We start from the raw sequence: 57,671 nt of genomic DNA, 5'->3' as shown, positions 1-57,671 counted from the left end.
GGCGAGAACGGCGCCGTAGTCGTTGTACATCACGCCCGCGAACACACCGGTCTGGCTGCCGCGCAACGACACCGGGTCGATCCCGGCCCGCTCCACCGCCTCCCACGACACCTCCAGCAACAACCGCTGCTGCGAATCCGTCGCCAACGCCTCCCGAGGAGACATCCCGAAAAACCCCGGATCGAACTCACCCGCATCGTGCAGGAACCCACCCGAGCGGGTGTACGACGTACCGGCGTGATCGGGATCCGGGTCGTACAAGCCTTCCAGGTCCCAGCCACGGTTGCGCGGGAACCCGGTGATCGCGTCCCGGCCTTCGGCCACCAACCGCCACAGGTCCTCCGGCGAGGCCACCCCACCCGGATACCGGCACGCCATCCCCACGATCACGATCGGATCGCCGGTCACGGCCCTCGCGGAGGGCGCGAGGTCGACGGTCTGGCGCCCTTCCACCTCCTCGATCAGGAAGCCGGCCAGCGCGTCGACGGACGGGTAGTCGAACACCAGGGACGCGGGCAGCCGCATGCCCGAGACCGAGGCGAGCCGGTTGCGCAGCTCCACCGACATCAGCGAGTCGAAGCCCAGTTCCTGGAACGCCTTGGTCACGTCGACGTTCGCGGTGTCGGAGTGTCCCAGCACGGAGGCGACCTGTGCCCGCACGAGTTCGACCACCGCGGGCCTGCGCTCGTCCGCGGACAGGCCGGACAACAGCCGGGCGAGCTCACCGGTCCCGGCCACCGACCGGCGCGCGGGGGCGCGGACGAGGCCGCGCAGGATGCCGGGAACGTCGCCCTGCGACCGCAGCGCGCGCAGGTCGAACTGGGCCGGCACGACGACCGGCTGGTCGACGGCCAGTGCGGCGTCGAACAGCGCGAGACCCCGCTCCACCGACAGCGGCGGCATGCCCGAGCGCGACATCCTCTCGATGTCCACCGCGGACAAACCTGTGGTCATGCCCGTGCCGGACTCCCAGGGTCCCCACGCCAGCGACGCCGCCGGCAGACCGAGACCACGCCGGTACCGCGCCAGCTCGTCCACGAACGCGTTCGCCGCCGCGTAGTTCGCCTGCCCGGCGGCACCGAGAACCCCGGCCACCGAGGAGAACAGCACGAAACCACGAAGATCGAGGTCGGCCGTCAGCTCGTGCAGGTGCCAGGCAGCGTCGGCCTTGGCCCGCAACACCGAGGACAGCCGTTCCGGCGTCAGCGACTCCACCACACCGTCGTCCAGAACGGCCGCCGCGTGCACCACCGCCGTCAACGGATGCGCATCGCACACCCCCGCCACCACAGCAGCCACCGCGTCGCGATCCGACACGTCGCACGCCACCACGTGCACCGAGGCACCCAGCCCGGCCAGTTCCTCCACCAGGGCGTCGGCACCCGGCGTCCCCATCCCACGCCTGCCGGCCAGCACCACATGCCGCACACCACGCTCAGCCACCAGGTGCCGAGCCACCACAGCACCCAGACCACCCACACCACCGGTGACCAGAACAGTCCCCTCCGGATCCCAGCCCCGGTCTTGCCCCGGTGACGCCGCGGCCCTGGCTAGCCGAGGAGCCAGCAGCCGCCGGTCGCGGACGACGAGCTCGGACTCACCCGAACCCAGTGCCTGGAACAGCAGTCCGGCGTCCACGGTGCCGCACTCCAGTTCCACGAGCCCGAACCGCCCGGGGTGCTCGGACATCGCCGACCGCAGCAGACCACGCACCGCGGCCGCGGCCAGGCCACCGCGGGTCACGAAGACCAGGCGAGAGTCCTCGGAACGGTTCTCGCCCAACCACTCCTGGACGAGCTCCAGCACCCGCGAGGTCGCCTGGTGGGCGGCTTCCCGCACATCGTCCGCATCGCATCGCACCGGGACGACCACCACGCCGTCCGGCACGGCCGCCAGGTCCTCGCACACCTCGACGCCGAGGTCCAGTCCCGTTCCCAGCACGGCGACCGGTTCGACCTGCTCGCCCATGACCGGCGCGACCCACTCCACCTCGAACAGGGCGTCCGCGCCCGCGGCGAACTGGTCGGCGGTCACCGGACGCACCGTCAGGGAGTCGACGCTCAGCACAGGTGCACCGGTCTCGTCGGCCGCGGTGAGCGACACCTGCCCGGTGCCGGACCTGACCAGCCTGACGCGCAGTCCCGACGCGCCGGAGGCGTGCAGTGACAGTCCCTGCCAGGAGAACGGCAGTCCTGCCGGTTTCTCGTCCCCACCCTCCAGCATCAGCACGTGCAGGGCCGCGTCGAGCAGTGCGGGATGCACGCCGAAGGCAGCGGCCTCGTCCCGCTGGTCGTCCGGCAGCACGACCTCGGCGAAGTACTCGCCGGCGGTGCCGCGCCACGCCCGCCGCAGTCCCTGGAACGCCGGGCCGTAGCCGAAGCCCGCGTCGGCAAGAGCGTCGTAGCACCCGGCCAGTTCCAGTCGCTCGGCACCGTCGGGGGGCCACGCCGCCGCGAAGCGGGACTCGACCACGGGCTCGCCGGACGTGAGCACACCACTCGCGTGGAGCACCCAGTCGTCGTCACCGCCGTCATCGGGCCTCGAGTGCACCCGGACGACCCGGCTCCCGTCGTCCTCCGGCACACCCACCCACACCTGCACCTGGATCGCTCCGCGACCGGTCAGCACCAGGGGCGCGACCATGGTCAGCTCGTCGATCCGCCCGCAGCCCGCCTCGTCACCCGCGCGCACCGCCAGCTCGGCGAGCGCGGTGGCGGGGACGAGCGTCTGCCCGAAGACGACGTGGTCGGCGAGCCACGGGTGAGCAGGCAGCGACAACCGGCCCGTCAGCACGACCTCACCGGTCCCCGCGACCGAGACGGCGGCTCCGAGCAGGGGGTGCTGCGGCGAGCCCAGTCCGGCCGCGGCCACATCGGTCGCGGCGGAGACTCCCCGCGGCCAGAACCAGTCGTGGTCGAAGGCATAGGTCGGCAGGTCCGCGAACCGCCCGGCAGGCACGATCCGGCGCCAGTCGACCTCCACACCGCCCACGTACAGCTGTCCCACAGCGACGAGCACGGTGCTCTCCTCGTCGCGGTCCTTGCGCAGGGCGGGAACCGCGAGGCCGTCCTCGACCAGACCGGTCAGCACGCCGTCCGGTCCCAGCTCCAGGAACACCGTCGCTCCGGCGTCGGACAACGCGTGTAGCCCGTCGGCGAACCGGACCGCCTCCCGCACGTGCCGCACCCAGTACCCCGGCGAGCACACCTCGTCGGTGACCAGAGCACCGGTCACGTTCGACACCAACGGCATCAACGGCTCACGGAACGACACACACTCCAGCGCCGCCGCGAACTCATCGAGCATCGGCTCCATCAACGGCGAGTGGAACGCGTGCGACACGCGCAGACGCGACGTCTTGCGATCCCCGAACCGAGCGGCGATCTCCAGCACCGCGGCCTCGTCGCCCGCGACCACCACCGAGTCCGCCCGGTTCACCGCCGCGACCGACACACCCTCGCCCAGCAACGGCAGAACCTCGGCCTCCGTCGCCGCGATCGCCACCATCGCCCCGCCCGACGGCAACGCCTCCATCAGACCGGCACGAGCCCGCACCAACGTGCAGGCGTCATCCAGCGACAGCACCCCGGCGACATGCGCCGCCGCCACCTCACCGATCGAATGCCCCGCCACGAAATCCGGCGTGACACCCCACGACTCCACCAACCGGAACAACGCCACCTCAACCGCGAACAACGCCGGCTGAGCAAAACCCGTACGGTCCAGCAACTCCTGATCCGAACCCCACATCACGTCCCGAAGCCCCGGCTCCAACCGAGCCAGCACCTCGTCCAACGCCGCAGCGAACACCGGGAACCGCCCGTACAGGTCGCGGCCCATCCTCAGCCGCTGCGAACCCTGACCCGAGAACAAGAAGGCCACCCGCCGGCCCGCCGCCACGCCACGCGCGACCTCGGCAACACCCTCCTCCGAAGCCAGCAACACCGCCCTGTGCTCGAACACCGAACGCCCCAGCAGGGTCCAGCCCACGTCTGCCCGCGAGTCCGCGACAGCCTTCAACCGCTCGACCTGCGAGCTCAGAGCGGCCTCGGACTTGGCTGAGACCACCCACGGCACCACACGTGCATCCACCGGCTCCGGTACGGCCGCCGGCTCCGGCTGCTCGATGATCACGTGCGCGTTCGTGCCGCTGATCCCGAAGGACGACACACCAGCACGCCGCGGCCGACCCACCTCCGGCCATGCGACAGACTCCGTCGACAGCTCGACCGCACCCTCGGACCAGTCCACATGCGACGAAGGCGCGTCCACGTGCAACGTCTTCGGGACAACGCCGTGCCGCAACGCCTGCACCATCTTGATGATCCCGGCGACACCGGCTGCCGCCTGCGTGTGACCGATGTTCGACTTCACCGACCCCAGCAACAACGACCGATCCCGATCCTGACCGTAAGTCGCGAGCAGCGCCTGCGCCTCGATCGGATCACCCAGCGTCGTACCCGTACCGTGGGCCTCGACAACATCCACATCGGACGGTGACAGCCCCGCACTCGCCAGCGCTTGACGGATCACCCGCTGCTGCGACGGGCCGTTCGGCGCCGTCAACCCGTTCGACGCACCATCCTGGTTCACCGCCGAACCACGTACCACGGCCAGCACCTGGTGACCGTTGCGCCGGGCATCGGACAGGCGTTCCAGCACCAGCATGCCGATGCCCTCGGACCAGCCCACACCGTCCGCACTGTCCGAGAACGCCTTGCACCTGCCGTCCGGGGACAGGCCGCGCTGACGCGAGAACTCCAGGAACGCTCCCGGCGTCGACATCACCGTCACGCCACCGGCGAGCGCGAGCGAGCATTCTCCGGCCCGCAACGCCTGCATCGCCCAGTGCAACGCCACCAACGACGACGAACACGCCGTGTCCACCGACACAGCAGGACCTTCGAGGCCCAGCGTGTACGCCACCCGGCCCGACGCGACACTCGGCGATGTCCCGCTGCCCTGGTGGCCCTCGAAGTCACCGCCGGCGAGAACGGCGCCGTAGTCGTTGTACATCACGCCGGCGAAGACGCCGGTCTGGCTGCCGCGCAACGACACCGGATCGATCCCGGCCCGTTCCACCGCCTCCCACGACACCTCCAGCAGCAGACGCTGCTGCGAATCCGTCGCCAACGCCTCCCGAGGAGACATCCCGAAAAACCCCGGATCGAACTCACCCGCGTCATGCAGAAACCCACCCGACCGCGTGTACGACGTACCAGCGTGATCCGGATCGGGGTGGTAAAGGCCGTCCAGGTCCCAGCCGCGGTTCACCGGAAAACCGGTCACCGCATCACGACCGTCCACCACCAGACGCCACAGGTCCTCCGGCGAGGACACACCACCCGGATACCGGCACGCCATCCCCACGATCACGATCGGATCGCCGGACGTGGCCGGCACCGCCCGCGCGCTCGCGACCTCGGCGACCGACCCGAGCGCCTCGTCGACGAGGAACCTGGCGAGCGCGTCGACGGACGGGTAGTCGAACACCAGCGTCGCGGGCAACCGGACGCCCGCCACCGCGGCGAGCCGATTGCGCAGCTCCACCGCCGTCAACGAGTCGAACCCGAGGTCCTTGAACGCACGGGCGGCATCCACCTCAGCCACGTCCGCGTACCCGAGCACGGCGGCCACCTGGGCGCGCACCAGTTCCACGGCCACGTTCCGGCGCTCGTCGTGGTCCAGCCCGGACAACCGCCGCGCCAGCTCACCGGTCCCGGCCACCGTCCGGCGCCCCGGAACGCGGACCAGCCCGCGCAGCACCGCGGCGACGTCGCCACCGGCGCGCAGCGCGGGAACGTCCAGCCGGACCGGCACCACCACCGGCTCGCCGGTGGCCAGGGCGGCGTCGAACATCGCCAGCCCCTGCTCCACCGACAGCGCCGGCACCCCCGACCGCGACATCCGTTCGAGGTCCGCACCGGCGGTCATGCCCGTCTCCCACGGCCCCCAGGCCAGGGACGCCGCGGGCAGCCCGAGACCGCGCCGGTACCGCGCCAGCTCGTCCACGAACACGTTCGCCGCGGCGTAGCCGGCCTGGCCCGCGGCGCCCACGACACCAGCGAACGACGAGAACAGGACGAAACCACGAAGATCGAGGCCGGCTGTCAGCTCGTGCAGATGCCACGCCGCATCGGCCTTCGCCCGCAACACCGCCGACACCCGCTCCGGCGTCAACGACTCCACCACACCGTCGTCCAGCACGGCCGCCGCGTGCACCACCGCCGTCAACGGATGCGCATCAGGCACCTCCGCCAGCACAGCAGCCAGCGCCTCACGATCCGACACATCACACGCCACCACCCGCACCGAGGCACCCAGCCCCGACAACTCCTCCACCAACGCACCAGCACCCGGCGTGTCCATCCCACGCCGACCCACCAACACCAGATGCCGCACACCACGCTCAGCCACCACATGCCGAGCCACCACAGCACCCAGACCACCCACACCACCGGTGACCAGAACGGTCCCCTCCGGATCCCATCCGGAATCCTCGGTGACCGCTCCCGGCGCCAGGCGGGCCAGCCGGGCCGCGAACAGCCGCCCGTCCCGCACGGCCACCTCGGGCTCCCCCGTGCCCAGGGCGGCCGACAGCAGCGCGGGGTCGACGTCGCCAGGCGGCAGGTCCACCACCCCGAACCGGCCGGGGTGCTCGGACATCGCCGACCGCAGCAGACCGCGCACAGCCGCCGCGGCCAGTCCACCGCGGGTCACGAAGACCAGCCGCGAGTCCTCGGAACGGTTCTCGCCCAGCCATTCCTGGACCAGGGCGAGAGCAGACGACGTGCAGCGGTGCGTCGACCCGACCACGTCGTCCGAGGCGCCTTCCACCGCGACGAGGACGGTTCCCCCGGACGTCCCGGTGAGGCCGTCGAGCCTTTCGGCGTCGAGGCCGAAGGTGTCCGCGCCGATGACGGCGACCGCGGCCACCCCGGGCCCGCTGGGCAGGGCAACGGACTCGATCCGGTAACCACCGTCGGTGGCCGTGAGGGTGCCGGCACCCGCCCGCAGGACGAGGGTGTCGACCGACGCCACCGCCGCACCGGACTCGTCGGCGGCGGCGATCGCGACCGCGTTCTCCCCCGCGCTGGTCAGGCGCACCCGGATCGCCGTCGCGCCCGAGGCGTGCAGTGACACGCCCTCCCAGGAGAACGGCAGGGCACCGGGGGTGGTCATGCCGGTGAAGGAGACCGCGTGCAGGGCCGCGTCGAGCAGCGCCGGGTGGATCCCGAACGACGTGCCGTCCTCGGCCTGGTCGGGGAGGACCACCTCCGCGAACACGTCACCCGCACGCCGCCACACCGCGCGCAGCCCCTGGAACACGGGGCCGTAGCCGAAGCCCGCGTCGGCCAGTTCGTCGTACAGGCCGTCCAGTGCGACCGGGTCGGCCCCGGCGGGCGGCCATTCCCGCGCGTCGAACTCCGCGGTACGGGCTCCCGTCGCCAGCACGCCGCTCGCCAGCTGGGTCCAGGGCTCGTCGTCCGCGCCGTCCGGGCGCGAGTTGATCGTCAGGGGACGGCGACCGGTCTCGTCCGCACTGCCCACCCACAGCTGCACCTGCACGCCGCCCTGTTCGGACAACACGAGCGGCAGAGCCAGCGTCAGCTCCTCGACCACGTCGCAGCCGACCTCGTCCCCCGCTCGGAGCGCGAGTTCGAGCAGTGCCGTCCCCGGCACGAGCAGGTTCCCGCGCACCGCGTGGTCGGCGAGCCACGGGTGCGACTCGATGGAGAGCCTGCCGGTCAGGAGCACGCCGTCGGAGCCGGCGAGGGAGATCGCGGCGGCGAGCAGGGGGTGGCGGGCGGCGCCGAGGCCCGCCGTGCGCAGGTCACCGAGATCAGCGAAGGCGTTCTTCGGCCAGAAGCGCTTGTGCTGGAAGGGGTACGTCGGCAGGTCGACCAGTCGCGGCTCGGCGGGCGCGAAGTAGTCCGCCCATCGCAGGGGAACTCCCCGCACGTGCAGGGCCGCCACCGCGGCGGCGACGCAGTCCGGCTCGGCCTTTCCCCTGCGGAGCAGAGGAAAGGCAGTCACATCGTCGGCGCAGTCCTGGGCGAGCGCGGAGAGGACGCCATCCGGACCGGCCTCCAGGAACGTGGTCACCCCGTGCTGCCGCAGCCATTCGACGCTGTCGGAGAAGCGGACCGTCCGACGGACGTGGTCCACCCAGTAGTCGGCCGAGGTCAGCAGATCGGCCGCTGCCTGGGCCCCGGTCGCGGTGGACACCACGGGCACCAGCGGCACCTGCGGGGACAGGCCCGTGACGACCTCGCGGAACTCCGCCAGCATCGGTTCCATCAGAGGCGAGTGGAACGCGTGCGACACGCTCAGGCGGCTGGTCTTGCGTCCCCGGCCCTCGAAGTGGGCGGCCACCTCCAGGACGGCGGCCTCCTCGCCCGCGACGACGAGCGCCGCCGGGCCGTTGATCGCCGCGATCGACACCAGGTCCGACAGCAGCGGGCGGACCTCGGCCTCCGTTGCCTGGATCGCGACCATCGCCCCTCCGGAGGGCAACGCGCGCATCAGTCGTCCCCTGGCGGTCACGAGGACGGCGGCGTCCGGCAGGGAGAACACACCGGCGACGTGCGCGGCGGCGATCTCACCGATCGAGTGCCCGGCGAGGAAGTCCGGCCTGAGGCCCCACGACTCGGCCAGCCGGTAGAGGGCCACCTCGATCGCGAACAGCGCGGGCTGGGCGTATCCCGTGTCGTTCAGCGTCTCGCTGTCGTCGCCCCACATGACCTCCCGCAACGACCGGTCGAGGTGTGCGTCCAGTGCGGCGAGCACCTCGTCCAGAGCCTGTGCGAAGACCGGGAAGCGACGGTAGAGCTCACGTCCCATGCCGACGCTCTGCGATCCCTGTCCGGTGAAGAGCACCGCGAGCTTCGGACGGCCCAGTGCGACGCCCTCGACCAGCCCGGCCGCGGGCTCACCCGCGGCCAGCGCGGCCAGACCGGTCCGGAGCTGCTCCAGGTCCGTCGCGACCACCGCCGCGCGGTACTCCATCGCTGATCGCGAGCACGCCAGCGAATAGGCGACGTCGACCAGTTCTCCGTCCACACCGGACAGCAGTGCGGCCTGTGCCCGCAGTGCCGCACGTGTCCTGCCCGCGACGACCACCGGCAAGGCGGCTGGTTCGTGCGCGGGCCGCTGCTCGACGGGCAGTTCCGGAGCCTGCTCGATGACGGCGTGGGCGTTCGTACCGCTGATGCCGAAGGACGAAACCGCGGCGCGGCGCGGTTCTCCCGTCTCCGGCCAGGCGACGTTCTCGGTCACCAGGCGGACGGCTCCCGCCGTCCAGTCCACCTTGGACGTGGGCTCGTCGACGTGCAGGGTCCTGGGCACGACCCCGTGCCGCATCGACATGATCATCTTGATGACGCCCGCCACACCGGCCGCCGCCTGCGTGTGGCTGATGTTGGACTTCACCGATCCGAGCAGCACCGGCCGGTCCGCCGGACGCGCCTGCCCGTAGGTCGCCAGCAGCGCCTGGGCCTCCACCGGATCGCCGAGCGTCGTCGCCGTGCCGTGTGCCTCGACCACGTCCACCTGGTCGGCCGACAGCCTGGAGTTGATCAATGCCTGTTCGATGACCCGCTGCTGGGAGGGACCGTTCGGAGCGGTGAGGCCGTTCGACGCCCCGTCCTGGTTGACCGCCGATCCCCTGATCACCGCCAGCACCCGGTGACCGTTGCGCCGGGCGTCGGACAGCCGCTCCAGGACGAGCACGCCGACGCCCTCTGCCCAGCCGGTTCCGGTCGCGGAGTCGGCGAACGAGCGGCAGAACCCGTCCACCGCGAGGCCACCCTGCTTGCTGAATTCGGCGAACGTGGCCGGGCTCGACATCACGGTCACGCCGCCCGCCAGCGCGAGCGAGCACTCCCCCGACCGCAGCGACTGGGTGGCCAGGTGCAGGGCGACCAGGGACGACGAGCACGCCGTGTCGATCGTGACCGCCGGACCCACCAGGCCGAAGGTGTAGGAGATCCGTCCGGAGAGGACGCTGCCGGTGGTGCCGGTCAGGCCGAAGCCCTCGACGTTGTCGTCCGGGCCGACCCGGTAGTCCTGTGCCATCGCGCCCATGAACACGCCGGTGGGGCTGCCCTTGACGGACACCGGATCGACGCCCGCGCGTTCGAACGCCTCCCAGGCGGCCTCCAGCACGACCCGCTGCTGCGGGTCCATCGCCAGAGCCTCGCGAGGTGAGATGCCGAAGAAGTCGGCGTCGAAATCGGTCGCCTCGTGCAGAAAGCCGCCGGACGCGGTGTCGGAGCCGCCCAGCGCCTCCACGTCCCACCCACGCCCAGTGGGAAAGGCGGAGATGCCGTGCTCCCCGTTGACGACCATCGTCCAGAGATCTTCAGGGCCCGTCACGCCTCCGGGATAGCGGCAACTCATACCGATCACCGCGATCGGCTCCGTGCTCGCCGTCTCCAGCTCGTGCAGTCGCTGGCGCGTGGTCCGCAGATCGGCGGTCGCGCGCTTGAGGTAGTCCCGAAGCCTCTGCTCGTGGTCCATCCCACTCAACCCATCTCGGCGACTGAAGTGTCAGCCGGACACCAAGAACCAGACGAATGACGTGTTTTCCGGAGGATCACAGCTCGCGCGTGCTGATCTCCCTAGTGTTTGGAGCTACCAGCTCGCGCCGAGCGCCAGGTCCGCGAACCGCTCTTCCAGGGAGACCTGACGGAGATCGGCGTCGACCATCATGCGCATCAGGTCCGCGAACTCGACCGTCGGTTTCCAGCCCAAATCGGCCAGCGCCCTGGCCGGATCCGCGCACAGCGTCTCCACCTCCGCCGGCCGCACCAGCGAAGGGTCGATCACGACGTGGTCCCGCCAGCGGAGACCGACGTGGTCGAAGGCGATGCTCACGGCGTCCCTCACCGAGTGCATCGCGCCCGTTCCGATGACGTAGTCGACGGGCTCCTCCTGCTGCAGCATGAGGTGCATCGCGCGCACGTAGTCACCCGCGTATCCCCAGTCGCGCACGGCATCCAGGTTCCCCAGGCACAACTTCTCCTGAAGCCCCAGCTTGATCCGCGCGACGGCGAGAGAGATCTTGCGGGTGACGAACTCGGTTCCGCGGCGCGGCGACTCGTGGTTGAAGAGCATCCCGGACACGGCGAACATCCCGAACGACTCGCGGTAGTTGCGCGTGATGTAGTGGCCGTACGTCTTCGCCACGCCGTACGGGCTGCGGGGGTGGAAGAGGGTGCGCTCGGTCTGCGGGGTCTCCGCCACCATGCCGAACATCTCCGACGAGGAAGCTTGGTAGAAACGGATTCCGCTGCCCTCGACCGGCCGAGAGCGGTCGAGACCGCTGACCATCCTGATCGCTTCGAGCATGCGCAGGACACCCAGGCCGTTGACCTCGGTGACCAGTTCGGACTGCTGCCAGGACATGGGCACGAAGGAGATCGCGCCGAGGTTGTACACCTCGTCCGGGTGGCTGAGGTCCACGGCGGAGACCAGGCTCGCCTGGTCCAGCAGGTCGCCGTCGACGAAGGTGATGTCCGAGATCAGCCTGCTGACCCTGGACTTGCGCGGGTTCGCCTGCCCGCGGACGAGACCCCAGACCTCATACCCCTGCTCCAGCAGGTGCTCAGCCAGGTACGAACCGTCCTGCCCGGTGATACCGGTGATCAACGCCCGCTTGCTCATGGGGATCCTCTCGTCATCACGGACGGGCCGCCGGCACCGCGAGCATCCACCGCGTCCGATCTCGTTCGGTGCGCGCACCCAGGCCCAGGTTCGAGTCAAGCGCCTGCCGAGTCGCGAAATGACTAGAGTTCGGCCCTCTGTCCAACCAGGACCGGGGGTGGGTGGTCCCGGTACCCCGCCGCCCTGGGCGGCTGTCGCACCTCGTCTCGAGCCGCGATGCCGCGTGGCCGCTCCTGCCTCACGAGCGCGGAAGATCGAGCCGGCCCGGGCAGCCGCGTACAGAATATGGAACTGCGAACCATATATTGCGCAATGGCACGGCCGTATGGCTCAATAGGTCACCAGCAAGAGCGACGTAACGACGCAATCTGACTACAGAGAGTCAGAACAGGCGCTCCGACGGGTGGCTGCTCTATGACAGAGAGTGAGCCGAGATGAGGAGAAGGACAGGATCCGTGCGTCTCCTTGGCCGTGATCCCGTACTGACCACGCTGGCCCAGCTGGCCCACTCCGCTCGGCGCGGTTCAGCACACTGTGTCATCGTTCGCGGTCGTCGCGGCAGCGGCAAGACCGCCCTGCTCCACGAAGTGGCCGAACACGCGACGCGGTCCGGGGATCTCGTGCTGACGCCGGAGGCCGGTGCCGACCAGTCGGCGTTGTGGGCCATCTCGGAACTCCTCGAGCCCACCGGCGCGCGCATCGGCGGCGCGGCCGCCACCCTGTACCCGGTGCTCCGCAGGGTTCACCGGACGCTTGCTCGGCTCACCGCGGCCAAGGCCGCCTGCCTCCTGCTCGACGACCTCCGCACCGACGACGAGGCAACCCTGTCGTGGTTCGACTTCACCCTGCGGCGATCCGAAGGGCTGCCGTTGTTCATCGTCGCCACCACGGTTTCGGACTCCTCCGAGTCGCCGTTGGTGAACCTGGCCGTGCACGCGAACTGCACCGTGCTGGACCTTCCCCCGCTCCCCCTGTCGGCGACCGCCGCCATCATGGCGAGAGACCTCGAAGCGGGTGCGGAGCCGTGGCAAGCCGAAGTGTGCCATCGCTTGTCCGCGGGCAATCCCGGAGCACTCGTCTCCCTGCTCGACCGGTTGCGCGAACGACGAGGTGCGGTCGCGAGTCCGGACGGAGGCGTGCTCGACCCGGAACTGGTGACGACCTCCGTGATCTCCCGGCTCGGCGCGCTGTCCGATCGCACCCGAGCGGTCGCGACGGCCGTCGCCGTGCTCGGACGGACCGACCCGGACCTCGTCGGGCCGCTGGCGGGCCTCGCACCGAGCGCGGTTCCCGGCGACCTGCACGCCCTGTGCCGCGACCACCTGCACCGGCACGATCAACCGGAACCGCTCTGGGAGTCGACCCGTGCGGCGATCCTCAGCACCGTCCCGACACCGGAACTCACGGCTCTGCGCACTCGGGCGGCGATGCTGCTGCTGGACAACGGCCGACCGGCCGACGAGGTGGCGGAGCAACTGCTCGCACTCGACCGCGCCGACCAGCCGTGGATGTCCCAGGTGCTGGTCGGCGCCGCTGCGGCGGCATCCGCTCGCGGCGACGCCGCCACCGCGGTGCACTGCCTGACGAGAGCGTTGGAAGGCGACCCGGCCAACCTGCCGGCCCGCACGACTCTCGCGATGCGGCAGACGAGGACCGATCCGGTGGCGGCGATGGCGAGCCTGGCGGAGGTGTTCGAGCGCTCGGCGGATCCCGTTCTGCGCGCGAGGATCGCCGTGGCGCACGCGCTGGCCGCCCGGACCTGCGGACAGCCCCTTCGCGGCCGCGGGTTGCTGCTGTGCGCGACGACGGAGTCACCCGCTTCCTCCGGCGGTCATCACGGCGACGAAGACCTGCGTGCGCTGCTCGATGCCGCGTTGCTCGCGGTGACACTGGCGGACCCGGCGACCGCGACGACGGCGGCGGCCCGGCACGCCGCCGGGATCCGCGTTCCCGAAGGACGTACAGCCTCCCGGCAGTGCCTGCTCGCCATGATCGCCGACACGACGATGCGGATCGGCGGTGACGTCGCCGAGGCGGTACAGCTGGCACGGCAGGCAGTGGCCGGCGACTCGGTGGACGACTGGTCGACTCCGGCTGCCGCGGAGGTGCTGCGCTGTGCGGGCCGGTTCGACGAGGCGGAGGCCGCGCTCGACCGCGCGGTGTCGCGGTTCACCGCCGAGGAGGACGAGCTCGGCCTGTGCAGGCTGTTCCAGAGCCGGGCCCGCGGGCTGGTCGCGACCGGGTCCCTCACCGAGGCGGAGAGCGAGGCCCGGACGGCCTTCGCCATCGCCGAACGCAACTCCTGGCTGTCGCACGAGCCGGGCATCGCGATCACCTTGGCTCTGGTCAACTCCAAGCTCGGCAGGCCGCTGGAGGCACAGGCGTTGCTCGACGACGTCGGACGCGCTTCCGTGTCGGGCCGGACCACCGAGCACCACGAGTTCCTCCACGCCTCGGCCTGGGCCGCCATCGCGCGCAACGACTGGTGCGCCGCGATCGACGCCCTGTTCGAATGCGGGAGGGTCATGACCGGATCCGGCATCAGCAACCCGGTCCTGGTCCCGTGGTGGGTGGAGGCGGCGATCATCTCGGCGCTGCTGGTCGGCCGGTGCGAGCCGGCGGACGAGGCGCTGGAGGCGGGCAGGACCATGGCGCGCCGGTGGCACACGCCGGAGAGCGCGGCGCTGGTCACGATGGTCGAGGGGGTGATCAACTCGGACATCGCGCTGCTGGCCGACGCCTCCAGGTCGTTCTCGGGACTGCCGACCCGTCAGTGGCAGGCCTTCTCCGAACTAGGCCTGGGCAGGGTGCACGTGATGGCGGGGCAGAACGTCGCCGCCCGTTCGCACCTGCGCAAGGCGATCAGCCTGATGCTGAGCAACGGCACCTCGCCGTGCATAGACGAGGCACGCCGTCTCCTGCACCTGGCCGGAGGCCGGATGCGGGTGCGGCCGGGCGCCGCACACGACGTGCTCAGCGCCAGTGAGCGCAGGGTCGTCGACCTCGCTGCCGCCGGAGCGACCAACCGCGAGATCGCGAACGCCCTCTACGTCAGCCTGCGCACGGTCGAGATCCACCTGACCAAGGCCTACCGCAAACTCGGGATCTCGGGTCGGTCGCAGCTGCGCGCCGCGTGCACGATCGAGGCCAGGTCGGGCTGATCCCGAATGCGGAACGCGCCCTTGGCCGGCGGGGTACGACCGCTGATCGAGGCGGTGGGCCTCCCCGACCGGCCCGCCCACGCCAGGACGGCGGTACTAGGGCTTGACCACCCTGGCGACCGCCCGGGACAACGTGGTCAGGTCGGCGACGATGTCCTCACGCAACTGGTCGGTGACCCTGGCGGACAGCAGCGTCGCACTCACCGCGATGCTCCGCGACGGTCCCCCTGGCACCGCGACCCCGAAACAGGACACGCCCTCGGTGTTCTGCTGATCGTCCATCGCGTAGCCGCGTCGCGCGGTCACCTCGAGGTCCTCCTTCAGAGACTCGACGGACCGGTGCGACCGGGACGTGAGGACCGGGAGTTCCCCGACCTCCGCCAGCCGCTGCTCCAGCTGGGCAGGGGGCAACTGGGCGAGCATCGCCTTGCCCAGCGCGGTCACGACCGCGGGCATCCGCCTCCCGATGTCGCTGGCCAGCCGGATCGGCTGCGTACCGTCGTGCCGCGCCAGGTACAGCACGTCCGTCCCGTCCAGGATCGCGAGAAGCATCGTCTCGGCGTGCGCCGTGGGCAACGTCGCCGCCGCGCGCCGGAACTCGGCGACGATGTCGGTGCTCGCGAGGAAGCTCTGCCCGAACTCGACGACCCTGTAGTCCAGTGCCCACAACCCGTCCACCCTGCGGACCACGTGGCTGTCCTCGAGCGCCGCACACACGTTGGCCACCGTCGACTTGGCGAGGTCGAGGGATCGGGCCAGGTCGGCGAGCCGGGTGGGGACACCACGGCGTGACAGCTCCTCGAGCACCCCGATCGCTCTCGTCACCGCCGGCGACCGGCTCTCGATCGACCGCAGCGAACGCCGTCCTGCCGCATGCGGGTCGGACACTGGCACACCCCCTTGCGCGGTGCCCCGTGACAGCCGTGCCACTACGCAGGTGCCGACGAGACGATGCCATGATAGAGGGCGCGCGAGCGACGGCCGTCCGAACCGGATCACACGGGCAGGTGGTACGGCAGCGGGACTCCGCGGCACCGGTTCAGGAGTCGTTCCCGGAGAACGCCAGCTCCCACGAGTCGGCGTCGTCGTGAGATGCCCAGTGCAGTCCGTGCCGGGCGAGGAACTCCCGGACGTGTGCGTACAGGGAGGTACCGAAGGCCGAGGACTGTCCCTCGTGGACACCCGCGATCAGGTGCGCGGCGGGAACCCGCCAGTTCGCCAGTACTCGCTCGGCGGTCGCGCAGGTGTTGGTGCAGTAGACCATGATGTCCGGCCGGTCCTCGTGGAAGTAGCCGCGCACAGTCGCGGCCGGTTCGACGCTGTCGTCCAGGAAGCCGACGGCGCACCAGGAATCCCTGTCCGGATCGAGCAGGGCCAGCCGGGAGGCCACCTCCGCACTGGTCACGTAGGTGACCCGGAAGCCAAGGCGGACGAACTCCTCCACCACCGCGAGCGTCGGGAGCGTCCACCCGTTCGCGGGATTGTCCAGGATTGCGATGTGCTTGCCCCGCCGGATCTGCCTGACCATCCGGGAATCCCCGTCCGCCCGTCACGAAAGTCGCACCGCGGTTCGCCAGACCGCGAACGCCCGGCAAACGGAACTATAGCGGGGGATGTCCGATCAAGCACTGGACGTTTTCCCACCTTCGTACCGCCTCCGGGGGCCGAGGAGCCGACCGCCTCTCCGCGTGAGCCGGTGGTGCGTGACGCGACGTCGGCGGCGTGATCCACGCTCCGCAGGACGCGTAGCGCGTCTGACCGTGGACTCCAGGGGCGACGATGCGAGTCGCGCCGGTCAGGTGCGGCGGGGCAGCGACGTGCAGGACCAGGAACGCGCGGACAAGGCCACGCTCAACGTCAGCAACCCGTTCGGCGACACCGGACGACAGCCCGTCAGCCGTTCCACCGCCTGCAGGCGGTGGTCGAGCGTGCTGCGGTGGATCCCCAACCGGCGTGCCGCGGCCGCGCGGTTGCCCTCGTCGGCGAGGATCGACTCCACCGCGTCCAGCAGAGGTCGCCGCGCCGCGACGGGTTCGATCATGCGGTTCAGCCCTTCGGCGACGTGCGGCTGGCGCACCAGGGCGAACTCCGCCAGCACGTCACGCAACTCGTACACACCGGGGGCGCGGGACGAGACGATCCGGAGCACGTCGTCGGCCGTCGCGCAGGCGGACGCCAGGTCGTCGCGCGGCACCCGCACGACGGCCATCCACGCGTCGACCCCGGCCTCTTCGTGGAGTTCGCGGGCCAGCACGGCGTGACGCTCGGGCTCGCACGCGAGCACGGCGTAACCGCCGCGGCTCCCGTTCGGCACGAGCGCGTCGACCCTGCCCCGCACCGAGTCCAGGATCTCGGCCGCGGCGCCCTCGGTGGACGCGCGGTAGGCCACCACCGCGCGCGCAGCCGCGGAGCCGGAGACGACACCGTCGCCTACCGAGGACCGCCACGCCCCGGCTGCGCGACCGCGGGCCGACAGATTCGCAGAGGGGGCGGGACCCCGGGCGACGGGCAGGTCACCCAGCACAGCGGTGAGCAGTTTGTGGCCGAGCACGGTCGTCACGCGTCGCCTCCTCGGGGAACTGCGGTGTCACACCCCGACACTAGGGTTGTTCCGAGAGCGGGCACAGGCCGCTTGAGGCACGCTTAAGATTCACCGATCAGGGCTGACGCTGTTCAGCCGCCTGGCTTCGCCCTGCTCAGGGCGATCGCGGTCCCGAGCAGGGCGAGGTCGCGAGGATCTCCTGGACGCAGCCCGGTGAGCTGCTCGACCTGCCCCAGCCGGTAGTCGATGGTGCTGCGGTGGATGAAGAGCTTCCTGACCGCCACCGCACGGTTGCCGTCCGCCTCGAGCAGCGCGCAGACGGTCTCCACGAGAACCCGGTTCGCGAGCAACGGCGCGATGATCCTGTCGAGCTCGTCGCGAACCTCCGGTGTCGCGGCGAGGGCGCTCTCGAACAACACGTCGTCGATCCGGTACACGCCCGGCGGTCGGCACAGGGCCGCGACCAGTGCGTCGACTTCATCGACTTCCTTGCGCGCCAGGGGGACGCGGTCAGCCGGCCGTTCCGCGACGCACAGCCACACCTCGCCGTCGACCTCTCCGCGCACGTGCTCGCACAACGACAGCGCCGCCGGCTCCGCGAGGGGCAGCAGCAGGTGGCCGGAGGTGGCCACCAGCACCTCCTCGCGGCAGCGGAAGGCGTTCACCGCCTGGTCTCGCGCCGCACCGCGCACCGACACGACGGTGTAGGAGGCCGCGACACCGTCCGGGGTGCTGCCGGACAGCAGCGCGTCCGCCGGCCCCTCCTCCTTGACGCAGAACACCACCAGCAGTTCGGTGGCCACGACTGTGCCCACAGCGGCCAACGCGCGTGTGTTCGCTTCGTCCAGCATGGACTCGGTCAGCGCACTGTGGGTCGAGCGCAACGCGGTGGCGGCGTCGTGTGCGGAGACGCCGGCCGCGACCAGGCTCGCGCCGACGCGGCGTCCGGTCGCCTCGGCAAGGGCCTGCCATCCGTCGTCACCGGCGCAAGCCGCGCGGTACACGCCGAGGAACTCTTGGGTCAGCAGGCGATCCACGTCGAAGGGTGCGGGACTCTCGTTCGTCGGCACCTGCGGAGCAAAGCAGCCGCCACCGTGGGAAAAACCCCAGCGTTCTCCAGCACCACGCCAGAACATCCGGCTCTACCGTCGAGTGCCCGGCCGGTCGAGTGACGAAGTGGAGGCCGAAGTGGCATCACAGCTTCTCGCGCAACCGCGACCCTCGCACCTCGCGCTGGAGAACGAGGCGTGGCGCGCCTTCGACCGCTCGCTCGAACGCGTCGAGTTCCACCGCGGCGAGGTCATGCTGCGGCTCGGTTCTCCCGCCGAAGCGCTGTTCGTGATCCGCGAGGGCAAAGCCAAGACGTGCTGCACCTCCGCCGAGGGGCATGAACTGGTTCTGGACTTCCACTGCGCGGGAGACGTGCTGGCAGAGCCGGGGCTGTTCGACTCGGCCCCGGCGATGTCGACGACCACCGCGATCACCGACGTGCAGGTGGGCCAGATCGCGCGCGCGGATCTGCGGAGGTGGCTCGCGCTGTGCCCAGAGGTCGCCGAGCGGCTGCTGGGGTGCATCGCCCGCGGGGAGGGCAGATCCCACGAGATGCACGCGGACATGGTGCAGTTGGACACCGCGGCCCGTCTCGCGAAAGCGTTGCTGCACCTGGCACAGCGGTTCGGCACCGGCCGGCACAGCCTGCCGCCGTTGGTCGAGGACCTGACGCAGGAGGAGCTCGCCCAGTACATCGGATCGCGCCGCGACACCGTCAACAAGACGCTCTCCCACTTCGCTCGACGCGGCTGGATCCGCATCGAGCGCAGGAACATCGTCCTCACGAACCCGGCGCAGCTGTCTCGCCGGATTCGCGTCGGGATGCTCACGACCCCGGCACGCGGTTGACTGTCGTGGGAGCCGGCACCGCAGGAGACCCGCGGTCGTGGTGAGGACTTCCGCCAGGGCAAGGCGAAGGGGCCGAGCTCCCGACCACGTCACGCGCCGGAGACGCGCGGAGCGTGGCCGGGAGCTCGGCCCCTTCGGGAAGGCCCCTGCTACTTGATGTAGTCCTTCGAGACACGAGGCGGCCAGCTCGCCACACTCAGCACTCCCAGGCTGTAGGCCCGGGACACGAGCGCGGCGCGGTTGGGTGCCTTGAGCTTCTTGAGCATGGTGCCGACGTGGTACTCGACGCCTTGGCGCGACAGGAAAAGGCGGGAAGCCAGACGCACGGTCGACTCGCCCGTGGCGATGCCCTCGAGGATGCGCGCGTCGAGCTCGGTGAGGATGCGGTTGCGATCGACGGAGACGGCGTTGGGCTGTTCTCCCTTCTCCGGGTTCACGACGACCACGAACTGCACCAGTTCGCCGTTCGAGTCGTGGACGACGACGCCTGTGATGTCGGCGCTGAACACAGTCTGACGCGGACCTATGCCCACGAGGTACTCGACGAAGCGGTGACGTCGACCGTCGGCCAACCGGTCGAACTGCTTGCGGACCGGACCGTGCACGCCGGGGTGGAGCAGTTCGAAGAAACCGCGTCCGAGCAGGGACTCCCGGGAGTGGCCGAACTGGGTCACGAAGTCGTCGTTGGCCTCCACCACGCGGAACTGGAGGTCGAGGCGCGCGAGGCAGAGACCTGAGCGTTCGAGCAGTGAACGGAACACGTCGGCGTCCGGAACGGTGGTGGCGTCGAGCGCCGGTGTACCAGCGGCAACTGTGCGCATGGGAACAAATCCTCTTGATCTCGCCTGAATCGGCGTTCCGCGTCTGCAGGAGAAGAGAAACTCGAGGTGGTCACCAGATCCGCTGACTTCCCACCGCTGAATCTCTGACCTGACAAATGGTAGGAAGCCGCGACTGGCCGGGTCAACGAGGACGGACGGAAGGTTCTTAATGTTGTGGTAGGTGCGGACCGATGGTTCGGGTGGTGTCCGAAATCTTCGGTGTGGATCCCGGCGCAGCGTCTCAAATGGAGCGGAGAGCACCTCCCACCAGCGCTGAACACAGCCGACGAATTGAGACACACAGCCAACCGAACAGGCCTCGAACCACACATGACAGAAATGAGCCCATCGAATTCCTAGATGTGCTGAGGGATGCCTGCCCTTGACGGGCGTATGTGCCTTGACATGCGGAACGAGCGCGTGAGGTGCCTCCGGGTCGGATGTGTCGCCACGACGACAGCATCCGCGGTTTCGGCTACGGGAACCACTCCGTCCTCTGAGCGGTACCCCAGAGGGCGTGAGCATGAATGTCGGCCGGAAGAGCGAACAACATCGACTGGTTCGTCCGCGATTCTCCCCAGCGTCGCTTCCCGCACGTGGTCGCACGCTGCCCAGGGGCTTCAAGGACGGCGGAGACCGCGATCTCGGCGGCCCCTTGATCGCATCGGCGCGGGGATCGTGCCGGAGCGCGGCAAGTCTAGTGATTGCAGGTAACGGTGCTGCGGTGTGCTGGACCCGTGCTGACCCGTTTCCTGAACCACCACCTCCGGCCCTACCGGGGCTCGCTGGTGATCCTGGTGCTGTTGCAGCTGGTCCAGACTGCCGCGACTCTACTGCTGCCGACGCTCAACGCGCGCATCATCGACAACGGCGTGCTCCGCGGCGACTCCTCCTACATCTGGGGCACGGGCCTGACCATGCTCGCCGTGGCGGCCGTGCAGATCCTCACGTCGAGCGGCGCCGTACTGGTGAGCGCCCGCATGTCGGCGGGTCTGGGCAGGGACCTGCGCGCGAAGGTGTTCGGCAGGGTCATGTCCTTGTCGGCGCGTGAGCTGGACGGGTTCGGCACGCCGTCCCTGATCACCAGAACGGTCAACGACGTCCAGCAGGTGCAGAACATCGTGATGACCACTTCGGACGTCGCCGTGTCCGCCGTCGTCATGTGCGTGGGTGGCGTCGTGCTCGCCCTGGTGCAGGACGTTCCCGTCGCCACGATCCTGCTCGCACTGGTCGTCGTGGTGGTCGTCGGGCTCGTCCTGACGCTCAGGCGGCTCTCGCCGTTCTACGAGGCGATGCAGAACCACCTGGACCGCGTCAACCATCTGCTGCGCGAGCGGATCACCGGGGTGCGGGTCATCCGGGCGTTCGGGCGTGAGGCGCACGAACGCTCCCGTTTCGACGCCACCAACCGTGCTCTGCATGAAACGACGCTGCGGGTCGGGCGGATCATGGCCACGGTACCGGTGCTCGTCATCACCGCCATGAACGTGCTGACGATCGGGATCATCTGGGTCTCCGGCCACCGCATCGACGAAGCGTCGATGCAACTCGGTGCGCTCATAGCGCTGTTGTCCTACATCACGCTGATCGTCGTCGCGATCATCATGGCGGTACTGGTCTTCACCGACGCTCCGCGTGCGGCCGTGTCGGCGGCACGGGTGAACGAGGTCCTGCAGGCCGATTCCAGCATGGCCGAGCCCACGCGACCGATCATGCCGACGGCTCTGACCGGCCACCTGGAGCTGCGCGGCGCCACGTTCGGCTATCCGGGCGCGGAGAAGCCGGTCTTGCGGGGCGTGGACCTCGTCGCGCGTGCCGGTGAGACCGTCGCGATCCTCGGCAGCACCGGCAGCGGTAAGTCGACGCTCCTCGCCCTGGCCTTGCGGCTCTACGACGTCACCGGTGGCCGCGTGCTGGTCAACGGTGTGGACGTCCGCGACCTCCCCCCGTCGGCGCTGCACCGCGCGGTCGGCCTCGTACCGCAGAAAGCACATCTGTTCAGCGGCACGATCGCGTCCAACCTTCGCTACGGCAAGGAGGACGCCACGGACGAGGAGCTGTGGCACGCACTGGAGATCGCCCAGGCCGCGGAGTTCGTCCGGCCGCTCGGGCTGGACGCGCCGATCACGCAGTCCGGTTCCACCCTCTCCGGCGGACAGCGGCAACGCCTCGCGATCGCGCGAACCCTGGTGCGGCGACCCGAGGTCTACCTGCTCGACGACTGCTTCTCCGCGCTCGATCTCCGCACCGAGGCCCGGTTGCTCGCCGCACTCGAACGCGAGCTCGCCGACGCCACGATCCTGATCGTCAGTCAGCGGATCAGCACCGTGGAAACGGCCTCGCGCGTCGTCGTGCTGGAGGACGGCCGGGTCGCCGGCTCCGGCACGCACGCCGAACTGGCCGGTACCAACCGGACCTACCGGGAGATCGCCCTCTCCCAGCCGGCAGGAGGGAACGTCCGATGACCCCGCTCACCGATTCCGCGACCGCGGCGCAGGCCGAGGAACCGAAGCAGACCGGTGCCTCCAGGAGGCTGTTCGGGTTGTTGCTGCCTTTCAAGGGCCGACTGGTCGTGGTCGGACTGCTCGCCGTCGTGACGATCGGGCTCAGCCTGATCGGCCCGATCCTGCTCGGCCGCGCCACCGACCTCGTCGTCGCCGGTCTCGTGAGCAGAACCCTGCCCGCCGGCACCAGCGAAGAGCAGGCCCTCACCCAGTTGCGGGAACGAGGAGAGGACACACTCGCCAACGTCATCAGCACGGTCGACGTCGTCCCCGGCCAGGGCGTGGACTTCTCCAGGCTCGGGCAGCTCCTGCTGCTCATCCTGGCCGTGTACCTCATCGGTTCCCTGTCGATGTACTTCCAGGGCCGCATCGACACGAAGATCGTCCAAGACGCGATCTTCGCGTTGCGCGAGCGGATCGACGCCAAACTGACACGGTTGCCGGTGTCCTACTTCGACCGCAACCCGCGTGGGGAGGTGCTGTCACGGGTCTCCAACGACGTCGACAACCTGCAGCGCACCATGCAGCTGTCGATCGGCCAGATGCTCACCTCGGTGACGTCGGTGCTCGGGGTGCTGGCGATCATGCTGGTGATCTCGGTCGAGCTGGCGGTGCTCGTGCTGGTCTGCGTGCCGCTCGCGCTGGCGCTGGCCGCGTGGATGTCCAAGCGGGCCATGCCGAAGTTCGGCGAGCAGTGGCGGTCGACCGGCGCGCTCAGCGCGCACGTCGAGGAGATGTACAGCGGCCACGCCCTGGTCACGTCGTTCGGCCGTCAGGAACAGGCGGCCCGTGAGTTCGCTGAGCACAACGAGAACACCTACCGGTCGTCGTTCGGGGCTCAGGCGATCTCAGGTCTGATCGAACCCGGGATCAGGTTCATCACCGACCTCAACTACGTGCTCGTGGCGGTGGCTGGCGCCCTGCGGGTCGCGAGCGGGACCGTGTCGATCGGAGAGGTGCAGGCGTTCATCCAGTACTCCGGCATGTTCTCCAGGCCGATCATCGACGTCGCCGGCTTCTCCGGCCAGGTTCAGTCCGGTATCGCGTCGGCCCGGCGGGTGTTCGAGTTGCTGGACGAACCGGAGGAGCCGCCCGCGCCTGCCACGCCCGAGATCGTCCCACCGGTGCGCGGCCACGTCGAGTTCTCCCACGTCTCCTTCCGTTACACCCCCGAGAAACCGCTCATAGAGGACCTGTGCCTGACCGCGAAGCCCGGCCAGCTCGTCGCGATCGTCGGGCCGACCGGTGCGGGCAAGACGACACTGGGAAACCTGCTGTTGCGGTTCCACGAGGTGAAGGGCGGGCGGATCCTGGTGGACGGCACCGACATCACCCGCCTCACCCGCGAGGACCTCAGGTCCGCGATCGGGCTGGTCCCGCAGGACACGTGGTTGTTCGAGGGCACGATCGCCGAGAACATCGCCTACGGCAGGCCGGCCGCGACCCGGGCAGAGGTCGTGGAGGCGGCGCGGGCGATGTGCGTCGACCGGTTCGTGCGGTCGTTGCCCGACGGCTACGACACAGTGCTGGACGAGGAGCACGGTGGGCTGTCCGCCGGAGAGAGGCAGCTGATCGCGCTGGCCCGGGCTTTCCTGGCGCGGCCCGCCGTCCTGCTGCTGGACGAGGCGACCTCGTCGATCGACACCCGCACCGAGGCGCTGGTCCAGCGAGCGATGACCTCCCTGCGTGCGGGGAGGACGAGCTTCGTGATCGCCCACAGGCTGTCGACGATCCGAGATGCCGACCTGATCGTCGTGATGGACGCGGGCGCGGTGGTGGAGCGCGGCACACACGAGGAACTCCTTGCCGCTCAGGGCTTCTACGCGGGCCTCTGCGCTACCTGAGGCGGCCCGCCGACTTCCCGTCCTGGTCAGGTCTCCCCTGCCGCGAGCCTGATCAGGCCCACCGTCACTCGTACACCCACGGGAACGCCAGCGCAGCCGCTGCCGGGTGCGGCAGCGGCTGCGGTCGTGGCGGAGGAGGACTCACCAACTGCCCGCCGCCAGCAGGCCTCCGTACTCCTGTTCCGCGGCGACGTGCTTCAGGTCGGCGTCCACCATCATCGTCATGAGCGACGCGAAGTCGACCTGGGGAGCCCAGCGGAGTTCCTGCCGGACCCGCGTGGTGTCGGCGCAGAGGACCTCGACCTCGGCGGGGCGGACCAGCGCCGGGTCGATGTGGACGTGGTCCTCCCAGTTGAGGCCGACGTGGTCGAAGGCGATGCGCGCCGCGTCACGCACCGAATGCATCTCGCCGGTACCGACGACGTAGTCGGCGGGCTCGTCCTGCTGCAACATGAGGTGCATCGCCCGCACGTAGTCCCCGGCGAACCCCCAGTCGCGCAGGGCATCCAGATTGCCCAGCGCCAGCCTGTCCTGCAGACCTAGTTTGATCTTCGCGACACCAAGGGAGATCTTGCGGGTCACGAACTCCGCACCGCGGCGCGGCGACTCGTGGTTGAACAGGATGCCGCCGACCGCGTACATGCCGAACGACTCGCGGTAGTTGCGGGTGATGAAGTGGCCGTAGGCCTTGGCGACGCCGTACGGGCTGCGGGGGTGGAAGATCGTCGTCTCCCTCTGGGGAGTCTCGGCCGCCTTGCCGAACATCTCCGAGGACGACGCCTGGTAGAAACGAATGTTCTTGGCCGCCTCACCGTTGTGGCGGCTGCTGGACAAGCCGGAGACCATGCGGATCGCCTCGAGCACGCGCAGCACGCCCATGGCGTTCACCTCGGTCACCAGCTCGGCCTGCTGCCACGACATCGGCACGAACGAGATGGCACCGAGGTTGTAGACCTCGTCCGGCTGCACCAGGTCCACAGCGGAGACCAGAGATGCCTGGTCCATCAGGTCACCGTCCACGAAGGACAGTTCAGACATGAGCCGCGAGACCCTGGTCTTGCGCGGGTTCGCCTGTCCTCGCATCAGTCCCCACACCTGGTACCCCTGGCCGAGCAGGTGCTCGGCCAGGTAGGAACCGTCCTGCCCGGTGATCCCGGTGATCAGCGCACGCCTGGCCATGCCGTGTCCTCTCCTAGCGTCGGCTGCGGCCCCAAGGGGACGGACCTGTTCCGCAGGGCCGAAAATAGCCTTTCGACCACTAGGGGTTTCGCTGGAAGCGAGCAGGAGGCGGTGCCATCGCGCTGTACATGGCGCGACTACGCGCACGCAGATGAATCGGCCCGGATGCGGTCGATCGACCAGAAGCGCAGGACGAGCCGACGGATCGAATCGACAGTACGCGGACGCCCAGGCCCTCGGTTCATGCTCATCCGGGCATGGCGGCGCTTGAACAAGTCGCGATGCCACCTCAGCACCAACAGCTGGAGCCGGCGCAACGTCGCACGGGCCAAGGGCACGAGCAAGGCTGCGAGCAACGCCCTGTCCTCTGACCGCAATCGTGGGCGCCGATCACCGAGCGGTCGGTGCAGGACCGCGAGTTGGTGGCGTGACGCGAGGATCGCGACGTCCTCCTCCCGATCGGTCATGCGCAGGAGCCACATCGCGGCGAAGGCGTGAAAGACGGCGAGGTGGGCGAAGCGGACCAGCTCGGCCGCGATCATGCCGGATGACGGTCGGTAACCGGCTGCTGCCCGCCGACCTGGACGGATGGGCCTCCTCCGGTTCAGGAGACCGGACCGTCCACAACCTCGGCCAGTTCTCGATCTAGCCCACGGTGTCGAGGAATCTGTTGTGGCGCAGGCGGAGGGCGCGTTCGATACTGGCCATTGTCGCGGCGACGGCGAGCAGGGAGTTGAGCCACGCCGGGAGCGAGACGGGCGAGGTGAAGGCCCCGAAACGCTCCGCGACAGGCGGCAACTTGAAAGCGATCTCCACGAGTTGTGGGATGAGCAGGAGCACCGAGGTCACGAGCAGGGCGATCGACGTGGCGCTGATCGAGCTGCTCAGCACGGGGCGCGTGCGGTCGAGGTGCGCTCGGCGTCCCTCGGCCGACCTGCGATCCGGGACCAGTTGCTGTTCCGCGCCGTTCGCCGTGACGTAGTGGCAGCGCTTCAGTCCGAACGGGGACTCGGCGACCTCGATCGTGCCGCCGGGGACGGGGAAGGCGGCGGGGAGCTTGGACTCGGCGTGGTGGTGTCCGTCGAGGTAGAGGTCAGCGGTGCCCTTGCCGTCGCTCGCGAAGAACCGGCGGCGCTGGCGCACGTCCACGGCGTACTCCGCCCGCTGCCCGTCGTCGCGGCGGAGCGCGAGTCCGTACAGCGATCGGGACAGGAGCTGCCACCAGCGGAACGGCTTCAGCTCCTTCCCGGTCCCGGGCCTGATCCGTCGTTCCGCACGACGGCGGCTCCACTTGTGCATGACAGCTTCTCCTCTTCCGCCGGGCATCGCCGGCGCAGGTGGATTCGGTGCGGACAAAGTGCGCTGGTCCGGTGGTGTCAGGTCAATCGGGCCGAGTTCCGGCTGGCCGGGGGACAGGATCTCGACGGCCTGGTGCACTGCTCCGAGGACGAAGGGTGTGAGTGCCGGCCTCACAGTTCCAGGTCACGCGGACATTCCTGGTAGCGCTTCGGGACATCCGCGAGGCGAGGGCCAAGCCCGGCTTGCCCCTGCCGACCTCGATGCGCACACCTTCGTCCGTGATGCACACCGCGTGCACAGCCGGTCGTCCCCGGACCTCGACAACGCCGAATGGCGTGTCATCTGCCACCAGCGAACGGTGACGATGGCCGCCCGTCACCCGGCATCGCACGCTTGGACAGGCGGCGTTCGCTCGAACTCGAGCCGATGTCCCCCGTCCAGCCTGGTCGTCGTGAGGTCGCGTCATCGCCCGGCAGAACAGAGGATCACGCAGCCGTCTCGGGCGTGCACGCGGGCCCGTCCTTGCGCGTCATCCACCAGACGATCGCCGTGATGACGACGAGCACGGCACTGGGCGCGAGGTTGTTCCAGGAACCGACCGCCGCGCCCCGGTTCGCCAGCTCGGCGCCGACGTCGACGTGCAACGTCGTGGCGAGCACGAGGGCGGTCACGTTGTAGACGCCGTGCAGGACGACCGCTACCTCAAGACCACCGGTACGCCAGGTCACGATCGCCATGGACGAGAACAGCACGAGATAGGACGTGAACAGGAACGGGTCCAGCGTTCCGTGGGCGAGCGAGAACAGCACGGTGGTCATGACGATGCCGAAGATCGCGCCGGACCGCGCCCCACGGGTCCAGCCACCGAACACGCGGAACAGCAGTCCGCGGAATCCGTACTCCTCCCCCGCGGCGGCGAGAGGCGTCAGCAGCATCCCGATGACGAAGAACGAGACCAGATCGACGGTCGTCCACGGGACGGACTTGACGCCGCTCAAGGCGACAACCGAGACCACCAGCAGCAGCGGCGGTCCGAACACCAGTAGTGCGCGTCCGAGAACTCCGAACCGGAACCGGCCCGCCACGGAGTGCAACGACCCCGCCCGCACGCCGTAGACGACGCGTTGCACCAGCATCGAGTACGGGATGAGCGCGGCCAGCCCCAGCGCGCCGGCGGCCTGGCGCAGTGGCGTCGATGGTCCGGAACGACCGAACAGGGCGGCATCGGCGACTTCCGAGAGCCGCTGGAACAGGACGGCGAAACCGACGAACCCCACTACCAGGAGCACGATCGCGAGGATTCCCCGGAGGACACGTCGCTTCTCCCCCGCGTACGCGCGGTGGTACTCGGTGCCCGCCGGCACACCGCGCACAGGCGCCGGTTGGTCACCTTGCAGAAGCCAAGATCGGCCGTGGCCGGACATTTCCACTCCTCGTGTCGCTGCGCGATCATCTCTATCACGCTGTACTACTTTCTATCACACTGTACTAGAGCACACATCTAGCACGCCGTGATAAGAAGAAGCAGGACAATCGCACGAGGTGAACCAGCACATGACTCACAGCACACGAGACAAGATCCTGATCGCCGCGGCGACCATGCTCGGCGAGGATCCGACGGCCAGGCTGAGCGTGCGCGCCGTGGCCACACGAGCAGGCGTCAGCACCGGGTCGCTGCGGCACTTCTTCCCCACCCAGCGGGCGTTGATCGACGAGGTGGTCGCTGGGCTGCACGAGGTGGACCTCCCGGACGACCCGATGCAGGACCTCACACGGACACCCGCAGAGCGCCTGGTGGCGTGCCTGCGGCTGGTGTTGTCCCAGGTGGGCACAGGAGAACAAGCCCGAAACCACTGGGGCGCGCTGTACAACGCCTATGTGGCGTCGCCTGCGTCCGAGGACGACAGCCACGTCTTCCTGGCTCTCGAACAGTTCGCCGTACACAGGGTCGTGCGATGGCTCTCCGCGCTGCACGACGAGGGGGCCCTCGCTCCCGGAGAACTCGAACACCACGCCCGGTTCCTCCTGACCGTCGTCAACGGCCTGCTGACCGAACGAGCCCTCCCTGGCGACCTGGCACGACTGGAGTTCGAAGAGCGCACGCTCACAACCGCCGCTTCAGCCATCCTGCATCGACAGCCCTGACGCACGAGCCACCTGCCGTGTCAGGACCAGATGCGGTGTCGCACAGCCCGAGGGGTGCGGGAAGCCCTCGGGAGTCCACGCCTGATCTACCGCTTCGACCGGCGCGGTCGTGATGCAGACTCAGCGCCGAGTGCCGCACTCCATGCCGCAACCGAGACGTCGAACCGCCCCCTGACGCAGCTGCCGACGATCGGCCGGCCCGGGCTACCCCAGAGCGCGCGGGAGGCGATCAGTGGACTGCCCTGCGAACAACGGCACGCTCTGGGCTCTCGCGTTCCCATGAGGACCTGCGGCACAAGCAGATCGCCCCAGGTGCGGCGAGGAGCCGCCCGCAGCGCCGGGGTGCCCGAACTCAGGCAGCGGAGAGACGAACGCCCGCCCGATCCGTCCAAGCTGGTGATTCTGAACGACGAGGCGCTTCTCGTGTCCACTTCGGACACTCGCGACGCAGTGCGGCTCGCGGCGCTTCGGCGTCACTCCGCCAGCGAGAGCACGAGGTCGGCCCCGGAGTCGGCGCCGTCCCCGCCACCGGGTCGGTCGACCTCGCCGGCGACTCGGGTGGAGCCCGGACAGCGACCTCCCGGGCCCGCCGAGGCGCCCGGCGCACCAGCCCGTTCCCGCACGCCGACGTCCTCAGCGATCACACTCCGCCGCCAGTCGCTCGCGCCGAGCGGGAGCACGATCCACCCCAGCGGCACCCGCACGGGCGGGCACCGCTTCGGGATCGGGTACGTCCGGTCAGCTCACGGGGCACAGCGAGACGGACTCCGGCGCGCCGCCGTCCTGTGCCGTGATCTTGAAGGCACAGAGGTCGTACCCGTTGCGCAGCAACGCGGTGGCCATACCCGCGATGTCCTTCTTCGACGGGGTGGCGGTGCGCGACAGCACGAAGCCGGAACGACGGTCCGGTGCGCCGACCACCGCCCAGCGGTAGTCGCGGTCCAGACCGATCACCCAGTAGGTGCCCGGCCGGTCGAAGTTCCACGTGTCGCCGATCTTGACGAACGACACCTGCAGCCTCGACGTCGAGTCCGGGCTCTCCTGCCGGGCCCTGCCCTCGAGCGACGTCGTCGTGCCGTCCGCGCGGGTGCAGGAGTTGACGACCTGGACCTGTCCATCCGGCAGGAGGGTGTACCGCGCACCGTCGTTGCGGGCACACTGGGCTTGGAACGGCTGGGGGATCGCCGCTACCTGCACCCAGCGCCCCTGGTACCGCTCGAGGTCGACCGAGCGCACCGGACGCACCTCTCCGCCGGTCGTCTCCGCCGAAGCCTGCGCGGGAACCAGGGAGAATCCGAGCACGACCGCTGCCGCCGCCGCGATGAACCTCATGAGAACACCTTTCGCCCTAAGCACTTGAACCTACGTCAACGCTATGGGCGCGTCCGCCAACCCGCATGATGACTGGAAGTCGATCCCGCCGTCGTGCACGACGTCTCGCACTGCGGTTCGCCTCCGCTCCCACCACACTTACGTCCACAATGGACAATCTCGGCGCACTCGCGGGTGGTGCACGGTGCACCACAGCGCATCCGACAGTGCACGGTCACCTCCCCACAGGCAGCGGTAACCCAGATCCCGAAGAACGTCCGCAGAACAGGGGGGCGGCCAGACGGCGTTTTTGTCCACCCGGCCGAGCGACATGAGGTACGTCGGGGTGCGCTGAAGCATTGTGACGAGCCCGGCGGGCTTCCCGGCTGACGACGACGCGCTCGACCGTCGGCGTCCACCTCACGCCCGCTGTCCCATGAGGCCCGCACGAACTGGTACCGGAACCGGATGCGGCTCGCCGGAGCGTGCTCGGCGACGGTCTCGCACAGGTAGTCGAGGATGAGCGGGCCATCGGCGATCGCGCTCTCGTACACGGTGGCGATTCCAGCCAGGCTGGTCACGAGGGCGACGACGTCACAGCGGGTGTGAGCGGGCGGCAGCCCTCCCGCCTCGACGCCAGTCGCGATCATCTCGTTCAGCAGGGCGAGCAGGTCGCCAGGCCATTCGCGCCCGGCGAGCAGGTCGACACGGCGGTGCGGCCCGACGCCGAGCAGGATCGAGTGCGCACAGGACCAGACGAGGTGGGCGACCGGGGGTCGGCCGTCCGGCGGGCTCCGTGGCGGCCCGCGCCGTCCGGAGTCCGGCGGGACCGCCACGCGGTGCGGTCCCCGGCTCGCGCGGGTGCCGGTCAGCCGGGGTGCCCGGCCGTCTTCTTGCGCCAGGCGGTGTACGAGCTGACCGGTCCCCCGTGCGGGCGGAAGAGCCAGCGCCAGGGGTGCACGGTGCTCGGTTCGACGGCCGCGGCGCGAGATCGGAAACCCGGCACCGGCGCGAAGGTAACGGCCACGTCGCGTTCCCGCAGCTGCTGGACCACGTCGTCGCGGTGGATCGCCACCTCGCGACGGGTGGCGAGGTCGGCGAGGGTCTCGGTCAGGAACACCAGGCGCTTGCCCGACAGGCGGAGCCGGGCGAGCAGGGGCGTGTCGAACACGAACACGGCGGGCAGGTCCGGGTGCGCGGCCAGCGCCGGATCGGCGTCGCCCAGCGATTCGGCGGTGAGCCACACGGCCTCCGGCCTACCGTGCCCGGCCGGGCTGCGGGGTCCACCGGTCGACTCGGGGTCGGGATCGTGGCGCAGCAGGGGTTCCGGCTCCGGCTGCTCGGCCGGAGCCGGCGACGCGGGCCAGTCTTCGATCGGGCAGTCGACGCTCAGCGGACATTCCCGGCACAGCTGAGGAGCCCGTTTGCGCACCTGCCAGCGCGAGAATCCGTAGGGCTTGCCGGTGCCCGCGCCGATCGTCCACTGCCAGCCCACTCGATTGGCCGCGCGGGACCCGTCGAGCAGGTGTGCGAAGAACCGGTTCTCGCCGGCCGTCCAGTCCGCCCCCGCCCGCACGGTCCACTGCGACGCGAGCCACATCCTGGTCTGGTTGACCAGCCACCCGTCCGTCTCCAACTCCTCGACGCAGAAGGACACGCACCGCATCCGCTCGGGCCAGGGGTCGGTCCACCGCACCGTCGCGCGGGCCGGTGCGGCACGCAGGGCGGCGGCACCGCGAGTGCCGAGTCTGGCGTAGAGGTGGCGGCCGTACTCCTGCCAGGCGAGCTCGTCGCGGAACTTCGCGCGGTCACGCGGTGGGGCGGCCGCAGCGGCGGCCCACGCCTCCGGCAGGGCGATCAGGCCGTGCCGGATGTAGGGCGAGAGGCGACTGGCACCGCGTCTGCCGCGCGGAAGCACCTCGTTGCGCCGCGCCGCGTACCCGGCGAGTTCGAGGGTGCCGAGCGCAGCGTCCGCGGCCTGCTGACCACCCCGGAACGCCGGCGAGGCCTCCGGAGTGTCACAGCAGAGGTCGCCGAGGTGCGTGCGCACCCACAGCTCCGCGGCTTCGGGCCCAGGGGCGGGAGTGGGAAGCAGCACGTGATCAGTCTGCCGCCCGGCTCGTGCCCCCGCCCGATGACGCGGGACTCGATCACTGAGGCACTCCCCCTCACCCCGAGGATGACGAACCGTGGTGTGTCTGTCAGAGCGGAGGGTTTCAACCGGTGCGGCGGTGCTGCCGGGCCTGCTGCGCCGTCAGGTCACAACTGACACCTAATGGTGCAGCAGACCCGCCCACCGCTCGTCCGGGAGCAGCGCGTTGGAGGAGTCCCGGCGGCCGAGCAGCACGCGGTCGCGTGCGGCCACGAGGTCCGCCGCGGTGATGTCGGTGCGGTCGTCCCGCACCGCGAAGATCGCGGCCTCGTTGATCAGGTTCGCCAGATCCGCGCCGGAGAAGCCGGGCGTGGCACGGGAGACCCTGCCGAGATCGACGTCGCTGTCGAGGTGCTTGCCCTCCGCGTGCACGGCGAGAATGGCGGCCCGCTCGGTCTGGTTGGGCAGCGGCACCATCACCTGCCGGTCGAACCGGCCGGGCCGCAGCAGAGCCGGGTCGAGCGCTTCCGGCCGGTTCGTCGCGGCCAGCACCACGATCCCGCTGCTCTGGTCGAAGCCGTACCCGTCACGCAGATCTCCCCGGACCGCACCGTGGTCGTCGATCCCGACCGACGCGACCTGATCGGCGTCCACTTTGGACATGAAGTCGGTGTGGGACCGGGTGTGCACCCCGCGCGACCACAGGGAGGGCGAGAACAACAGCACCAGGAGAGCGACCAGCGCGGGCAGGGACAGCCACCACCCCCAGCGCGATTGCCACGCGGACGGTGGGCCGGGTACGTGGTCGGGCGGTGGCCCGGATTTCGCCGCACGCGACAACGTCGCCTCCTCGCTCCGACACCGCACTCGCCCGACGGTAGGCCGGGATCCGCTCGTCGTCCCAGGGACTACCGGAATCTCGGATGCGGGACCTTTTGCCCGATCTGCGGTGCCGCGCGAGTCCTCCTGCCCTGCCGGCCCTGGGCGGAGAGCCCTGTCGGCTGCGGCCGCGGAACGAGAAGGTCGAAGTCGGCGAACGTCGCGAGCTGAGGGGAGGGCGTGGTGACCACACCAGGAAGCCTGCAACACCAAAGCGCAGGATCCGGGTACGTGCCCGGTCCGCCGGCACGACCGTGCCGGTCGAAGCGGCTGTGGCACACGGTGTCTCCCGTAACGGTGCTGACGCTGATCGCGAGGGTGGAGCCCACCGCGGTGCACGGCCGAAGCCGTGAAGCCTCCAAAGCGGCGGTGAGAACCGGGATCGTCTCCGTCGCCGGCAAGGCCGTGCCGACCAACGTCCACGTCGTGGTGCAGGCGTCTTCGGTCGAAGTCGCGCGCGGGGGCAGCAGCGGGCCGAAGCTTGTTCGGCCGGTGTCCGGCGGTACGCCTGCCGGCGACGACGTCGGCACCCTTGACCACGCTCTGGACCACGACGGACTGCCGTCGGTGAGCCGGGGACCCGTGTCCGGCGCCGACCGCACCACGCGGGCGCCCGGCGGTGCCCTGGACGGCTTGCCGCGGACCGGCACCGCGCTGACCGTTCCGCGCGGCTGCGAACTCACCACCTCCTCCAGGTGAACGGCGCCGCACGGCCGCTCGGCTGGCTGGTCGCCGCGGCCGGCGCACTGACCCTGGTGTCCACGTTGCGTCCTCCGTGGCGGCCCGGCGGGTGGGTGGCGGAACTGTTGTTCGGCGACGGCGTGCACCTCGCCCGTGGCACCGCGGTCCTGGTCGGCACCGTACTCATGATCATCGGACGCGGGGTCGCGCGCAGGCATCGTGCCGCGTTGTACGCGACGACTGTGCTGCTTCTGATCGCCACCGTGCTGCACGTGATCAGTGGTCTCGATCTCGTCGCCGCAGCTGTCACCGCCACCGTGGCGGTGACGCTCATGTGGCACCGCAACCTGTTCGTGGTCGCGATGCGTCCAGCTCGTCTGCTCGACGTCGCCGGGCCGGCGGCACTCCTGCTCACGGTCGACTTCGGCTACGGACTGCTGGGGCTGTACCTCCAGCGTGCCCTGGTGACCCCTCCCCTGACCGTGCGGTCGGCGGTGACCGAGGTCGCCACCCGGCTCATCGGCGTGGAGGGGCCACTTGCCGTCACCGGGGAGTTCGGACGGTGGTTTCCCGCCTCGTTGAACGGGCTCGGCGTGCTGACCGCGGCCTGGCTGCTGCTGGCCGTGCTCTCCCCGATCGCCTCCGCGGGCAGCCCCGCGGAGGCCGACCGGGAACGTGTGCGGACAATGCTCGAACGGGCCGACACCGACACCCTGGCACCGTTCGTGCTGCGCCGCGACAAACACCTGGTGTTCGCCCCCGGCGCGGACGCGGCACTCGGGTTCCGGTACGTGCGCGGCGTCGGGCTGGCCTCCGGAGATCCTGTGGGTGATCCTGCGGCGTTTCCCGGTGCCCTCGACGAGTTCCTGTCGCTGTGCGAACGGCACGGCTGGCGGCCGGCGGTCGTGGGCGTTCGTTCCGACCACGTCCCGATGTACGAGGCCCTGGGCTGGAACACCCTGTACGTCGGTGACGAGGCGGTCATCGACGTCAACCACTTCACCTTGACCGGCCGGCGCATGCGCAACGCGCGGCAAGCGGTCAGCCGCTCCCGCAACGCGGGCATGACCACGGCGTTGCTGCGCGAAGGAGACGTGGACGAGGCGCTGCGCGCCGAACTGCTCGCTGTCACCTCCGCCTCACGGGCGGGTCAGCCGGAGTTCGGGTTCTCCATGGCGCTCGGCGACCTGTTCAGCGGCGAGTACCCCGATTGCCTGGTGGCGGTGTGCCGCGACCGGTTCGGCCACGCGGTCGCGTTCCAGCGTTACCTTCCGTGCGGCGAGGTGGCGCTGTCACTGGACGCCATGTACCGCAGACCCGACGCCCCCAACGGAGCGACCGAGAGACTGATCGCCGACGTGGTGGAGTGGGCACGGAGCGAACACGTCGTGGTGCTGTCGCTCAACTTCGCCGCGTTCCGGGCGGTCCTCGATCCCGCGGAGAAGCAGCCCGGCCTCCGGGTGGTGATCACGCGCCTGCTGCAGCACCTGGACGGCGCGCTGGGACTCCAGATCGACACACTCCGGGTCTTCAACGCCAAGTTCGCGCCTCGCTGGGTGCCCCGCTACCTCGCCTACCGGTCGACCGGTGATCTTCCGGCCGTCGGCCTGGCCGCGCTGGCGGCCGAGGGCTTCCTGCCGCTGGACCCCGCCCGTCTCGCACCAGCCGACGCGGCCCCGACGCCCGACTCACGCTGACGGCGTCCGGGCGGAGCTGAACCGGGAGGCGCGCCTGTGCACGCGGTGCCCGGTGGTACGGGTCCGGTGCGCGGTCACGATCGGTGTGGTGCGGAAGAACCAGTGCTTGCCGAGTTCGACCAGCACGAGGTAGGTGAGGACCATCAGCACCAGGGCGAGGAAGAACCCGCCCGGCAGCGGACTGAATCCCAGGTCGTGTGCGAGCGGCATGGCGGGCAGTGCGGCGCCGACCGTCACGGCGGCCAGTGCGGCGAGCAGCAGCGGCACGCTGGGGTGGCTGCGGTAGAACGGACTGCGGCGGGTGCGGATGACGAACAGCACCAGGGTCTGGGTGGCCAGTGACTCAACGAACCAGCCCGCCCGGAACAACGGCGGGCCGGCGTGGAAGACCTGCAGCATGACGGCGAAGGTTGCGAAGTCGAACAGCGAGCTGATCGGCCCGAACACCAGCATGAAGCGCCGGATCAGCCCGATGTCCCACCGTGCCGGGCCGGCCAGTTGTTCGGGGTCCACGTGGTCGGTGGGGATGGCGAGCTGACTGGAGTCGTAGAGCAGGTTGTTGAGCAGGATCTGCGAGGGCAGCATCGGCAGGAACGGCAGCACCGCCGACGCCCCCGCAGCGCTGAACATGTTGCCGAAGTTGCTCGACGTCCCCATCAGCACGTACTTGATCGTGTTCGCGAAGATCCGCCGTCCTTCCACGACTCCGTCGGCCAGAACCTGCAGATCCTTCTCCAGCAGCACCACGTCGGCGGCGTCCTTGGCGACGTCGGTCGCCGAGTCCACGGAGATGCCCACGTCGGCCGCGTGCAACGCCAGAGCGTCGTTGACGCCGTCGCCGAGGAACGCGACGTCCAGCCCGGCTCGCCGCTGGACGCGCACGATGCGGGCTTTCTGGTCCGGGTCGACGCGAGCGAACACGGTGGTGTCCGGAATGCGCGCAGCGAGCTGGTCGTCGTCGAGCTCGTCGAGCTCGGTCCCGGTGATCGCGGCGCCCACCGTGAGACCGAGCTCGGCGCACACGTGGGAGGCGACTTCGGGGTTGTCCCCGGTGATCACTTTGACGGTGATCCCGGACGCGGCGAGACGGCCCAGCGCGATGCGGGCGGTCGGCTTGGGCGGGTCGAGGAAGACCAGGAAGCCCTCCAGCACCAGGTCGCGTTCGTCGCCGGGATCCAGCGTCTCCTGCCCAGGGACTGACCGGCAGGCGACGGCCACGACGCGGTGGCCGGCGGCGAACTCGGAGTTCAGCACGCCTTCGGCCGCCGCCGGCACGGTGACGCAGAGCGCCAGCACGGCCTCCGGCGCCCCCTTGGTGATCACCAGCCGCTGCCCGGCGTCGTCGTCGACGAGTACCGACACCAGCCGTCGGCGGTGGTCGAACGGCAGCGTCGCCCACCTGCGGTACCGCCCGGCGGACGCGCGCGGCGCGGCTGGGTACTCCCACAGCGCGGTGTCCAGCGCGGTCGCGTCCACGAGCCGACCGTCCTGGACCTGCGCGTCGACGCAGACCGATCCGAACAGCAGTGCCGCGTCACCCACGCCGCCGTCCGGCGCGACCGCGCGCATGAACTCGATCCGGCCCTCGGTCAGCGTGCCGGTCTTGTCGGTGAACAGGACCTCGACATCGCCCAGGTCCTCGATGCACAGAAGACGTTTGACCAGCACCTTGCGCCGGGCCAGCTGACGCGAGCCCGCCGCCAGGCCGGTCGACACCACCGCGGGCAGCAGTTGCGGCGAGATGCCCACCGCGATCGCGAGGGAGAACAGCAGAGCGTCGAGAACAGGCCGATCCAGTACCAGGTTCACCGCGAAGATCGCGGTGGTCAGCACCGCCGCGATCTTCACCAGCAGCATGGAGAACCGGCGCAGGCCGGCCTGGAACTCCGTCTCCGGATGACGCCGGCCGAGGCCGAGGGCGATCCGGCCGAACTCGGTTGCCCCGCCCGTCGCGACCACCACACCTCGCCCGGCCCCGGCCGTCACCAGGGTGCCCATCAGCGCACCGCTGCTCAGACTTCCCAGCGGGCTACCCGGCGGCACCGGATCGACCGACTTGTCCACCGGGAGCGACTCCCCGGTCAGCACCGACTCATCACATTGCAACCCGGTCACCGCGATCAGCCGCACATCGGCGGGAACGACCTCGCCGAGCCGCAGCTCGATGACGTCACCGGGAACCACGTCCACGACGTCGACCGACTCGAGCGCACTCTCGCGCAGCACGACCGCGCGGTGGCGGATCCGCTCGTGCAACGCCTCGGCGGCACGCTCCGCGCGGTACTCGTTCACGAAACCCAGGCCCACCGATGCGGTCAAGATCACCGCGATGATGACCGCGTCGACGTGCTCCCCGACGAAGAACGACGCGATCGCGGTCACCGCGAGCAGCAACAACAACGGCGAGCGCAGCTGACGGCCGAGCACCTGCCACGGACGCGCGCTGTGTGACCGGACCGCGTTCGGACCGAACCGCTTCAGCCGCTCCCGCCGTTCCGTCTCGGGCAAGCCCGACCGCGACGTTCCCAGTGCGGCCAGCGCATCGTCGACCGGCTGCGCACCCGCCACCGCGAGGTCGACCGGCCGCGCCTCCGCCGAAGCGCCGCCGTCGGCGCGCACCCGATCCACTGCCACACGATCCACACCAACGATGCTCGCGACGGCGGCGCCACCACACGAGGGGACTAAAGACCTCACTCCCCTGCCGTCAGGCGCCGACGGCTCCGTCCGTGGCGACCAGGCGCCGTGCGGCGCGGGCGGTGTGGCCACGAGGGTCATCCTGTTCCGGTCATTGGAACCTCGTGCGGACGTCGTGTTCGTCCGCGGTCGCCGAGACCACGAGGACCGTGTCGCCGCCGCGGAAGCGGTAGTCGGCGCGCGGAACGACCGGGAGGGAGTCGTGGACGACCGCCGCCACCACGGTCCCGGTCGGCAGGTCGATGCCGGACAGCGGCCTGCCCGAGGCGGCGGAGTGGTCGTCGATGTGGGTCGCGATGACCGTGACTCCGGCGGCGGCCAGCCGGAGGAGTCCGACGGTGTCCGACGCGCCGCTGGCCTCCTCGATCAGCGGCACCAGGGACGCTGCTGCGGGCAGTGCGACGTCGACGCCCCAGCGGGCGTCGAACAGCCAGGCGTTGTCGGGGTCGTTGACGCGGGCCATGGTGCGGGCCACGGTGAACTGGCGCTTCGAGAGCAGGGCGATGACCAGGTTGTCCTCGTCCTCCCCGGTGGTGGCGAGCAGCAGGTCGGTGTTGCGCACGCCCGCGTGTTCGAGAACGGCGGGTTCGCACGCGTCGCCGTGCACCAGCCGCAGCAGGTCCGCGTCGGGCAGCTGCGCCAGACGCGCGCGATCGCGTTCGATGACGGTGATCTGGTGGCCTGTGGCGGCCAGCAGGTGCGCGGCCTGCTCGCCCAGCCGCCCGGCGCCTGCGACTAGCACCTTCATGTGCCCAACTCCTTGCTGAGGAAGGAACTCAACCGGCCCAACGCGGTCGCGGAGACGGCCAGGCTCACCGCGTCGCCCGCGCGCGCGAGCGCGTCGGCGGTCGGGAGGAAGGAGTGGCCGCCTCTGGTGACCGCGATGACCCGGATCTCCCCGTTGACGTCGAGGTCGTGCACCGGCCGCCCGGTGAACCACGCGGGCAGGGTCTCGCGGATCAGGAGGGTCTCGCCGTTGCCGAAGGTGACCTCAGGGTCGAGGTAGCGGTGCCGGAGCACCTGGCTGATTCGGTTGACCGTCCAGCGGACGCTCGCGACCGTGGGGATGCCCAGATCGGCGTAGATGTCGGCGCGGCGCGGGTCGTAGATGCGGGCGATCACCTTGGGCACGCGGTAGTCCTCCTTCGCGATGCGTGCGCCGACGATGTTGGTGTTGTCCCCCGAGGTCACCGCCGTGAACGCTTCCGCGGTCCCGATGCCGGCCCGCTCGAGCGCGCCGCGGTTGAACCCGTTGCCGACGACGAACTCGCCCGCGAATCCGCCCGGCAGGAGTTCGCGGGCGTTGGGGTCGCGGTCGAGCACGTGCACCTCGTGCCCGTCGGTGGACAGCTGGTGGGCCAGTGCGGCCCCGACCCTGCCGCAGCCCATGATGATCGTCTTCACGTGGTCGCCTCCTTGCGGCGCAGCAGGAACTTGCGGATCTCGTCGGCTCCGAGGACGAGCGAGCCGCAGCCGACGACGAGCAGCCAGTCCACCGGGGACAGCGGGGCGGTGTGGAACACCGCCTGCAGGGGCGGGAGGTAGCTGATCGCGCACATGATCGCGATGCCGATCAGTCCCGCGCCGACGAGCTTGCGGTTCGACAGCAGGCCCAGCCGCAGGATGCTGTGCCGATCGCTGCGCACGGTGAAGGCGTTGAAGAACTGGCTGACCACGATCGTCGCCTGGGTCATCGTGAGCGCCTCCCGGTAGACGGGGTTCACGGCGGTGAACCGGTCGAACGGGATGCCGGCGGTGTGCAGGTGCCAGAAGAACAACGCTGTGGCGCTAGCAGCCTGGATGCTGCCGAGGAACAGGAACCGGCGTACCAGGGACCAGGAGAACAGCCGCTCCCGCCGCCCGCGCGGGGGCAGGTCCATCACACCGGGTTCGGGGGCTTCCGCGCCGAGTGCCAGCGCGGGCAGCACGTCCGAGCCGAGGTCGATGGCCAGCACCTGCATCGCGTTGATCGGCACGAGCGGGAAACCGGCGAAGGTGGCGACCAGGATGGGGGCCAGCTCACCGATGTTGTGGCTGAACAGGTAGACCAGGAACTTGCGGATGTTCGCGTATACCGAGCGGCCGAGCTCGACGGCGGCAGCGATCGAGGCGAAGGAGTCGTCGAGCAGGACCATGACCGCGGCCTCGCGGGCGACGTCGGTGCCCGTGGCACCCATCGCGACGCCGATGTCGGCGCGCTTGAGGGCGGGTGCGTCGTTGGCGCCGTCACCGGTGACGGCCACGACCTCGCCCAGGTCCTTGAGCGCGGCCACCACCCGCATCTTGTGCTCGGGCTTGACCCGCGCGAACAGCACGTCACCCTTGCCGGCGAGGAGATCGCGCAGCGCGCTGTCGTCGATCTCGCCGTCGAGGTCCGCGCCGGTGACCGTGCGGGGCCGGCCCGGTGCGGCCAGGATGCCGACCCGGTGGGCGATCGCCTCCGCGGTGAGCGCGTAGTCGCCGGTCACCATGATCACGCGGATGCCCGCGCGACGGCAGGAGGCGACCGCGTCGACGACCTCGGGACGCGGCGGGTCGAGCATGCCGGCCAGACCGAGCAGCGTGAGGTCGTTCTCGGCCTCCGCCTGACCGGTCCGCGCGCCGCGGATCTCGCGGATGGCGACGGCCAGCACCCGCAGCGCGGAGCCCGCCATCACGTCGTTGGCCGCCAGCACCTCGGCGCGCGTGCGGTCGTCCAGTGCGACGTCACCCTGCTCGGTGCGGATGCGGGTGCAGCGGGCGAGCAGCTCACCCGGAGCACCTTTCACGTGCGCCCACGTTCGCCCGTCGTGGGTGTGCACGGTGGTCATGAGCTTGCGTTCCGAGTCGAACGGGAACTCGCCCACCCTGGGGGCGGCCCGCCGCTCGGCGTCCACGTCCAGCCCCGCCTTCGCCGCGGCGACCAGCAGTGCCGCCTCGGTGGTGTCGCCGAGCACTCGCCAGCCGTCCCCGGCCTTCGGCGGCAGCACCCTGGCGTCGCAGCACAACGCCGCCACCCGCAGCACCTCCCTGGCCGAGTCCACATCGGACACCGAGCCGTCCGGCGCGTAGCCGACTCCGGTCACCCGGTGGGTCCGCGCCGCCGTCCACAACCGCGTGACGGTCATCTCGGCCTTGGTGAGCGTTCCGGTCTTGTCGGTGCAGATGACCGTCGTCGATCCGAGCGTCTCCACGGCGACCAGCTTCTTCACCAACGCCTGCCGCCGCGCCATCCGGCGCACCCCGATGGCCATCGCCACCGACAGCGTGGCGGGCAACCCCTCCGGTACGCAGGCGACCATCACCCCGAGCGCGAAGACGAACGTCTCGACGAGCGGCCCGCCCGCCGGCAACCGCACCGCGAACAGCACGACTCCCAGCGCGAACGCCGCAGCCGCCACCCGCCGGGCCATGTGCGTTATCTGCAGCTGCAGCGGGCTGCGGTCAGGGGTGGTGCGGGCGGTCAGCCGGTAGATCCGGCCGAACTCCGTGTGCTCGCCGGTACCGGTCACCACCGCCTTGCCGGCGCCCGCGGCGACCGTCGTGCCCATCCACACCAGGTTGCGCGCCTCCAGCCGCGCCACCCGCCCGGACACCGCGTCGGCGGTGCGTCCCACCGAATCGCTCTCCCCGGTCAGCACCACGTTGTTGACCGCGAGGTCGTGCGCCTCGACCACCCGGCAGTCGGCCGACACCGCGTCGCCCGCGTCGAGCACGACCACGTCCCCGACGACGAGCTCGGCAGCGGGCACCTCGACGCGTTCGCCGCCGCGCAGCACTCGGGCCTGGTGGGGCACCATGTCCCGCATCGCGTCGGCGGTCCGCTCGGCCATGTACTCCTGCCCGAACCCGATGGACGCGTTGAGCAGCACCACGGCCAGGATCGCGATCGCCAGCCGGAGGTTCCCGACGTCCCGCGGAGTGCCCAGCAGGTACGCGGCCAGCGTGAACGCCGACGCGACGAGCAGCACGACAGCGAACAGGTCCGTGAACTGGCCGAGGAACCGGGACACCGGCGACCGCTCCGCGAGCCGGGGCAGCTCGTTGCGTCCGTGTTCGGCCAGCCGTGAGACCGCCTCCTGCGAGGAGAGCCCCCGCGGCGAGGACCCCACCACGTCGAACACGGCGCCGGGTTCGGCCGTCTGGACCGCGACCACGTCGCGTTCCCCGGCCCGCGGTATGGACGGCGCGGTGGTCATGGCCTCAGCGTGCGGTCACGCCGCCGACCGGTCACAGGCCCGGAGGTAACCGGTGAGAAGGCCCGAAGGTCCCTCGTCCCGCGGCACCGCCGGGGCGAGAGTCGAGGTATGGGTATCGCGAAGCGACTCGCCTTGTTGTTCAAGGTCAGGGCGAACAAGGCGCTGGACCTCGCGGAGGATCCGCGGGAGGTGCTGGACTACTCCTACCAGCGGCAGGTCGAGATGCTCGCCGAGGTGCGGCGGGGTCTCGCCGACGTCGCCACCAGCCGCAAGCGGCTGGAACTGCAGGCCGGTCAGCTTCAGCAGGCCGCGGACCCGTTGCGGGAACAGGCGGCCGACGCGGTGCGGCTGGGGAAGGACGACCTGGCCCGCGAGGCGCTCACCCGGCGGGCGGCGACCGTGCACCAGATCGACGAGCTGCGGCCGCAACAGGAGACGCTGAAGTCCGAAGAGGACAAGCTCGTCGTCGCCGCGCAACGCCTGCAGGCCAAAGTCGAGGCGTTCCGCACGCGCAAGGAGGCCATCAAGGCCACCTACACCGCCGCCGAGGCGCAGACGCACGTCAACGAGGCCGTCTCGGGAATCTCCGAGGAACTGGGCGACGTCGGTCTGGCGATGCAGCGCGCCGAGGACAGGACCGAGCAGATGCGGTCCAGGGCCGAGGCGCTGGACGAGCTGATGGCCTCGGGTGCCCTCGACGACGCGTCCGCACCGCTGGGTCACCGCGACGACATCCAGGCCGCTCTCGACGCCGTGACCGGGACCGGTGGCGACATCGAGCGAGAACTCGCGCAGCTGAAGACGAACCGGCTGAAGGAGCTGCCGACATGATCATCCGGATTCTCGGTGACGGCCAGTACGAGGTGGGCGACGACCGGATCGACGACCTCAACGTGCTGGACGACGAGGTGCAGAAGGCGGTCGAGTCCGGCGACGCCGAGACGTACGGCGCGGCGTTGGCGGCGTTGCTCGCGACCGTGCGGGAGCTGGGTTTCCCGCTCGCGGCCGACGCGATCGTCTCGTCCGCGCTGGTGCTGCCCGCCGCCGACCTCGGCCTGCAGGAGGTCCGCGCTCTGCTCTCCGACGAGGGTCTCATCCCGGGGTGAGGACGATGCGCACCCGATTCCGGCCCGACCGGCGGCTCACCGCCCGGATGCTGGTCACGATCGTCCTGCTGACGGTCGTGTACGCGGCGTTCATCGGGGTGTTGTTCGTGCTGCTCAAGTCCATGCTCGCCGTCGTGGTCGTCGCCGGTGGACTGTTGCTGGCGCAGTACTGGTTCTCCGACCGGATCGCCCTGTACGCGATGCGCGCCAGGATCGTCACGCCGGAGGAGGAGCCGGTGCTGCACGGTGTCGTCGACCGGCTCTGCGCCATCGCCGACATGCCCAAGCCGCAGGTCGCGGTGTCGGATCTCGACCTGCCCAACGCGTTCGCGACGGGCCGCAGCACGCGGCGGGCCGTGCTGTGCGTGACCACCGGCCTGTTGCGCCGGTTGGAGGCCGAAGAGCTCGAAGGTGTGCTGGCGCACGAGTTGTCCCATGTCGCGCACCGCGACGTGGTGGTGATGACGGTGGCGTCGTTCTTCGGCGTGCTGGCCGGGTTGGTGGCCCGGTTCGGGTTCTACTCCACGGCGTACGGCAGGCGCGGAGGGAAGGACGACACCGTCGCGGTGATCCTGCTGGTGATGGCGGTGTCGGCGGCGGTGTACGGGATCAGCTTCCTGCTCATCCGGGCGCTGTCGCGGTACCGGGAGCTGGCGGCCGACCGCGCGGGCGCGATGCTCACCGGCAGACCGTCGGCGCTGGCCGCCGCCTTGGTGAAGGTCACCGGCGACATAGGCCGCATCCCCGCCCGCGACCTGCGCACGGCCCAGCCGTTCAACGCGTTCTTCTTCGCGCCGGCCCTCGGGTCCGGGCTGATCGCGCTGCTGTCCACCCACCCCTCCCTCGACCAGCTGGCGTCGCTGTCGGCGCAGCTCGACAAGGAGGTCTGATGGGATTCCTCGACATACTGCTGGGACGCACCGAACCCGTGCAGCCCGACCTCGACGTGCTCTTCGCCATCCCGGGCGCGGCGTGCACCGTGCAGGCCGCGCTCGGGATGGCGCCCACCGGCGCGGGCGCGGTGTGCTTCAAGGCCGCCGAGGGCGCCGACCGGGCGGTGAACGAGAGCCTCGCCCTGCTGGGCCTCGGCGACACCCTGGACGTTCGGCTCACCCACGACGAGTTCGGGTTCACCTGGATCACCTGCAGGCAGTCCACAGTGGACCTCCCGGTGCTGCTGACCGCGCTGCACGCCGTCAACAGCACCCTCGCCGACGCCGGCTTCGGCTCGAGCCTGCTGTGCACGGTCGTCGGATTCGGCGACGCCGGGCATCGCCTCGGCATCGTGTACCTGTTCAAACGCGGCACCGTCTACCCGTTCGCCCCCACCGGCGACCGGCACCGCGACACCGCGCTGGAGATGCGGGCACGAGCCGAACTCGCCCGCGATCTTCCCGTGGAGCCCGACCTGGAGCGCTGGTTCCCGATCTGGGACGCACCCGTACTCTGAACCGCGCTGCCCGCAGGGGAAGCGCTGGTGCGGACGACCCTCGTGATGAACAGCCCGCGCCTGGTCTTCACAGGCCCGGTAGGGAGATCGCCGCGCTGATGACGGCACCGGCCAGCAGGGTCGCGCCCATGACCGGTCCGGCGAGCCGGCTGGTCGGCGCCCGGCTGCCGCGCAAGCGTGAGACCACCGCCCCGAGTGCGACCAGCTGGACGACGCCGACGACCGCCACACCAGGATCGTTCAGCAGCAGCGCCAGCGGCAGGAAGTGCGCTGCCACCACGACCGCGACCCACCACGCCATCCACCGCGACGCCCCACGTCTCGCCAGCACGAGACAGCCGGCGCCCGCGGCGACGACCTCGGCCGCGACCAGTGCTCCGAACCAGGCGTACTCGCCCTCCAGCGCGGTCGGCCGGTCCCAGTTCAGGGCGGTCGTGATCCCGAACGCCACGGCGAACCCCATGCCCAGCACCGACCCCACCCCCAGCCAGGCCCGCCACCTCCGGGAAGGGTCCTCCTGGGCCCAGCCGAACCACACGAAGGCCATCAGCCCGAACCACGCCGCCGTGAAGCACTGGTCCCGCACGAACTCGGTCAGCATCGGCACTCATCTCCCTTGGCAGGTCAGCGGGACCGAACAACCGATTGGACCCGAGGGGCGCCAAAGCTTCTGGAGGTGCTTTTTCGCCAATCCGAGACGGCCCCCACCCCAGGTGCCACCAGAACGCTACTTCCGCCTACTGCCGGGAAGAAAATGTCGCAGGTCCCGATCGGATCAGGACTTTCCGACCTGACATCCGCGGCGTTTCGACGAAAGTGTTCGTACGTGCTGACAACCACGTGCGTCCACTTAGGCGGCATGACGAACTCCGCCGCGGCGGTCCGGACGCCGTCGGTTCACGCTCGCCCGATATGGTTGCGCTTCATCAGTTCGCGATGCCACCTCAGCACCGCATCCAGGCTCACCGAACGCCGTCGCGTTTGAGCCGGCCGCTCCTGTGGTATCGATCAGAACCATTTCTGTCCCGTTCCGGAGGGTGCTCATGCAGATCCAGGTCAACACCGACCACAACATCCACGGTGGCGAACGACTTGCCACCTATGTGACCACCGACCTGGAAAGCAGCCTGTCCCGGTTCAGCGGATGGCTGACCCGCGTGGAAGTGCACCTCAGCGAGGACGGGGGCAGCAAGCCGGAGGACAAGAAGTGCGTCATCGAGGCACGGCCGGGAGGCAAGCAGCCGGTCGCGGTCACCCACCACGCGACCACCGTGGACGACGCCTACACCGGTGCCGCGCACAAGCTGGGAAGGGTGCTGGACTCCCGGTACGACCGCGCCCACGACCACAAGGGCAGTGACAGCATCCGCCACATGCCCGCCCCGGAAGACCCCGAACTGGTCGGCACGATCGAGGACCAGCCCCGGAACTGATCGAAGCGACCTGGCGCGGTGGACCTCATCAGCCGACCCTCTGGTCGGTTCAGCCCGCCCGGAGGTCCGGGCCCGTGCACCCGACGTGGGGCGCTCGCTCCGGTCGGGTGCGCGGCGCTGAGACCGCGCTGGCAACGGCGCCGCGGCTGCAAGTGATCGGCGTGCCCCGGCAGCGGAGCTCCTGCGAGCGTCCGGTCCGGCACCGGCGCAGGTGAACGAAGTTCCCGTCCCGGTGTTTCCAGCCTCGGCCCGAACCGGGACGGAGGACGGCCTGCGGCGGGGACCACCGGCTCTGCACCGCGGGGTGTGGCGAGCAGGGCCCCTGACGTATCGGTCGACGCAGCCAGGTGGATCTCGCGGCGGTGGCCGAGGCGGCTGCCGCGTCCTGTTCTCCCGCGGTGGGCGTGGAGGGGCTGTCCAAGACCTGCAGGGCGGGCCTGGTTGACCACGACCTCCAGGCGTCGAGCGCCTTCGCCGACCTCCGCCGCTACCCGCTCGGCCACCTCGACGTGTGCTCGAGGGCAGCGTTCGATCAGATCAGCGACGAACAGCTCGCCTTCCCGCGGGCCCCACCTCTGCCCGCCGGACCGGTGAGAGATGTCCCCCGGCCGGAAACAACAACACCCCCCGGCGCTCCGCGGCCCGAGCGCGGGCCCTCACGCGGATGGATCTGCCGGAGGTCTCGTGACCGCGCCGGCCGCCCTTCACGTCACGAGGTCGCCGGGTGGACCTCGTACAGGTGCTGGTCGGCGTCGAGGACCGCGAGGGCGAGACCGGCTTCGGCGACCTCGGCGGCCAGCACCCCGGGGCTCGTCACCGCCCACTCGTCGGAGGCGGTGAGCTCCGTGAGCACGTCCCCGTCACGCTCGACCCGATAGGTCATGTTCCAGGTGATGGCGTTCTCCCCGGACGGCTCGGCCGCCGCGACCCCGACGTAGGTCAGCCCGCCGACCCGCACCTCGGCCATGGGCGTCGCCGGCACGCGGACCGGGGTGAACGGCGGCTGGAGGTTGAGCACCGCCCGTCCACGCGCGTCGAGACGCCCGGCGAACAAACGCCAGAGGGCCTGGCGTTGTGGCGGCGGGAAGTGGCCGAGCACGTTCATCGCCACGATGCCGGACAGGCGGTCCGGCAGGGCGGCGGACAGCACGTCGTCGCCGAGAACGGTGACGCGGCGCCTGAGGTCCTCGTCATCGGCGCAGCGTGCGAGCAACGCCGTGCGCAGGGCCTGGTTCGGTTCGACGGCGACGATCGCGGCCTCGGGCAGTGCCGCCGCGAGGACCGCGGTGCCCGATCCGGTGCCCGCGCCGATGTCGAGCACCGGTCCGGCGCTGGTGTCCAATCCGGACACCGCACGCGTGAGAGCAGGGCCGAGGCCGGTCCACGCGTCACGCAGCAACACGGCGACGTATTCGGCCGTGCGGTCGTAGAAGCCGTCGGTCATGAAGTTCCTTCCAGCAGTGGTGCGGCGGCGCCGGGGACGGCCGCCGGGGTCTCGACGACGAGCCGTCGGCCTGCCCGGTTGACGGTCGTGTCCGAAGAGGACGGTCAGGTGGTGAGGCCGGGCAGCAGGCCCGGGTCGGCCACCCCCGAGTTCCGGGAGGCGGTGCACGACAACGCCACGCGCGCATCGCGCCGGCCTGATTCATGCGCCGATCGCCATCCGACACGCAGCGTGCTCCCCGTCATAGTCGCGATCACCCCACCAGGTGAACATGATACTCGTTTTCGTGTATGAATGGTCAGCGCGTGCCGGTCGTCGCCACGCGCTGTTGCCTTGAACGCGAAGGAGATCCGGTGAGCGTGGTGCGGGCCGACACAGCGATCCCCCTGGACGAGGTCGTCGAGGCGGTGGCCGAGACGCTCGACGTCCCGCCCGCCTCGGTCGGCGTGGACACGCCGCTCATCGCGCTCGGACTGGAGTCGTTCACGGCGGTGCGCCTTCGCCGCCACCTGCTCGACACCACGGGAGTCGCTCTGGCGTTGACCGACTTCCTCGGACAGGCCACCGCGCGCACCGTCGCCGCGGCGCTGAACGCGCAGGACGAGGACGCGGGTGGTCCTTCGGCCGACGAGCCCAGCGACGAGTCGTTCCCGCTCACGCCGATCCAGACGGCGTACTGGGTGGGCCGTGACCCGGGATTTCCCCTGGGCGGCGTCGCGACGTTCTACTACCGCGAGTTCGAACACGACACACCGGTGGGCCACGACGAGGCCGCCCGGCTGGGTACCGCGTGGAACGCGCTCGTGCGGCGGCACTCCGCTCTGCGCATGGTCGTCGACGACGACGCCACCGGCCGCGTGCTCGCGACCGTGCCGCACCACGAGATCCCGGTGACCGACCTGCGCGACCTGCCGCCGGACGAAGCCGCGCGCGTAGCGGCGGAACTGCGCGAGAAGTGGTCACACCAGACCCGACCCACCGGGTGCTGGCCGCTGTTCGACCTGAACCTCGTCCTGCTGCCTGGGCAACGCAGCCGCGTGTGCGTCGGGGTGGACGTGCTCTCGCTCGACCTCGCCGGCTGGATGCAGGTCATGGGCGAATGGGGCGCGCTCGTCGCCGACCCGGACACCCCGCTGCCCGAGCCCGGCACCACGTTCGCCGAGGTGGCCCGCCGCCGGGCCGCGCAGCGACTCGGCCCGGACGACGACCGCGCCCGCCGGTACTGGGCGGACCGCGCGCTGCCGCCGGGCCCGGCACTGCCCACCGTCACCGACGTCGCGTCCGTCAGGCGGCACAGGTTCACCAGGACCGCCACCGAACTGGACGCCGAGCGCTGGGCCGCGCTCAGGCGGGCGGCTTCCGATCACGGTGTGAGCCCGACGGCATTGCTGCTCGCGGCGTGCGGACTCACGCTCGCCCGATGGAGCCCGGTCGCCGACTTCTGCCTCAACACGACGCTGTTCGACCGCCCCGACGACCCCGAACTCGCGCACGTCGTCGGCGACTTCACCTCCACGATGCTCGTGCGGATGCCGGTGTGGGAGGCCCGCGACGGCTTCGCCGCCTACGCGCGTGCGGTGAACGAGCAGTTCTGGTCGGACATGGACCACCGCGAGGCGGGCGGGACGCAGGCCGTCCGGTCCGGCGGGAGCGCGATCGGAGCCCCACCGCACCCGGTGGTCTTCACCAGCGGGCTCGGCCTCACCACGGGCGACGCGGACCCCGCGGCGTGGCTCGGCTCCGAGGTCTACGGGATCTCGCAGACGCCCCAGGTCCTGCTCGACCACATCGTCCACGAGGAGGCCGGCCGCCTGAGGGTGTGGTGGGACGGCGTCGACGGCGTCTACCCCGAGGGGCTCGTCGCCGGAATGGCCGACGCACACCTGCGGCTGCTCACCGCCCTGGCGGGGGAGCCGGACAGCTGGGAGGACCCCTCGCTGGGCTGGACACCGTCCTTCCGGCCGGACGTGCCGCTGGACGTCGCGCCGTTCGCCGACGCCGGACCGCTGCTCGACGACCCGCTGCGGGCGGCCGCGGACCTCGACCCCGGCGCACCGGCGCTGCTGGACTCGAGGTCGTCGCTCAGCCACGGCGAGCTCGCCCGTGACGCCGACGCGATCGGCCGCCGTCTCGCCGCGTCCGGTGTCGGCCCCGGCGACCTCGTCGCGGTCTCGTCACCCAAGAGCATCGACCAGGTCGTGGCACTGCTCGGCGTCGCGGCCAGCGGCGCCGGCTACGTCCCGGTCGAGCCGTCGTGGCCGGTCGAACGAGTGGCTTCGGTGTGCGCGCAGGCGGGGATCGAGCACGCGCTGGTCACCGGCGACGTCCCGCCGATCTGGCCGGAGACCGTGCGCGTCCACCGGCTCGACGCGGCGGACGGCGGTTCCACCGCTCCCGTGCGTCCTTCGCCCGAGGAGCTCGCCTATGTGATCTTCACGTCCGGTTCCACCGGCCGTCCCAAGGGCGTGGCGATCGAGCACCGCGCGGCGCGCACCACGATCGACGACCTGGTCGACCGGTTCCCGATCACGCGCGACGACCGGATGCTCGCGCTGTCGGCGTTCAGCTTCGACCTCTCCGTGCACGACGTGTTCGGCGTCCTCGGTGTCGGCGGTGCGCTGGTGGTGCCGGACGCCGAACGGCAACGCGATCCGGAGCACTGGCTGGATCTGATGGACCGGCACGGCGTCACGCTGTGGAACACGGCACCGGCGCTGCTGGAGATGCTGGTGGAGTACGCGGAGATCGATCCCGCCCTCGCCCGCCGGGCCCTGCGGGCACTGCGGCTGGTGTTCCTGTCCGGCGACTGGATCCCCGTCACCCTGCCCGACCGGCTGCGCGAACTCGCTCCGCAGGCGCAGGTGGTCAGCCTCGGCGGCGCCACCGAGGCGTCGATCTGGTCGATCTGCCACCCGATCGGCGAGGTGGACCCCGAGTGGCCCAGCATCCCCTACGGCAGCGCGCTGCGGGGGCAGAGCTTCCACGTCCTCGACGAGGAGGGTCTGCCCGTGCCGGTCGGCGTGCCAGGTGAGCTGCACATCGGCGGTGATGGACTGGCCCGCGGATACGTGGGCGACGCGGAGCAGACCGCGCAGCGGTTCGCGGTGCACCCGGTGCTGGGCCACAGGCTTTACCGGACCGGGGACCTCGGGCGGTGGCGCCTCGACGGGACGATCGAGTTCCTGGGCCGGGCCGACCGGCAGGTCAAGGTCCGCGGGCACCGCATCGAGCTCGGGGAGGTCGAGTCCGTGCTCGACCGCGCTGCGGGCGTGCGCAAGTCAGTGGCCGCCGTGGTTCCGGGACCGGACGACAGGCCCAGGCTGATCGCCTTCGTGGTGCCCGCCGACCCCGCCGCTCCCCCGGCCGCGCCCGACCTCTCCGCGCACCTGCTGACCAGGGTGCCGCAGTACATGGTGCCGTCGCGGTTCACCTTCCTGCCCGAGCTGCCGATCACCGCCAACGGCAAGGTCGACCACACCGCGCTGCCCAACCCCTACCGCCGCGACGAGACCCCCGCGGCCGTGCCCGAACAGTCCGCTGTGGATGATCGAGAGCCGTTGTGGCTGACCGAGGCCGTGGCCCGTGCCGCCGAGCTGGGGCTCGAGGTGTCCCTGACCGTCGGGCCCGGCGCGCACACACCGTCGGACGCGCTCGCCGCGGCGGCTCAGTGGAGCCGCGCCACCGCGACGGCGGCCGCGGCTCTGGGAGTGGAGCTCCGCGAGAGCCTCAACGCGGACGGGCTGCTGCGCCTCACCGTTCCCGCGGCACCGGCACGGCAGCGGCCCGTCGCACCGCGCACGGGGGTGACCGCACCGCCCGTCGCAGCGGAGGCGGCCGCACAAGCCGTCACGGCGGGGATGGCCGCACCGGCCTGCCCGGAGCTGGAGGAGACCGTGCTCGCGGTGTTCCGCTCGGTGCTCGGACCGCACGCCGACGCGACCACGTCGTTCTTCGAGCTGGGCGCGACGTCGCTGACCCTGGTCCTGGCGTACCGCAAGCTGACCGCGCAGGGCTTCGCCACGCTGACCGTCGTCGACCTGTTCGCCAACCCGACCGTGCGGGCACTCGCCGCCTTCCTCGCACCGGCCGGTGCCCCCGAGCCCGTCCCCGATCCCGTCGCGGCCGTGCCCAGGCCGCAGGGCCGTCGTGACGCACGCCGACGCGCCGAGCAGGTCGCCCGATGATCGCGATCACCGGACTCGCGTGCCGTTTCCCGGGTGCCGTCGATGCCACCGCGTTCTGGGAGCTGATCAGGACCGGGCGCAGCGGCCTCACCCGGTTCACCCCGGAGCAGCTGCGTGCGGCCGGAGTGCCGACCGATCTGCTCTCCGCACCGGGCTACGTCCCCGTCGGCGGGCTCATCGAGGACCAGGACGCGTTCGACCCCGACGCGTTCGGCCTCACCGACGCCGAAGCGGCGCTGATGGACCCGCAGCAGCGGCTGTTCCTGCAGATGTGCTGGCAGGCGCTCGAACAGGCCGGCCACGGCGGCGGCGTGGGAGCGGGCACCGTCGGCGTCTACGCGGGCGCGTCGCACAGCGCGTACCTGGAGAGCAACCTTCGCGGACGCTGGGACCCCACCGGCGGTGGGGTCGATCCGGTCGGCAGTCTGCGCACGGCGATGGCGACGCACGGCGACTACCTGCCCTTGCAGGTCGCCTACCGGTTGAACCTCACCGGACCGGCGATGTCGATCACGAGCACCTGCTCCAGCTCCCTGGTGGCGGTGCACGCGGCGGCGCAGGCGCTGCTCGCCGAGGAGTGCGACACGGCGCTCGCGGGCGGGGTGTCGCTGATCGTGCCGCAGGGACACGGCTACCTGCACGTGCCGGACGGCATCTACTCCGCCGACGGAGTGGTGCGGCCCTACAGCGCCGACGGCAGCGGCATCGTCTACACGCAAGGGGTCGGCGCGGTGGTGCTGCGCAGGCTGGAGGACGCGCTGGCCGACGGCGACCCGGTGCTCGCCGTGCTGCACGGGTCGGCGGTCAACAACGACGGGGCGCTCAAGGCCGGGTTCACCGCGCCCTCGCCGCGCGGTCAGGCCAGGGTGATCACCGAGGCGCAGGCGGTCGCGGGAGTCGAGCCGCGCGGCATCGGCTACCTCGAAGGGCACGGCACGGCGACGGCGCTCGGCGACCCGATCGAGGTCGCGGCGCTGCGCTCGGTCTTCGGACCGAGCGAACGACCCTGGTGCGGGCTGGGTTCGGTGAAGGCGACCATCGGGCACGCGAACACCGCGGCGGGGATCGCGTCGCTGATCAAGACCGTGCTCGCGCGTTCGCACGGTGTCGTGCCCCCGGCGCCGCACCACGAGCCCGTCAACCCGGAGCTGGGTCTGACTGGGTCGGCCTTCCACCTCTCCGGTGAGGCCCGGCCGTGGCCCGAGGACGCGGAGTTCGCGGGCGTCAGCTCCTTCGGCATCGGCGGGACGAACTGCCACGTCGTGCTCGGACCGGCACCGGAGCTGCCCGAGTCCACTCCGGACGAACGGCCGCAGGTCCTGGTCGTGTCCGGGAAGACCGAAGGGGCCGCCCGTGCCACCGCCCGCGCACTCGGCGAGCACCTGCCCGCCGTGACGGACTCCGCGGCACTCGCGGACCTGGCACACACCCTCGACGCGGGGCGCACGCACCACGAGCACCGCATCAGCGTCGTGTGCTCGCCGGGTGATCTCGGTTCCGCCGCCTCGGCACTGCGCGAGGCGCGGCCCGTGGAGACAGCCAGACCGCGGATCGTCTTCGCGTTCCCCGGCGCGGGCAGCCAGTACTCCGGCATGGGCTCCGTGCTCTACCGCACCGAACCGGTCTTCGCCCATGCCGTCGACAGGTGCGCCGAACTGCTGCTTCCCCTGACCGGTCACGACGTCCGCGACGTCGTGCACGGCAGGGCCGCACGGGTCGGGGACGCGGCCGTCGGGCTGCCCGCGTTGTTCGCGGTGTCGCTCGGCACGTCGGCGCTGTTGACGTCGTGGGGCGTGCGGCCGGACGTGGTGCTGGGCCACAGCCTCGGCGAGTACACCGCCGCCGTGGTCTCCGGTGGGCTCGCCCTGCACGACGCCGCACGGCTCGTGGCGGTGCGCTGCACCGAGGTCTCGCGTGCCGCGGGCGGTGGAGCGATGCTGTCGGTCGACCTCGCCGACGTCTCCAGCCTGCTCGCCGAGCACCCGGACGTCGATCTCGCCGCGCTCAACGGTCCGGCCGGCACGGTGCTCTCCGGCGCGGCCGACGCGATCACGGCGCTGGAGGCCACCGCCAAGGCGGCCGGGCTGCGGTGCCGGCGGCTGCACGTGGACGCGGCGCTGCACTCACGGCTCGTCGAGCCCGCCGTCCCCGCCGTCCGCGCCGCGGCGGCACACCTCTCCCTTGCGCGGCCGGAGATCCCGGTGGTCAGCACGCTCACCGGCACCGCGGTCACGGACGAGCTGGGCACCGCCGACCACTGGGCGCGGCAGCTGCGCGACCCGGTGCGGTTCTCCCCCGCGCTGCGGGAGGCCGTGGGCACGGCGCCGTCCGTGCTCGTCCAGGTCGGGCCGGGCAGCAGCCTCGTCACGCTCGCTCGCGCCCACCAGGACCTGTCCCTGATCGACTCCGTAACTACGCTCGACCACGACCGCACCGGTGCCGAGGCGGAGTCCGTACGGGCCGCGGTCGCCCGGCTGTGGGCACGCGGTGCCGACGTTCCGCTGGACGCCCTGCGAGGAGGACGGCGGCGCCGGGTCGCCGCACCCGGTTACGCGTTCCAGTCGCGCCGCCTGTGGATCGACCCGCCACGGGAACCGCAGACGGTTCCGCGCGTACCGGCGTTGCTCCAACTCCTCCGCTGGCACCAGCTCCCGCCACTGCCGCACGTCCTGCCCCACGGCCACTTCCTGCTGGCCGCGGACGCGGACCTGCCGGCGGCGCGGGCACTCGGCCTGCCCTCCGTCCAGGACCACGACCCGGCCACTCCGGTCGACGCGGTGGTCGTGCTGACCCGACCCGGACAGGACGTCGAGGCCGTCGTGCTCGCCCACGCCGACCTCGCCCGCAGACTCGGCGGAATCGACGTGCCGAGGCTGCTTGCCGTCACGTTCGGCGCGGACCGGGTAGAGAGCGCGGACGAGGTCTGCCCCGGCGCGGCCTCGGCCCGCGCCCTGACCCGCGTCCTGGCCCAGGAACACCGCGGGATCCGGTGGCGCACCCTCGATCTCCCGGCCTCGGCCGGACCGGACGTCGTCGCACGCACGGTCCTCGCCGAGCTCGCCGACCTGCTCGGCACACCGGACGAACGCGGTGGCGACATCGCCTGGCGGTCCGGCACCCGCTGGCGGCGCGACATCGAGCCCTGGTCGGTCAGCCCGGCCGCCGGTGCCACGCCCGGTCCGTCCCGCGCCGTCGTGTCGGGCGGGCTCGGCGACGTCGGTCTGGTCGTCGCGGAACGGCTGGCCCGGCGTGGCGCCTCCGTCGTGCTCACCTCCCGCCGCGCGCTCGGCGACGTGCCCGACGCGGCCAAGACCGTGGACGCGCTCACGGCGGAAGGACTCGACATCCGGACCAGGACGCTCGACGCGTCCGATGTGGACGGGTGGGCGGCCTTGCTGGCCGAGTGCTCGCCCGACGTGGTCGTGCACGCCGCCGGTGCCGCCGCCACGGCGCGAGCGGTTCCGCTGCGCGACGTCACCTCCGACGAGGTCACCGCGCACCTGCGGGGCAAGGTCGGTGGCGCGACGGCGCTCCGCGAGGCTCTCTCGGCGCTGCCCGAGTCGTCCCGGCCGGACCTGGTCGTGCTGATGTCCTCTGCGGCCACGCTGGTGGGCGGCATCGGCACCGGGCCGTACGCGGCGGCGAACGCGGCGCTGGACGCGATCGCGACCGGCCAGCCCCGCTGGACGAGTGTGGTGTGGGACGGCTGGAGCGTCGGTCCCGGTGGCACCGAGCGCGACGTGGTGCTGCGGGACGCGCTCGACGCCGCGACCGGGGGCAGGGCCCTTGACCTGGTGCTGAACCAGCACTTCACCGGCACAGCGCCCTCAGTGGTGGCGGTGTCGCGTACGGACCTCGCCCGGCGCCGGGACGACGCGGCCTTCACCGAGGCCACCGGGTCATCCCAGGCGGGCACGCTCGCGGACCCGCTCGAGCAGCGGGTCGCCGAGCTGTGGACGGAGCTCTTCGGTGTCGCGATCACGTCACCGGACGCGGACTTCTTCGCACTGGGCGGCCATTCCCTGCTCGCCACCGGCATGCTGGCCGCGCTGGGCCAGGAGCACGGCGTCCGCCTGCGCCTCGCGGACCTGCTCGGTTCACCGACCGTGGCCGGGCTCGCCACGTTGCTGCGCACGCGCGAGGTGGCGCCGCAAGCGCCAGTGGTCCAGGCGGTGGCGGCAGAGCCCGACTCGTTCCCGCTGACCAGGGTCCAGCACGCGTACTGGATCGGCCGCGACGGCGGTTACCGCTGGGGTGACGTGCCCTGCCACTTCTTCCTCGAGTACGACTGCGCCGATCTCGACCTGGGGCGGTACGAGGACGCCTGGAACGCCGTGATCGCCCGGCACCCGATGCTGCGCGCGGTCGTGGACGCGCAGGGCCAGGCCAGGGTGCTGCACGACCTGCCGCGATTCCGCATCCGCACGCACGACCTGACCGCACTGTCCGAAGAGGACCGTGAACGCAGGCTCGCGACGTTGCGCGAGAGGGTCAGCCGCAAACCGGGACCGGCCGACCGCTGGCCGCTGTTCACCGTGCAGGCCGCCCTCCTGCCCGACCACCGCGTCCGGCTGTTCCTCGGCGTGGACGTGCTGATCTGCGACGCGGCGAGCTGGTGGGTCGTCGACCGCGACCTGCACGCCCGCTACACCGATCCGTCCCTGGAGCTCGCCCCCGTGGGCATCCATCCGGCCGCGTGCGTCCGGGCTCTGGAGGACCGGCGCCGCGGCCCGGACGGGGAGCGGGCGGCCGCCTACTGGCGGGCACGGCTTGCCGAACTTCCCACCGCACCGGCGATTCCGGTGGACGACACCGTCACCACCGGCCGCTTCGCCCGGCACCGCGCCACCCTGGAAGCCGGCCGATGGGAGCAGCTGAAGCGACTCGCCGCGCAGCACCGGGTGACCCCCACCGCCGTACTGCTCACCGTGTACGCCGACGTGCTGGCCGACTGGTCCGGCGAGGACTCGTTCAGCGTGGTGCTCACCCTGTTCGACCGGCCGGACGTCCACCCGGACGTGGCGAACGTGGTGGGGGACTTCACCTCCCTGGTGCTGCACGCCGTCGAGAACGCGGCGGCGGGTACGTTCGCCGACCGCGCCCGGCGCACCCAGCACCGCCTGTTCCGCGATCTCGACCACCGCGAGCACTCCGCGCTGGACGTGCTCGCCGAGAAGTCGACCGCGCAGGGCGGGGTCGCCTCGGTGCCGGTCGTGTTCACCAGCGCGCTCGGACTCACCGAGGTGATCGGCGCCGACCACGACCCGCGCTGGATCGGCACGAAGGTCGCCGCGCTCAGCCAGACACCGCAGACGCTGCTCGACCACCAGGTGCTGGAGGAGGGTGGAGAACTGTTGCTGCAGTGGGACGTGCTGGAACCCGTTCTGCCGCCAGCACAGGTCGCCGCCGCCGTGTCCGATCACGTCGCTCGGGTACGCAGGCTCGCGGACGACCCCGC

Annotated in this window: 35 protein-coding genes (2 of these 35 cut by a window edge); 14 read left to right on the top strand and 21 right to left on the bottom strand. The window is 70.8% G+C overall.

What is annotated here, in order from left to right; translation table 11 throughout:
• Together ND450_RS07775 and ND450_RS07770 are read right to left on the bottom strand one after the other, a co-directional pair.
• Nucleotides 1-10,521 carry the 5' portion of a type I polyketide synthase gene (locus ND450_RS07775; protein ID WP_253325480.1) on the bottom strand. 21,891 nt of this gene lie to the left of the window's left edge, so the window shows 10,521 of its 32,412 coding nt (coding positions 1-10,521); it begins with the start codon at nt 10,519-10,521; its stop codon lies beyond the left edge, outside the window.
• A gap of 114 nt (nt 10,522-10,635) precedes the next feature.
• Nucleotides 10,636-11,667, bottom strand: coding sequence for a GDP-mannose 4,6-dehydratase (locus tag ND450_RS07770; protein ID WP_253325479.1), 1,032 nt, complete (start codon nt 11,665-11,667; stop codon nt 10,636-10,638).
• 434 nt (nt 11,668-12,101) lie between these two features.
• On the opposite strand from ND450_RS07770, the gene ND450_RS07765 reads away from it, so the two are divergent.
• Nucleotides 12,102-14,828, top strand: coding sequence for a LuxR family transcriptional regulator (locus tag ND450_RS07765; protein WP_253325478.1), 2,727 nt, complete (start codon nt 12,102-12,104; stop codon nt 14,826-14,828).
• Between the two features lie 96 nt (nt 14,829-14,924).
• Here ND450_RS07765 and ND450_RS07760 read toward each other — a convergent pair whose 3' ends face one another.
• The 4 genes from ND450_RS07760 to ND450_RS07745 all read right to left on the bottom strand — a co-directional run bounded on the left by ND450_RS07760 (nt 14,925) and on the right by ND450_RS07745 (nt 18,440).
• Nucleotides 14,925-15,716 carry an IclR family transcriptional regulator gene (locus ND450_RS07760; RefSeq protein WP_253325477.1) on the bottom strand — a complete coding sequence of 264 codons (792 nt, stop codon included), beginning with the start codon at nt 15,714-15,716 and terminating at the stop codon, nt 14,925-14,927.
• Between the two features lie 151 nt (nt 15,717-15,867).
• Nucleotides 15,868-16,356 carry a hypothetical protein gene (locus ND450_RS07755; RefSeq protein WP_253325476.1) on the bottom strand — a complete coding sequence of 163 codons (489 nt, stop codon included), beginning with the start codon at nt 16,354-16,356 and terminating at the stop codon, nt 15,868-15,870.
• Between the two features lie 267 nt (nt 16,357-16,623).
• Nucleotides 16,624-17,388 carry a helix-turn-helix domain-containing protein gene (locus ND450_RS07750; RefSeq protein ID WP_253325475.1) on the bottom strand — a complete coding sequence of 255 codons (765 nt, stop codon included), beginning with the start codon at nt 17,386-17,388 and terminating at the stop codon, nt 16,624-16,626.
• 113 nt (nt 17,389-17,501) lie between these two features.
• Nucleotides 17,502-18,440, bottom strand: a complete 939-nt coding sequence (locus ND450_RS07745; protein ID WP_253325474.1) for a CdaR family transcriptional regulator — start codon at nt 18,438-18,440, stop codon at nt 17,502-17,504.
• A 118-nt stretch (nt 18,441-18,558) separates the two neighbouring features.
• Here ND450_RS07745 and ND450_RS07740 point away from each other — a divergent pair, with 118 nt between their 5' ends.
• The gene (locus ND450_RS07740; RefSeq protein ID WP_253325473.1) at nt 18,559-19,269 is read left to right on the top strand and encodes a Crp/Fnr family transcriptional regulator; all 711 of its coding nucleotides are present in this window, start codon (nt 18,559-18,561) and stop codon (nt 19,267-19,269) included.
• 149 nt (nt 19,270-19,418) lie between these two features.
• Here the strand turns inward: ND450_RS07740 and ND450_RS07735 are convergent, their stop codons facing one another.
• Entirely contained in the window at nt 19,419-20,090 is a 672-nt protein-coding gene (locus ND450_RS07735) for a PAS domain-containing protein (protein WP_253325472.1), read from the bottom strand.
• Between the two features lie 737 nt (nt 20,091-20,827).
• Between ND450_RS07735 and ND450_RS07730 the strand changes: the two genes are divergently transcribed.
• Nucleotides 20,828-22,555, top strand: coding sequence for an ABC transporter ATP-binding protein (locus tag ND450_RS07730; RefSeq protein ID WP_253325471.1), 1,728 nt, complete (start codon nt 20,828-20,830; stop codon nt 22,553-22,555).
• Nucleotides 22,552-24,438, top strand: a complete 1,887-nt coding sequence (locus ND450_RS07725) for an ABC transporter ATP-binding protein (RefSeq protein ID WP_253325470.1) — start codon at nt 22,552-22,554, stop codon at nt 24,436-24,438. Before ND450_RS07730 ends, ND450_RS07725 begins: the two co-directional genes overlap by 4 nt.
• Nucleotides 24,439-24,579: 141 nt before the next feature.
• On the opposite strand, the gene ND450_RS07720 is transcribed toward ND450_RS07725, so the two are convergent.
• The 4 genes from ND450_RS07720 to ND450_RS07705 all read right to left on the bottom strand — a co-directional run bounded on the left by ND450_RS07720 (nt 24,580) and on the right by ND450_RS07705 (nt 28,289).
• Entirely contained in the window at nt 24,580-25,617 is a 1,038-nt protein-coding gene (locus tag ND450_RS07720) for a GDP-mannose 4,6-dehydratase (protein ID WP_253325469.1), read from the bottom strand.
• A 137-nt stretch (nt 25,618-25,754) separates the two neighbouring features.
• Nucleotides 25,755-26,159 (bottom strand): hypothetical protein, encoded by a 405-nt coding sequence (locus ND450_RS07715; RefSeq protein ID WP_253325468.1) that lies wholly within the window; start codon nt 26,157-26,159, stop codon nt 25,755-25,757.
• Nucleotides 26,160-26,262: 103 nt separating this feature from the next.
• Nucleotides 26,263-26,916 (bottom strand): hypothetical protein, encoded by a 654-nt coding sequence (locus tag ND450_RS07710; protein WP_253325467.1) that lies wholly within the window; start codon nt 26,914-26,916, stop codon nt 26,263-26,265.
• Nucleotides 26,917-27,401: 485 nt separating this feature from the next.
• Complete coding sequence (locus ND450_RS07705) at nt 27,402-28,289, bottom strand: CPBP family intramembrane glutamic endopeptidase (protein ID WP_253325466.1); 888 nt, start codon at nt 28,287-28,289, stop codon at nt 27,402-27,404.
• 181 nt (nt 28,290-28,470) lie between these two features.
• On the opposite strand from ND450_RS07705, the gene ND450_RS07700 reads away from it, so the two are divergent.
• Nucleotides 28,471-29,061 (top strand): TetR/AcrR family transcriptional regulator, encoded by a 591-nt coding sequence (locus ND450_RS07700; protein ID WP_253325465.1) that lies wholly within the window; start codon nt 28,471-28,473, stop codon nt 29,059-29,061.
• 473 nt (nt 29,062-29,534) lie between these two features.
• Here the strand turns inward: ND450_RS07700 and ND450_RS07695 are convergent, their stop codons facing one another.
• The 4 genes from ND450_RS07695 to ND450_RS07680 all read right to left on the bottom strand — a co-directional run bounded on the left by ND450_RS07695 (nt 29,535) and on the right by ND450_RS07680 (nt 33,331).
• Nucleotides 29,535-29,765: a hypothetical protein gene (locus tag ND450_RS07695; protein ID WP_253325464.1), complete on the bottom strand. Its 231-nt coding sequence runs from the start codon at nt 29,763-29,765 to the stop codon at nt 29,535-29,537.
• Between the two features lie 34 nt (nt 29,766-29,799).
• The gene (locus tag ND450_RS07690) at nt 29,800-30,393 is read right to left on the bottom strand and encodes a lipocalin family protein (RefSeq protein WP_253325463.1); all 594 of its coding nucleotides are present in this window, start codon (nt 30,391-30,393) and stop codon (nt 29,800-29,802) included.
• A gap of 847 nt (nt 30,394-31,240) precedes the next feature.
• Complete coding sequence (locus ND450_RS07685) at nt 31,241-32,470, bottom strand: FAD-binding domain-containing protein (RefSeq protein WP_253325462.1); 1,230 nt, start codon at nt 32,468-32,470, stop codon at nt 31,241-31,243.
• A 174-nt stretch (nt 32,471-32,644) separates the two neighbouring features.
• Nucleotides 32,645-33,331 (bottom strand): AAA family ATPase, encoded by a 687-nt coding sequence (locus tag ND450_RS07680; protein ID WP_253325461.1) that lies wholly within the window; start codon nt 33,329-33,331, stop codon nt 32,645-32,647.
• Nucleotides 33,332-33,712: 381 nt separating this feature from the next.
• Between ND450_RS07680 and ND450_RS07675 the strand changes: the two genes are divergently transcribed.
• Together ND450_RS07675 and ND450_RS07670 are read left to right on the top strand one after the other, a co-directional pair.
• Nucleotides 33,713-34,042 carry a hypothetical protein gene (locus tag ND450_RS07675; RefSeq protein ID WP_253325460.1) on the top strand — a complete coding sequence of 110 codons (330 nt, stop codon included), beginning with the start codon at nt 33,713-33,715 and terminating at the stop codon, nt 34,040-34,042.
• Entirely contained in the window at nt 34,039-35,721 is a 1,683-nt protein-coding gene (locus tag ND450_RS07670; protein WP_253325459.1) for a bifunctional lysylphosphatidylglycerol flippase/synthetase MprF, read from the top strand. The genes ND450_RS07675 and ND450_RS07670 overlap by 4 nt, the downstream gene beginning before the upstream one ends.
• On the opposite strand, the gene mgtA is transcribed toward ND450_RS07670, so the two are convergent.
• From mgtA to ND450_RS07650, 4 genes are all read right to left on the bottom strand, one after another.
• Nucleotides 35,713-38,364, bottom strand: a complete 2,652-nt coding sequence (gene mgtA / locus ND450_RS07665; RefSeq protein ID WP_253325458.1) for a magnesium-translocating P-type ATPase — start codon at nt 38,362-38,364, stop codon at nt 35,713-35,715. The genes ND450_RS07670 and mgtA overlap by 9 nt on opposite strands.
• A 145-nt stretch (nt 38,365-38,509) precedes the next feature.
• Nucleotides 38,510-39,166 carry a TrkA family potassium uptake protein gene (locus tag ND450_RS07660; protein ID WP_253325457.1) on the bottom strand — a complete coding sequence of 219 codons (657 nt, stop codon included), beginning with the start codon at nt 39,164-39,166 and terminating at the stop codon, nt 38,510-38,512.
• The gene (locus tag ND450_RS07655) at nt 39,163-39,822 is read right to left on the bottom strand and encodes a TrkA family potassium uptake protein (RefSeq protein ID WP_253325456.1); all 660 of its coding nucleotides are present in this window, start codon (nt 39,820-39,822) and stop codon (nt 39,163-39,165) included. The genes ND450_RS07660 and ND450_RS07655 overlap by 4 nt, the downstream gene beginning before the upstream one ends.
• Nucleotides 39,819-42,596 (bottom strand): cation-transporting P-type ATPase, encoded by a 2,778-nt coding sequence (locus ND450_RS07650; protein ID WP_253325455.1) that lies wholly within the window; start codon nt 42,594-42,596, stop codon nt 39,819-39,821. The genes ND450_RS07655 and ND450_RS07650 overlap by 4 nt, the downstream gene beginning before the upstream one ends.
• A 108-nt stretch (nt 42,597-42,704) precedes the next feature.
• On the opposite strand from ND450_RS07650, the gene ND450_RS07645 reads away from it, so the two are divergent.
• Genes ND450_RS07645 through ND450_RS07630 form a run of 4 tightly spaced genes read left to right on the top strand, consistent with a single transcriptional unit; the run spans nt 42,705 to nt 45,152 of the window.
• Complete coding sequence (locus ND450_RS07645) at nt 42,705-43,427, top strand: PspA/IM30 family protein (protein WP_253325454.1); 723 nt, start codon at nt 42,705-42,707, stop codon at nt 43,425-43,427.
• Entirely contained in the window at nt 43,424-43,702 is a 279-nt protein-coding gene (locus tag ND450_RS07640) for a hypothetical protein (RefSeq protein WP_253325453.1), read from the top strand. The genes ND450_RS07645 and ND450_RS07640 overlap by 4 nt, the downstream gene beginning before the upstream one ends.
• Nucleotides 43,703-43,707: 5 nt before the next feature.
• Nucleotides 43,708-44,592 (top strand): zinc metalloprotease HtpX, encoded by an 885-nt coding sequence (gene htpX / locus ND450_RS07635; protein ID WP_253325452.1) that lies wholly within the window; start codon nt 43,708-43,710, stop codon nt 44,590-44,592.
• Nucleotides 44,592-45,152 (top strand): hypothetical protein, encoded by a 561-nt coding sequence (locus ND450_RS07630; protein ID WP_253325451.1) that lies wholly within the window; start codon nt 44,592-44,594, stop codon nt 45,150-45,152. Before htpX ends, ND450_RS07630 begins: the two co-directional genes overlap by 1 nt.
• A 67-nt stretch (nt 45,153-45,219) precedes the next feature.
• Here the strand turns inward: ND450_RS07630 and ND450_RS07625 are convergent, their stop codons facing one another.
• Nucleotides 45,220-45,753, bottom strand: a complete 534-nt coding sequence (locus ND450_RS07625; RefSeq protein WP_253325450.1) for a hypothetical protein — start codon at nt 45,751-45,753, stop codon at nt 45,220-45,222.
• Nucleotides 45,754-46,195: 442 nt separating this feature from the next.
• On the opposite strand from ND450_RS07625, the gene ND450_RS07620 reads away from it, so the two are divergent.
• Nucleotides 46,196-46,585 carry an HPF/RaiA family ribosome-associated protein gene (locus ND450_RS07620; protein ID WP_089926095.1) on the top strand — a complete coding sequence of 130 codons (390 nt, stop codon included), beginning with the start codon at nt 46,196-46,198 and terminating at the stop codon, nt 46,583-46,585.
• A gap of 709 nt (nt 46,586-47,294) precedes the next feature.
• On the opposite strand, the gene ND450_RS07615 is transcribed toward ND450_RS07620, so the two are convergent.
• Complete coding sequence (locus ND450_RS07615; RefSeq protein ID WP_253325449.1) at nt 47,295-48,029, bottom strand: trans-aconitate 2-methyltransferase; 735 nt, start codon at nt 48,027-48,029, stop codon at nt 47,295-47,297.
• Nucleotides 48,030-48,382: 353 nt separating this feature from the next.
• Between ND450_RS07615 and ND450_RS07610 the strand changes: the two genes are divergently transcribed.
• Both ND450_RS07610 and ND450_RS07605 read left to right on the top strand, forming a co-directional pair.
• Nucleotides 48,383-52,213, top strand: coding sequence for an amino acid adenylation domain-containing protein (locus ND450_RS07610; protein ID WP_253325448.1), 3,831 nt, complete (start codon nt 48,383-48,385; stop codon nt 52,211-52,213).
• Nucleotides 52,210-57,671, top strand: partial view of a type I polyketide synthase gene (locus tag ND450_RS07605; protein ID WP_253325447.1) — the 5' portion only. Its footprint extends 886 nt past the window's final position; the window shows 5,462 of its 6,348 coding nt (coding positions 1-5,462); its start codon is at nt 52,210-52,212; the stop codon falls past the right edge of the window. Before ND450_RS07610 ends, ND450_RS07605 begins: the two co-directional genes overlap by 4 nt.

This window comes from Lentzea sp. HUAS12, assembly GCF_024125735.1.
Lineage (GTDB): Bacteria > Actinomycetota > Actinomycetes > Mycobacteriales > Pseudonocardiaceae > Lentzea > Lentzea albida.
The sequence above is the reverse complement of the archived record's forward strand: the minus strand, read 5'-3'. Positions and strand labels throughout refer to the sequence as shown.

What these genes read in the sequence shown, in the direction of transcription:
- ND450_RS07735 (WP_253325472.1), bottom strand. Translation starts at nt 20,090, where the DNA reads ATGCGCACAGTTGCCGCTGGTACACCGGCGCTCGACGCCACCACCGTT.
- ND450_RS07690 (WP_253325463.1), bottom strand. Translation starts at nt 30,393, where the DNA reads ATGAGGTTCATCGCGGCGGCGGCAGCGGTCGTGCTCGGATTCTCCCTG.
- ND450_RS07645 (WP_253325454.1), top strand. Translation starts at nt 42,705, where the DNA reads ATGGGTATCGCGAAGCGACTCGCCTTGTTGTTCAAGGTCAGGGCGAAC.
- ND450_RS07715 (WP_253325468.1), bottom strand. Translation starts at nt 26,159, where the DNA reads ATGATCGCGGCCGAGCTGGTCCGCTTCGCCCACCTCGCCGTCTTTCAC.
- ND450_RS07765 (WP_253325478.1), top strand. Translation starts at nt 12,102, where the DNA reads ATGAGGAGAAGGACAGGATCCGTGCGTCTCCTTGGCCGTGATCCCGTA.
- ND450_RS07650 (WP_253325455.1), bottom strand. Translation starts at nt 42,596, where the DNA reads ATGACCACCGCGCCGTCCATACCGCGGGCCGGGGAACGCGACGTGGTC.
- ND450_RS07620 (WP_089926095.1), top strand. Translation starts at nt 46,196, where the DNA reads ATGCAGATCCAGGTCAACACCGACCACAACATCCACGGTGGCGAACGA.
- ND450_RS07755 (WP_253325476.1), bottom strand. Translation starts at nt 16,356, where the DNA reads ATGGTCAGGCAGATCCGGCGGGGCAAGCACATCGCAATCCTGGACAAT.
- ND450_RS07625 (WP_253325450.1), bottom strand. Translation starts at nt 45,753, where the DNA reads ATGCTGACCGAGTTCGTGCGGGACCAGTGCTTCACGGCGGCGTGGTTC.
- ND450_RS07700 (WP_253325465.1), top strand. Translation starts at nt 28,471, where the DNA reads ATGACTCACAGCACACGAGACAAGATCCTGATCGCCGCGGCGACCATG.
- ND450_RS07660 (WP_253325457.1), bottom strand. Translation starts at nt 39,166, where the DNA reads ATGAAGGTGCTAGTCGCAGGCGCCGGGCGGCTGGGCGAGCAGGCCGCG.
- ND450_RS07640 (WP_253325453.1), top strand. Translation starts at nt 43,424, where the DNA reads ATGATCATCCGGATTCTCGGTGACGGCCAGTACGAGGTGGGCGACGAC.
- ND450_RS07630 (WP_253325451.1), top strand. Translation starts at nt 44,592, where the DNA reads ATGGGATTCCTCGACATACTGCTGGGACGCACCGAACCCGTGCAGCCC.
- ND450_RS07615 (WP_253325449.1), bottom strand. Translation starts at nt 48,029, where the DNA reads ATGACCGACGGCTTCTACGACCGCACGGCCGAATACGTCGCCGTGTTG.
- ND450_RS07770 (WP_253325479.1), bottom strand. Translation starts at nt 11,667, where the DNA reads ATGAGCAAGCGGGCGTTGATCACCGGTATCACCGGGCAGGACGGTTCG.
- ND450_RS07710 (WP_253325467.1), bottom strand. Translation starts at nt 26,916, where the DNA reads ATGCACAAGTGGAGCCGCCGTCGTGCGGAACGACGGATCAGGCCCGGG.
- ND450_RS07725 (WP_253325470.1), top strand. Translation starts at nt 22,552, where the DNA reads ATGACCCCGCTCACCGATTCCGCGACCGCGGCGCAGGCCGAGGAACCG.
- ND450_RS07720 (WP_253325469.1), bottom strand. Translation starts at nt 25,617, where the DNA reads ATGGCCAGGCGTGCGCTGATCACCGGGATCACCGGGCAGGACGGTTCC.
- htpX (WP_253325452.1), top strand. Translation starts at nt 43,708, where the DNA reads ATGCGCACCCGATTCCGGCCCGACCGGCGGCTCACCGCCCGGATGCTG.